Annotated in this window: 54 protein-coding genes (2 of these 54 cut by a window edge); 24 read left to right on the top strand and 30 right to left on the bottom strand. The window is 67.3% G+C overall.

All coding sequences use genetic code 11. The features are described 5' to 3' along the window. A protein-coding gene (leuA, locus tag N4R40_RS02460) for a 2-isopropylmalate synthase (protein ID WP_261605781.1) crosses the window boundary here: on the bottom strand, nucleotides 1-1,270 show its 5' portion. The gene continues 488 nt to the left of window position 1, outside the view; only the first 1,270 of its 1,758 coding nucleotides appear in the window; it begins with the start codon at nucleotides 1,268-1,270; the stop codon falls past the left edge of the window. A gap of 198 nt (nucleotides 1,271-1,468) precedes the next feature. Between leuA and N4R40_RS02455 the strand changes: the two genes are divergently transcribed. After that, nucleotides 1,469-2,098: a hypothetical protein gene (locus tag N4R40_RS02455; RefSeq protein ID WP_261605780.1), complete on the top strand. Its 630-nt coding sequence runs from the start codon at nucleotides 1,469-1,471 to the stop codon at nucleotides 2,096-2,098. A gap of 29 nt (nucleotides 2,099-2,127) precedes the next feature. Here the strand turns inward: N4R40_RS02455 and N4R40_RS02450 are convergent, their stop codons facing one another. Continuing rightward, on the bottom strand, nucleotides 2,128-2,508 hold the full coding sequence (locus N4R40_RS02450; protein WP_261605779.1) for an MmcQ/YjbR family DNA-binding protein: 381 nt from the start codon (nucleotides 2,506-2,508) through the stop codon (nucleotides 2,128-2,130). 70 nt (nucleotides 2,509-2,578) lie between these two features. Further along, nucleotides 2,579-5,950 carry a DEAD/DEAH box helicase family protein gene (locus tag N4R40_RS02445; protein ID WP_261605778.1) on the bottom strand — a complete coding sequence of 1,124 codons (3,372 nt, stop codon included), beginning with the start codon at nucleotides 5,948-5,950 and terminating at the stop codon, nucleotides 2,579-2,581. Between the two features lie 216 nt (nucleotides 5,951-6,166). Here N4R40_RS02445 and N4R40_RS02440 point away from each other — a divergent pair, with 216 nt between their 5' ends. The 4 genes from N4R40_RS02440 (at nucleotide 6,167) to N4R40_RS02425 (ending at nucleotide 9,652) form a co-directional block, all read left to right on the top strand. Next, nucleotides 6,167-7,618 carry an HNH endonuclease signature motif containing protein gene (locus tag N4R40_RS02440; protein WP_261605777.1) on the top strand — a complete coding sequence of 484 codons (1,452 nt, stop codon included), beginning with the start codon at nucleotides 6,167-6,169 and terminating at the stop codon, nucleotides 7,616-7,618. A gap of 101 nt (nucleotides 7,619-7,719) precedes the next feature. Continuing rightward, entirely contained in the window at nucleotides 7,720-8,634 is a 915-nt protein-coding gene (locus tag N4R40_RS02435; RefSeq protein ID WP_261605776.1) for an Ltp family lipoprotein, read from the top strand. 110 nt (nucleotides 8,635-8,744) lie between these two features. Then, entirely contained in the window at nucleotides 8,745-8,942 is a 198-nt protein-coding gene (locus N4R40_RS02430) for a hypothetical protein (protein ID WP_261605775.1), read from the top strand. 209 nt (nucleotides 8,943-9,151) lie between these two features. Continuing rightward, nucleotides 9,152-9,652, top strand: coding sequence for a hypothetical protein (locus N4R40_RS02425; RefSeq protein ID WP_261605774.1), 501 nt, complete (start codon nucleotides 9,152-9,154; stop codon nucleotides 9,650-9,652). Here N4R40_RS02425 and N4R40_RS02420 read toward each other — a convergent pair. From N4R40_RS02420 to lepA, 14 genes are all read right to left on the bottom strand, one after another. After that, nucleotides 9,649-10,542 (bottom strand): GIY-YIG nuclease family protein, encoded by an 894-nt coding sequence (locus tag N4R40_RS02420; protein WP_261605773.1) that lies wholly within the window; start codon nucleotides 10,540-10,542, stop codon nucleotides 9,649-9,651. The genes N4R40_RS02425 and N4R40_RS02420 overlap by 4 nt on opposite strands. Beyond that, nucleotides 10,539-11,645, bottom strand: coding sequence for a restriction endonuclease subunit S (locus N4R40_RS02415; protein ID WP_261605772.1), 1,107 nt, complete (start codon nucleotides 11,643-11,645; stop codon nucleotides 10,539-10,541). Before N4R40_RS02415 ends, N4R40_RS02420 begins: the two co-directional genes overlap by 4 nt. Next, nucleotides 11,642-13,228: a type I restriction-modification system subunit M gene (locus N4R40_RS02410; protein WP_261605771.1), complete on the bottom strand. Its 1,587-nt coding sequence runs from the start codon at nucleotides 13,226-13,228 to the stop codon at nucleotides 11,642-11,644. Before N4R40_RS02410 ends, N4R40_RS02415 begins: the two co-directional genes overlap by 4 nt. Before the next feature lie 27 nt (nucleotides 13,229-13,255). Continuing rightward, nucleotides 13,256-14,149 (bottom strand): GTPase Era, encoded by an 894-nt coding sequence (gene era / locus N4R40_RS02405; protein WP_261605770.1) that lies wholly within the window; start codon nucleotides 14,147-14,149, stop codon nucleotides 13,256-13,258. Further along, nucleotides 14,146-15,510, bottom strand: a complete 1,365-nt coding sequence (locus N4R40_RS02400; protein WP_261605769.1) for a hemolysin family protein — start codon at nucleotides 15,508-15,510, stop codon at nucleotides 14,146-14,148. The genes era and N4R40_RS02400 overlap by 4 nt, the downstream gene beginning before the upstream one ends. Then, nucleotides 15,507-15,974, bottom strand: coding sequence for an rRNA maturation RNase YbeY (gene ybeY / locus N4R40_RS02395; protein ID WP_261605768.1), 468 nt, complete (start codon nucleotides 15,972-15,974; stop codon nucleotides 15,507-15,509). Before ybeY ends, N4R40_RS02400 begins: the two co-directional genes overlap by 4 nt. Continuing rightward, nucleotides 15,971-16,999, bottom strand: a complete 1,029-nt coding sequence (locus N4R40_RS02390) for a PhoH family protein (protein ID WP_261605834.1) — start codon at nucleotides 16,997-16,999, stop codon at nucleotides 15,971-15,973. The genes ybeY and N4R40_RS02390 overlap by 4 nt, the downstream gene beginning before the upstream one ends. Before the next feature lie 46 nt (nucleotides 17,000-17,045). Continuing rightward, a complete protein-coding gene (locus tag N4R40_RS02385) occupies nucleotides 17,046-17,393 on the bottom strand; it encodes an HIT domain-containing protein (RefSeq protein WP_261605767.1) in 348 nt (115 codons plus the stop codon). 23 nt (nucleotides 17,394-17,416) lie between these two features. After that, a complete protein-coding gene (locus N4R40_RS02380; RefSeq protein WP_261605766.1) occupies nucleotides 17,417-18,139 on the bottom strand; it encodes a 16S rRNA (uracil(1498)-N(3))-methyltransferase in 723 nt (240 codons plus the stop codon). A gap of 1 nt (nucleotide 18,140) precedes the next feature. After that, complete coding sequence (gene dnaJ / locus N4R40_RS02375; protein ID WP_261605765.1) at nucleotides 18,141-19,247, bottom strand: molecular chaperone DnaJ; 1,107 nt, start codon at nucleotides 19,245-19,247, stop codon at nucleotides 18,141-18,143. 49 nt (nucleotides 19,248-19,296) lie between these two features. Beyond that, complete coding sequence (hrcA, locus tag N4R40_RS02370) at nucleotides 19,297-20,337, bottom strand: heat-inducible transcriptional repressor HrcA (RefSeq protein ID WP_261605764.1); 1,041 nt, start codon at nucleotides 20,335-20,337, stop codon at nucleotides 19,297-19,299. Between the two features lie 98 nt (nucleotides 20,338-20,435). Beyond that, on the bottom strand, nucleotides 20,436-21,653 hold the full coding sequence (gene hemW / locus N4R40_RS02365) for a radical SAM family heme chaperone HemW (protein WP_261605763.1): 1,218 nt from the start codon (nucleotides 21,651-21,653) through the stop codon (nucleotides 20,436-20,438). Then, nucleotides 21,653-22,303: a DUF1990 family protein gene (locus N4R40_RS02360; protein WP_261605762.1), complete on the bottom strand. Its 651-nt coding sequence runs from the start codon at nucleotides 22,301-22,303 to the stop codon at nucleotides 21,653-21,655. The genes hemW and N4R40_RS02360 overlap by 1 nt, the downstream gene beginning before the upstream one ends. Nucleotides 22,304-22,327: 24 nt before the next feature. Continuing rightward, complete coding sequence (gene lepA, locus N4R40_RS02355) at nucleotides 22,328-24,178, bottom strand: translation elongation factor 4 (protein ID WP_261605761.1); 1,851 nt, start codon at nucleotides 24,176-24,178, stop codon at nucleotides 22,328-22,330. 294 nt (nucleotides 24,179-24,472) lie between these two features. On the opposite strand from lepA, the gene N4R40_RS02350 reads away from it, so the two are divergent. Further along, the gene (locus N4R40_RS02350; RefSeq protein WP_261605833.1) at nucleotides 24,473-29,149 is read left to right on the top strand and encodes an ExeM/NucH family extracellular endonuclease; all 4,677 of its coding nucleotides are present in this window, start codon (nucleotides 24,473-24,475) and stop codon (nucleotides 29,147-29,149) included. 68 nt (nucleotides 29,150-29,217) lie between these two features. Beyond that, nucleotides 29,218-29,961 carry an alpha/beta fold hydrolase gene (locus N4R40_RS02345; RefSeq protein ID WP_261605760.1) on the top strand — a complete coding sequence of 248 codons (744 nt, stop codon included), beginning with the start codon at nucleotides 29,218-29,220 and terminating at the stop codon, nucleotides 29,959-29,961. Here N4R40_RS02345 and N4R40_RS02340 read toward each other — a convergent pair. After that, nucleotides 29,948-31,195, bottom strand: a complete 1,248-nt coding sequence (locus N4R40_RS02340) for an MFS transporter (RefSeq protein WP_261605759.1) — start codon at nucleotides 31,193-31,195, stop codon at nucleotides 29,948-29,950. The two genes, N4R40_RS02345 and N4R40_RS02340, sit on opposite strands and share 14 nt — an antisense overlap. Nucleotides 31,196-31,452: 257 nt before the next feature. On the opposite strand from N4R40_RS02340, the gene rpsT reads away from it, so the two are divergent. Next, entirely contained in the window at nucleotides 31,453-31,713 is a 261-nt protein-coding gene (gene rpsT / locus N4R40_RS02335; protein WP_261605758.1) for a 30S ribosomal protein S20, read from the top strand. A 204-nt stretch (nucleotides 31,714-31,917) separates the two neighbouring features. Here the strand turns inward: rpsT and N4R40_RS02330 are convergent, their stop codons facing one another. The 3 genes from N4R40_RS02330 to glgA all read right to left on the bottom strand — a co-directional run bounded on the left by N4R40_RS02330 (nucleotide 31,918) and on the right by glgA (nucleotide 34,305). Continuing rightward, nucleotides 31,918-32,175, bottom strand: coding sequence for a type B 50S ribosomal protein L31 (locus N4R40_RS02330; protein ID WP_261605757.1), 258 nt, complete (start codon nucleotides 32,173-32,175; stop codon nucleotides 31,918-31,920). Nucleotides 32,176-32,300: 125 nt separating this feature from the next. Continuing rightward, on the bottom strand, nucleotides 32,301-33,092 hold the full coding sequence (locus N4R40_RS02325) for an ABC transporter ATP-binding protein (RefSeq protein WP_261605756.1): 792 nt from the start codon (nucleotides 33,090-33,092) through the stop codon (nucleotides 32,301-32,303). 25 nt (nucleotides 33,093-33,117) lie between these two features. Continuing rightward, nucleotides 33,118-34,305, bottom strand: a complete 1,188-nt coding sequence (gene glgA / locus N4R40_RS02320) for a glycogen synthase (RefSeq protein ID WP_261605755.1) — start codon at nucleotides 34,303-34,305, stop codon at nucleotides 33,118-33,120. A 47-nt stretch (nucleotides 34,306-34,352) separates the two neighbouring features. Here glgA and N4R40_RS02315 point away from each other — a divergent pair, with 47 nt between their 5' ends. Genes N4R40_RS02315 through N4R40_RS02305 form a run of 3 tightly spaced genes read left to right on the top strand, consistent with a single transcriptional unit; the run spans nucleotide 34,353 to nucleotide 36,988 of the window. Beyond that, nucleotides 34,353-35,597, top strand: a complete 1,245-nt coding sequence (locus N4R40_RS02315; protein WP_261605754.1) for a glucose-1-phosphate adenylyltransferase — start codon at nucleotides 34,353-34,355, stop codon at nucleotides 35,595-35,597. 24 nt (nucleotides 35,598-35,621) lie between these two features. Then, nucleotides 35,622-36,257 (top strand): phosphoserine phosphatase SerB, encoded by a 636-nt coding sequence (serB, locus tag N4R40_RS02310; RefSeq protein ID WP_261605753.1) that lies wholly within the window; start codon nucleotides 35,622-35,624, stop codon nucleotides 36,255-36,257. A 32-nt stretch (nucleotides 36,258-36,289) separates the two neighbouring features. Then, nucleotides 36,290-36,988, top strand: a complete 699-nt coding sequence (locus N4R40_RS02305) for an alpha/beta fold hydrolase (protein ID WP_261605752.1) — start codon at nucleotides 36,290-36,292, stop codon at nucleotides 36,986-36,988. A gap of 1 nt (nucleotide 36,989) precedes the next feature. On the opposite strand, the gene fabG is transcribed toward N4R40_RS02305, so the two are convergent. Beyond that, nucleotides 36,990-37,700, bottom strand: a complete 711-nt coding sequence (gene fabG, locus N4R40_RS02300) for a 3-oxoacyl-ACP reductase FabG (protein ID WP_261605751.1) — start codon at nucleotides 37,698-37,700, stop codon at nucleotides 36,990-36,992. 100 nt (nucleotides 37,701-37,800) lie between these two features. Here fabG and N4R40_RS02295 point away from each other — a divergent pair, with 100 nt between their 5' ends. The 4 genes from N4R40_RS02295 to N4R40_RS02280 are packed head-to-tail and all read left to right on the top strand — an operon-like array spanning nucleotide 37,801 to nucleotide 39,760. Further along, nucleotides 37,801-38,274, top strand: a complete 474-nt coding sequence (locus N4R40_RS02295; RefSeq protein ID WP_261605750.1) for a DUF4190 domain-containing protein — start codon at nucleotides 37,801-37,803, stop codon at nucleotides 38,272-38,274. Between the two features lie 54 nt (nucleotides 38,275-38,328). Next, nucleotides 38,329-38,709, top strand: coding sequence for a DUF3099 domain-containing protein (locus N4R40_RS02290; RefSeq protein WP_261605749.1), 381 nt, complete (start codon nucleotides 38,329-38,331; stop codon nucleotides 38,707-38,709). Continuing rightward, entirely contained in the window at nucleotides 38,706-38,909 is a 204-nt protein-coding gene (locus N4R40_RS02285; RefSeq protein WP_261605748.1) for a hypothetical protein, read from the top strand. Before N4R40_RS02290 ends, N4R40_RS02285 begins: the two co-directional genes overlap by 4 nt. After that, nucleotides 38,906-39,760 carry an SURF1 family cytochrome oxidase biogenesis protein gene (locus N4R40_RS02280; protein ID WP_261605747.1) on the top strand — a complete coding sequence of 285 codons (855 nt, stop codon included), beginning with the start codon at nucleotides 38,906-38,908 and terminating at the stop codon, nucleotides 39,758-39,760. Before N4R40_RS02285 ends, N4R40_RS02280 begins: the two co-directional genes overlap by 4 nt. Nucleotides 39,761-39,775: 15 nt before the next feature. On the opposite strand, the gene N4R40_RS02275 is transcribed toward N4R40_RS02280, so the two are convergent. Beyond that, complete coding sequence (locus N4R40_RS02275; protein WP_261605832.1) at nucleotides 39,776-41,374, bottom strand: ABC-F family ATP-binding cassette domain-containing protein; 1,599 nt, start codon at nucleotides 41,372-41,374, stop codon at nucleotides 39,776-39,778. A gap of 224 nt (nucleotides 41,375-41,598) precedes the next feature. On the opposite strand from N4R40_RS02275, the gene N4R40_RS02270 reads away from it, so the two are divergent. The 6 genes from N4R40_RS02270 to N4R40_RS02245 all read left to right on the top strand — a co-directional run bounded on the left by N4R40_RS02270 (nucleotide 41,599) and on the right by N4R40_RS02245 (nucleotide 47,296). Then, nucleotides 41,599-42,231 carry a biotin transporter BioY gene (locus N4R40_RS02270; RefSeq protein ID WP_261605746.1) on the top strand — a complete coding sequence of 211 codons (633 nt, stop codon included), beginning with the start codon at nucleotides 41,599-41,601 and terminating at the stop codon, nucleotides 42,229-42,231. A gap of 171 nt (nucleotides 42,232-42,402) precedes the next feature. Further along, nucleotides 42,403-43,431, top strand: coding sequence for an iron-siderophore ABC transporter substrate-binding protein (locus tag N4R40_RS02265; protein ID WP_261605745.1), 1,029 nt, complete (start codon nucleotides 42,403-42,405; stop codon nucleotides 43,429-43,431). Further along, entirely contained in the window at nucleotides 43,428-44,483 is a 1,056-nt protein-coding gene (locus N4R40_RS02260) for a FecCD family ABC transporter permease (protein WP_261605744.1), read from the top strand. Before N4R40_RS02265 ends, N4R40_RS02260 begins: the two co-directional genes overlap by 4 nt. A gap of 107 nt (nucleotides 44,484-44,590) precedes the next feature. Next, nucleotides 44,591-45,547, top strand: coding sequence for a FecCD family ABC transporter permease (locus tag N4R40_RS02255; RefSeq protein WP_261605831.1), 957 nt, complete (start codon nucleotides 44,591-44,593; stop codon nucleotides 45,545-45,547). Continuing rightward, nucleotides 45,544-46,398, top strand: coding sequence for an ABC transporter ATP-binding protein (locus tag N4R40_RS02250; protein WP_261605743.1), 855 nt, complete (start codon nucleotides 45,544-45,546; stop codon nucleotides 46,396-46,398). Before N4R40_RS02255 ends, N4R40_RS02250 begins: the two co-directional genes overlap by 4 nt. Continuing rightward, nucleotides 46,388-47,296 carry a siderophore-interacting protein gene (locus tag N4R40_RS02245; protein ID WP_261605742.1) on the top strand — a complete coding sequence of 303 codons (909 nt, stop codon included), beginning with the start codon at nucleotides 46,388-46,390 and terminating at the stop codon, nucleotides 47,294-47,296. The genes N4R40_RS02250 and N4R40_RS02245 overlap by 11 nt, the downstream gene beginning before the upstream one ends. 7 nt (nucleotides 47,297-47,303) lie before the next feature. On the opposite strand, the gene N4R40_RS02240 is transcribed toward N4R40_RS02245, so the two are convergent. The 6 genes from N4R40_RS02240 to sufB all read right to left on the bottom strand — a co-directional run bounded on the left by N4R40_RS02240 (nucleotide 47,304) and on the right by sufB (nucleotide 52,585). Beyond that, nucleotides 47,304-48,464 carry a MalY/PatB family protein gene (locus tag N4R40_RS02240; protein WP_261605741.1) on the bottom strand — a complete coding sequence of 387 codons (1,161 nt, stop codon included), beginning with the start codon at nucleotides 48,462-48,464 and terminating at the stop codon, nucleotides 47,304-47,306. Nucleotides 48,465-48,537: 73 nt separating this feature from the next. Next, nucleotides 48,538-48,867, bottom strand: a complete 330-nt coding sequence (locus N4R40_RS02235) for a metal-sulfur cluster assembly factor (protein WP_261605740.1) — start codon at nucleotides 48,865-48,867, stop codon at nucleotides 48,538-48,540. Nucleotides 48,868-48,877: 10 nt separating this feature from the next. Further along, a complete protein-coding gene (gene sufC / locus N4R40_RS02230) occupies nucleotides 48,878-49,648 on the bottom strand; it encodes a Fe-S cluster assembly ATPase SufC (RefSeq protein ID WP_261605739.1) in 771 nt (256 codons plus the stop codon). An 11-nt stretch (nucleotides 49,649-49,659) separates the two neighbouring features. Further along, nucleotides 49,660-49,989 (bottom strand): non-heme iron oxygenase ferredoxin subunit, encoded by a 330-nt coding sequence (locus N4R40_RS02225; RefSeq protein ID WP_261605738.1) that lies wholly within the window; start codon nucleotides 49,987-49,989, stop codon nucleotides 49,660-49,662. Then, entirely contained in the window at nucleotides 49,986-51,167 is a 1,182-nt protein-coding gene (gene sufD, locus N4R40_RS02220) for a Fe-S cluster assembly protein SufD (RefSeq protein ID WP_261605737.1), read from the bottom strand. Before sufD ends, N4R40_RS02225 begins: the two co-directional genes overlap by 4 nt. Continuing rightward, nucleotides 51,167-52,585: a Fe-S cluster assembly protein SufB gene (gene sufB, locus N4R40_RS02215; RefSeq protein WP_261605736.1), complete on the bottom strand. Its 1,419-nt coding sequence runs from the start codon at nucleotides 52,583-52,585 to the stop codon at nucleotides 51,167-51,169. Before sufB ends, sufD begins: the two co-directional genes overlap by 1 nt. Nucleotides 52,586-52,836: 251 nt before the next feature. Between sufB and N4R40_RS02210 the strand changes: the two genes are divergently transcribed. Both N4R40_RS02210 and N4R40_RS02205 read left to right on the top strand, forming a co-directional pair. Then, nucleotides 52,837-53,823, top strand: coding sequence for a COX15/CtaA family protein (locus tag N4R40_RS02210; RefSeq protein ID WP_261605735.1), 987 nt, complete (start codon nucleotides 52,837-52,839; stop codon nucleotides 53,821-53,823). 85 nt (nucleotides 53,824-53,908) lie between these two features. After that, entirely contained in the window at nucleotides 53,909-54,307 is a 399-nt protein-coding gene (locus N4R40_RS02205; protein ID WP_261605734.1) for a dinucleotide-utilizing enzyme, read from the top strand. Nucleotides 54,308-54,500: 193 nt separating this feature from the next. Here N4R40_RS02205 and N4R40_RS02200 read toward each other — a convergent pair whose 3' ends face one another. Beyond that, nucleotides 54,501-55,427 (bottom strand): heme o synthase, encoded by a 927-nt coding sequence (locus N4R40_RS02200; protein WP_407665816.1) that lies wholly within the window; start codon nucleotides 55,425-55,427, stop codon nucleotides 54,501-54,503. A 295-nt stretch (nucleotides 55,428-55,722) separates the two neighbouring features. Between N4R40_RS02200 and tkt the strand changes: the two genes are divergently transcribed. Beyond that, nucleotides 55,723-56,758: the 5' end (the start) of a transketolase gene (gene tkt, locus N4R40_RS02195; RefSeq protein WP_261605732.1), read on the top strand. 1,040 nt of this gene lie beyond the right edge of the window; 1,036 of the gene's 2,076 nt are visible here — the first part of the coding sequence; the start codon lies at nucleotides 55,723-55,725; its stop codon lies off the right edge, out of view.

Here is a 56,758-nt window from a genome sequence, read left to right as displayed (position 1 = left end):
CGATCTGGAGCCTGCGCGGCAGATCCAGCGCGTGGTCGCTCTTGAGCAGATAGGCGACGCCGCCCTTGCCCGACTGGGAGTTGACGCGGATGACCGCTTCGTACGACCGGCCCAGGTCCTTCGGGTCGATCGGCAGGTACGGAACCGCCCAGTGGATCTCGTCGACGGTGACGCCGCGCTCGTCGGCGGTGGCGGCCATCGCTTCGAAGCCCTTCTTGATCGCGTCCTGGTGCGAGCCGCTGAACGCGGTGAAGACCAGGTCGCCCGCCCACGGGCTGCGCTCATGCACCGGCAGCTGGTTGCAGTACTCTGCGGTGCGCTTGACGTGATCGACGTCGCCGAAGTCGATCTGCGGGTCGATGCCCTGCGTCAGCAGGTTGATGCCCAGCGCGACGATGTCGACGTTTCCGGTGCGTTCCCCGTTGCCGAACAGGCATCCCTCGATGCGGTCGGCGCCGGCCAGGTATCCGAGCTCCGCCGCAGCGATCGCCGTGCCACGGTCGTTGTGCGGGTGCAGCGACAGGATGACGTTCTCGCGGTGCGCGAGGCGACGGCTCATCCACTCGATCGAGTCGGCGTAGACGTTCGGCGTGGCCATTTCGACCGTCGCGGGCAGGTTGATGATCACCTTGCGCTCGGGCGTCGGCTCGAACACCTCGATCACCTGGTTGCAGACGTCGAGCGCGAACTCGAGCTCGGTGCCGGTATAGGACTCGGGCGAGTACTCGTAGAAGACCTTCGTCTCGGGGATGCGCTTCTCGAACTCGCGGCAGAGGCGCGCTCCCTCGAGCGCGATGTCGATGATGCCCTGGCGGTCGGTGCGGAAGACGACCTCACGCTGCAGCACGCTCGTCGAGTTGTAGAGGTGCACGATCGCCTGCTTCGCCCCGGTGATCGACTCGTATGTCCGCTCGATCAGGTGCTCGCGCGCCTGCGTCAGCACCTGGATCGTCACGTCGTCGGGGATCGCGCCGTCTTCGATCAGGTGGCGGACGAAATCGAAGTCGGTCTGGCTCGCGCTCGGGAACCCGACCTCGATCTCCTTGTAGCCCATACCCACGAGCAGGTCGAACATGATGCGCTTGCGTTCGGGGCTCATCGGGTCGATGAGTGCCTGGTTTCCGTCGCGCAGGTCGACGGCGCACCAGCGGGGTGCCTGCGTGATGCGCTTGTCCGGCCAGGTGCGATCCGGCAGATCAACCGTGATCTGCTCGTGGAACGGACGGTACTTGTGGATCGGCATGGCCGACGGCTTCTGGTGATTGTCCATGATGTGTCGCTTCTATCTTTCGTCTGGTCGTAGGGGCCAACGACGAAGCTCCGCGACGAGGGAGGCCCTAAACCGAGGTCTCGTCGCGGCGGCTAAGAAGGAGGGTGCCGCTGAAGCGCATGAAAAAAGCGTACACCCGGTGGGCGTCCTCCCGCGCGCCGGGCGAGACGATACCTGCAGTGCCGACACTGTGGAGGTATGACCCTTCCTCGTCTCGCTTCCCTCGTCGTGATCGTGGTTGCCGGCGCGGTCCTGTCCGCGTGCGCGACGGTGGCGGATGCCGGATCTCCCGGCTCGGATCGCACCGCGGCACTGGGAGCTCTCGCCCCCGCTCTCCCGGAGGGCGAGGTGATCGGGCAGGGAACCGTGATGGATCGAGCCGGCAGTGCGGAGCTGTGTCTCGGCGGTGTCGCCGAGTCGTATCCCCCGCAGTGCAGCGGAGTTCCGCTCGAAAACTGGAGCTGGGACGCGGTCGACGGAGAGGAGAACTCGGGCGACGTCACCTGGGGCGCCTACGCCGTGCAGGGCACGTACGACGGGTCGGCGATCACCGTGACCCAGCCGCCCGTTCTGCTCGCGCTGTACGACCCGATGCAGAGCGAAGACCCGACGGGAGGTCGCCCCGGCCGCGGCAGCGAGGCCGACCTCGTCGCGATTCAAGATACGCTCCCGGATCGACTCGGTGCGGACTACCTCGTATCGGGTCCCCGCGACGGTCGGCTCTGGATCTCGGTCGTCTGGGACGACGGCACGTGGCAGGATGCCGCGGACGCCGAATTCGGCGAGGACGTCGTCGTCGTCACGTCGGCGCTCCGACCGATCGGGTGATCCCCGCAGGCCCGGGTGCACAGCTGGACTCACCACCGACCGAAGGTCGCCGGATCGACGGGGCGCTTGGCCCTCGGCAGGTTCTCCACGACGAGCCGGTACGACTCGGTCACCAGCTCGTCGACGAGAGACTGTGACAGATTTCCGCCCGGGTGCAGCGTGATCCAGTGCTGTTTGTTCATGTGATAACCCGGCGTGATGTCATCATGCTCTTCACGGAGCGCCTTACCGTCCTCCAGTGCCGTCTTGAGGATCACGATCGGTTCCCCCGTGACCTCGGTCAACAGCATGAAAACTTTGCCGCGAACCTTGAAGACGTCCCACTCCGGGCCGAAGGGGCGCTCGAGTGCTGCACCCGGGAGTTCCTGCACTCTTTTCCTCGCATACGTCTGCGGAGGTTTCTCGTTCATAGATTCTCCAACGTCAAGATCACAAGCGAGGCAGCAGAGCCGCGGATGCGCCCCGATCGTTTGGCGAGTGTCACGCCGTCGCGGGAACGGGATCGGCGGAGCGGTCGAGCAGCTGAATCCGCTCGATCAGATCGGTGATCTGCGCCTCGGTGAAGATCGTTTCCGGCCCCTGCGGTGCCACACCACTGAACGGGTCCTCGTAGAGGCGCTTCGTGTCCAGGTGCCCCTCGACGGTGAGCTCGCTCACGACGAGATCGACGAACGCCTGCTGACTGCGCGTGAAGCCGGGGCCTGCGATGAAGTCGCCGACGAGCGCTTCGACGGCGGAGCGTTCGAGCCCGACGATCGACCGGATGAACCGTCCGAGGCCCTGGGCTTCGTGTGCGCTCGCGGTGAGCGTCGCGGCATCCACTCCGCCGGTCTCCACCAGAATGCGGTGGAGTTCGGCGAGGTCGGACTCGGTCAGCGCGCGGCCCGTGCGGAGTTTGTGCAGCGCGACGACCTGGTCGTGTTCGCGCAGGAACGCGAGCAGCTGCGCGCGGATCGCACGCCGGTCGAGCCCGACCGACACGCGGGCGAAGTCGAGCTCGCGCTGTTCCCCGAGGGTGTCTTCGAAATCGGTGTACACCGGCGCTTGGTGACGGATATCGATGAGGACGAGAAGTCCGCGCAAGCGCACCCGCACGTCTTCGAGCTGAGCGACGGATGCCGCTGTCCACCACTCCGGGTCGGCGAGAGCGTCGAGCAACCACCGCTGCGTCTCGACAACGGGCACGCCGCGCTGCTCTCCGATGAGGCCGGCAAGTTGACGTAGCCGCGAGACGAGCGCGGGTGGCACGCTCTCACCCGCGGCGCGCGATTGCTGCGCCGCGATGATGAGCAGGTCGAACCGCTTGGCGGCTTCATCGGTGTCGGTGTCTGCTGCCGACGGCAGAGCCGAAAGCTCATCGACGGCCGCATCATCGTCAGGGGTGAACGGTCGCCGCCACGCTTCCGCATCGGCGAACCGATCAACGGCGCGCAGATGACGACGCACGAGGAAGTTGTCGCGGTTCATCCCCGCAACGCGTGCACTCAGCCAGGTGATGAGCGACTCGCGCAGATCCGCGTCGGGCTCGCCGAGGCGGCCCAGGAGTGCGAACCGTTCCGACACCAGTCGTTCGCTCACGCCGCGCGGACGGGTCGTGGATGCCTCGGGCAACTCTTGGTTGAAGTACTCGATGTTGCCGCAGACATCGAAGACGATGAACTCGGACTTGTCACGCCCGGGACCGAGCAGGTCGGGGCGCAGACGCGTGCCACGGCCGATCATCTGCCAGTACTTGGTCTGCGAGTGGACGGGCTTGAAGAAGACGAGGTTGACGACGTCGGGCACGTCGATGCCGGTGTCGAGCATGTCGACCGAGATCGCGAGGTGCGGGGCCTTGTCGGGGGTCGAGAACTCGCCGATCAGGTGATGTGCGTAGGGACCCGAGTGATGGGTGATGATCCTCGCGAAGTGCCCGCGAAGGTGCGGGTAGTTGTCGTTGAACCGATCCTCGATGAACACGGCGTGGGCTTGGCTCTTCGCGAACAGGATCGTCTTGCCGAGGCGGTCGCCTCCGGCGACGCGGATGCCGTGCTCCATCAGCACCTCGAGCACCTTGTCGACGGTGTCGGCGTTGAAGAGCCAGCGGTTCATGGCCGCGGCATCCACTTCGTCGGGGATCTCGCCACCCTCCCATTCGAGGGCATCCCATTCTTCTTGCTCGGCGGGACTGAGTTGGTCGTAGCGGATGCCGCGACGGATGAATCCGAGGTCGATCGGCCGCGCGACCGGCGGAACGAGGTACCCGCCCGCGATCGCGTCATCGAGCTCGAACGCCTCGGTGGGGACGCCGTCCTCCAGCTCGAAGAGGCGATACGTGTTGTGGTCCACCTCGGCTCGCGGTGTCGCGGTGAGACCGACGAGATGCGCGTCGAAGTAGTCGAAGATCTCGCCGTAGCGGTGATAGATCGACCGGTGCGCTTCATCGACGATGATGAGGTCGAAATAGCCGGGCCCGAACCGGCGGAGGTCGTCTTCCCCCGCATCGATGACGCCCATGATCGTTTGGTAGGTCGAGACGTACACGCGACCGTCCGTGGTCTTGTCCTCGACGAGGTTCACCGGGGCGCTGTCCGGCAAGTGCGTCTTGAACGCGCCGACGGCCTGCGTGACCAGTGCCGTGCGGTCGGCGAGGAACAGGACGCGTTTGACCCAGTTCGCCCGCTGCAGCACGTCGACGAGCGAGATGACCGTGCGGGTCTTGCCGGTGCCGGTGGCCATGACGAGCAGTGCGCGACGGCGTCCGTCGGTGAAGGCATCGGTCACGGCGCGGATCGCCGCGAGTTGGTAGGGGCGCGCGGCGATGTCGCGGTCGATCTGCACCGCAGAGAACGGCTTCACCGAGGTGCGGCGCTGAATGGCGAGGACGAGCTGGTCCTTCGTCAAGAACCCCGAGATGCGGCGCGGTGCGGAGCGCCGGTCATCCCAGATCCAGTGCTCGTAGCCGTTGGTGTAGAAGATGATCGGTCGCTGCCCGGTGTCGGCCTCGAGCGCATCGGCGTAGAGGCTCGCCTGGGTGCGACCTTCCTTCGCGCTCGCGCGGGTGCGTTTGGCTTCGACGACGGCGAGCGCCTTGCCGTCATCGCCCCACAGGACGTAATCGATACGTCCCGAGCCGGACGCACTGGGGATGCCGGAGACCGGCCACTCCCGGTCGCGCGCCTCGGTGAGCGGCCAGCCCGCCTCAGCGAGCAAGATGTCGATCAACTCCGCGCGGGTCTCGGCTTCGGTCGCGGTCGCCGGGTCGATCGTGCCCGCGTGGGTGATCGTGTTCGCCGCCTTGTTCGCGGCAAGCTCGGCGCGCAGAGCCTCGAGCTCGGCGCGGAGCACGGCATCCCGCTCGCGCGCCTCGATGAGCTCGGCATCGCGCTGTTCGAGTTGGTCCTGGGCCTTGGCCAGTTGCTCCCGGGTGCGGGTGATGACCAGTGCGGGGGCGGGAGGGACGGCGTTCCAGTCGAACGCCGACGGCTCGGCCGCCTCCGGGTCTCCGTAGGTGAAGTCCATCCAGAGGAAGACAACGTGCAGACCCTCGAGCGCAGTGCGTGCAGTCGCGTGCGGGACGTCCTCATCGCGGTGGACCGCGCGGTTGCCGATGCGGCGGATGACCTCGAGCCTGGCACTGAGCGCCTTGCTCACGACCTCGATGAAGTCGTGGTCCTCGATCAGTCGGGCGAAGTTCGCGTCGTAGGGACGGGTCAACCTCTCCACGTCGTAGATGTACTGGGTGAAGAGCTCTGCCGCGCGACGTGTCTGCGCGGCCGCCGTTCGCGGATCGGCCTTGATGTATTCCTCGGCGCGACGTGCCGCATCCCACAGCTGCGGCCACCGCTCCTTCGCGAAGTCGAAGTTCCCCACGCCTGACGCCGTCTTTCCACCCATCGGCAAGGCCGGCCCCTGCCCGTTGTCCCGATGCTAGCGAACCCTGCCGACGGTGCCGGACGCGGGGTGCAAGCGGCTGATTTCGCGGCGGATGCGGCACGAACTGGCCCTTCTCGCAGTTTCACCGTTTTCCGGGTCTTATCTGGGGATAACTCCGTCACAATGTCGGAGGCCTCTCGTAAAATCGAACGTATGAACGAACTAGCTGCGACACTCGCGAAGCTCGATGAGCTCGCCGGTTCCGTCGCGGCTGCCGTGGTTTCCAACCATGCTTTGCGGCTGGCCGATGAAGACGAACTGGTCGCGGTGCTCTCCGCCGCCAGCCGGGTGCAACGCCTCATCGACGCCGTGACCGTCGAGGCCATCGGTGAGATCGTCGAGCGCAACGAGACACCCATGGGCGAGGTGCGGATGACGTACCGGCTCGGGTGCCACAGCATGTCCGAACTCGTCCAACGCGCCACTCTCCTCTCGCCGGTCACCGCCGGCCGCTACCTCAAGGCGGCGAAGGCCGTGCACCAGGACACATCGCTGGTTTCCGGTGAGCTGCTCGAGCCGACGCTGCCGGCACTGCGCGCTGCCCTGGGTGACGGGGTCGTGGGTCTCGACGGTGCGCTCGCGGTCGCCGCGCCCCTGATCACCCTGGGGTCCCGCGTCTCGCGTGACGCTCTCCTCGTCGCCGACGCCGTGCTCGCTGCCGAGGCGCGTGGCGAGGGGCCGGATGCTGCGCCTCCTGCCTGCGCCGACCTGCTGCGCGTGCAAGCGCAGGTATGGGCCGTCGCACTCGACCCCGACGGCAGCGAGCCGCGTGAGTCGACATCGATGCGCAAGCGCGGCCTCACGTTCGGTGTCGCCACCGATGTCGGCGTCCCGGTGCGCGGCATGCTCATGCCCGAGGTTGCCGCACAGTTCCGGCGCATCGCCGATGCGACCCTGCATCCGCGCGTCGATCCGGCCGGGCTCCCCGGCGGTGTGCGGTTCGTCGAGGAGGCGCCTACTCCCTCCTCCGGCACCGACAACGGCGATCTCGAGTCGTTGACCGTCGTCGACACCCGCACCCGTGCGCAGAAGATGCACGATGTGCTGGCGATGGTGCTCGGTGTGGCGGCGGCATCCGAGTCGTTGCCGACGATCGGCGGCGCGGCTCCCACGCTCGTCGTCACCGCGCGCGAAGAAGATCTGCTCGCCGGCCGCGGGAGCGCCTATCTCGACGGCATGGACTACCCGGTCTCGCTCACCGCCGCGAGCCACGCCGGGTGCGCGGGGGTCATCCAACGGGTGGTGCTGAGCGAGACCGGCCGCATCCAGTCGATCAGCACCGAGGACCGCGTGTTCAACCGGCACCAGCGGCGGGCGATCGCGGCTCGCGACGGCGGCTGCCTCATCCCCGGATGCGGAGTACCGCCGGCATGGTGCGAAATCCACCACGTGACCGAATATTCCGAAGGCGGGCCGACCGATACCGACAACGGCGGACTCTTGTGTTGGCCTCATCATCGGTTCTTCGATCATTGCGGTTGGCGCATCCGAATGAACCGCGGTGTCCCCGAACTTCTCGCACCCGCGTGGATCGATCCGCTCCAACGATGGCGGCCTGCGACCACGTCCCCCACCCGCCTCCTGAACGCCGTGCTGCAGACCTGACGGGGCGCAATGTCGGAGGTCTCCTGTGTACTGCTCTACTGGCCAACGGCCGGTGGCGCGATCCCTGGGGGATGCGCCTCGCACGAACAGAAGGCTCTGTCATGTCTGACAACGTCACCCCGTCCTCGTCCCTGCCGCCCGCCGGCTGGTACCCCGACCCGCAGAACTCGTCCGCGCAGCGCTATTGGGACGGCGCCCGCTGGACGGAGCAGGTAACCGCAGCTTCCGGTAGCCCCGCACCGACGGCACCGCACGGGTCCGCCCGCCCCTCGCAGCGCACGAGCACCACCATGATGCCGACCGGCGCTGTGCTCGCAACCGCGAAGCCCGGCCTGCGCGCCCTGAGATGGTGGCAGTGGGCGCTGATCGCTCTCGGCGTGCTGCTGCTGGTCGCCGCGATCGGTGGGGCGATCAGCAGTGGGAGCGACGCCGACGACCTCGCGGGCGCGGATGCACCCGTCGCCGCCGTGTCGACGCCGACGGCCGAGCCCGTTGAGGAAGAACCCGACACGACCGTCGCGGTGCCGGAGGTCGGTGGCAAGACGATCGGTGAAGCACGAGCGCTCATCGAAGGCGCCGGCTTCACTCTGACCGCCGATGCCGGCGTGGGTGAGGACTGGATCATCACGTCGCAGGGTCCGACGGGCGGGCTGAAGGCTGAGCTCGGAACGGCGGTGTCGGTCACTGCCGAAGCGCCGAAGCCGGTGTACTCGCTGGAACAGCAGAACGCTCTGAGCCAGGCGCAGTCATATCTCGACCTCACCGGCTTCTCGCGCCAGGGCCTCATCGATCAGATGTCGAGCGAGTACGGGTCCGGCTACCCCGTGGATGTGGCGACCTGGGCCGCCGACACCGTCGGCGCCGATTGGAACGCCGAAGCGGTCGAATCGGCGCAGTCGTACCTCAATCTCACGTCGTTCTCGCGGCAGGGGCTGTTCGATCAGCTCACCAGTGCCTACGGCGGCCAGTTCACTGCCGACGAAGCGAACCACGCCCTCGCGGCCGTCGGGTACTGACCGGATGCGGTGGGGCGGTCGTCGCGTGCAGCAGCGGCCGCCCTCAGCGCGAGCCTCGGCCGTGTCGGTGCCAGGTGGAATAGTGTGACAGACAAGTGGAAGGAACGGCCATGGCACCTGTGATCGAGTTGACGACCGAGCAGTTGGTTACGCGCAGAGACGAACTTCTCCAGAGCATTGCCTTGGTGACGTACGGCGACTTCCGCAGTCGCGCCCAAGGCGGCGTTCTCACGGATCGCGAGTGGGGTCTTCGGAACGAACTCGACTCCCTCGCCTATCTCCTCGGCGAAGACGACCTCACCGACTGACCTTCGTGCTTGGCCAAGCGAGCGAGTTTGCCGCCCGCATCGAAGAGACGATCCGGCGGTCACTCCCCGGTCCGGTTGTCGTGCGCGCGCTTCGGCACCCCGCGAACGGGAGAATCCGGATCTCACCAATCGACCCGGACGACCCATTGAGAGAGGTCACCCTCCCGTTGACCGGGCATGGCGTACAACTCGCTAGGTGGTCCTTCGTCATGTTCGCGGAGTCATCGCAAGACGGGTTCCTGAAGGTCGACCAACTCCGCATGTGGATGACTCCGGTTTTCGAAGAAGTCCCCGTCGTGCGGCTCGAGTTCGAGAACCGCTCGACGAAGCCTCCCGTGTCGCACTGGCAATTCCATGCAGAGCGGGGTGCCTTGTCGTTCATGCTGGCGCGGACCCGTTCAGACGGGCGCTATGAGAGTTCGCCGATGTCGCTCTCGGCCTTGCATTTCCCGACCGGTGGACGGCGGTTCCGGCCGGGAATCGAGGATTTCGTGCAGTTCCTCGTCCAAGAATGCGGATTCGACGCAGAGAAGGGCTGGCGCCACTCTCTGGAGGACGGTCGAGAACTTGGTCGCCGGTTCCAGGTTCGAACGATCGCGCGTGACTACCCCGCGGAGGTCGCCGAGGTGCTCAGACAGAACGGGTGGGTCGTCACGCCGCCGTCTGGCTTCGATGACTGGGAGGCGACGGCAGCGCTTCGCGAGTTCTAGGGCGCGAGCCCGCGCGATTCCCACGCGCCGAAGGTCCCCTCGCTCGACACCCATTCGACGCGCCCGTTGCACGACCGTCCGAGCGACACCGCCCCCGCCGTCGACGGCGACGAGAACACGATGTCGCGCGTAGTCACGCCGACACCGTCGGTCACGCTGACCGCGCCGTCGGCGACGAGCTTCTGATGCTGCGCGCGGTACGAGGCGTAGGCCTTCATCGTCGTCGCCGCGGTACCGGTCGCCGACCACTCCGCCACGATGCGTGAGCCGGCCAGCACCGTGAACTCACCATCAATCTGTTGGGCGGATGCGTCGACGCGCGAACGCGCATTCATCAGCCGGAAGATCGGCGAGTCCGTCGCGGCGATCTGTTCGAGAGACGTGGCACGCGAGCGGAACGCGTTGATCCCGAGCACCGGCAGCACGATGTGCAGCTGATCGAGGAAGTAGTCCATGTCGGAGGCGTCTGCCTCGGGGAGCGGTGGTGCCCCTGGAGCCGTTCCGTTCTCGACCGAAGAGCGCGCGGCCTGGGTTGCGAGCGCGATCAGACGAGACTCCAGGTAGCGCCCGTGCGACTTCGTGAGGTTCGTGTCCTTCGACGTGATGACGACGACGCGTTCCCAGAAATCCTTCTCGCGGTGGTGCTGACGCAACCGATCCCCCACCGCGTCGGCTTCACCGATGTAGCAGCGCACGTCACCGATCGCCGACTCGTCGTCGCCGAGGAGGAGGTACACGCCGGTGCGGGCGGCTTCGGGCCGTCGGAGCAACTCCGCGAGCTGAGACCGCGGAGCCGTCAGCACATGGCCGGTCCAGTTCGTGATCTCCGCGGTCGAGAGACCTCCCGGAGTCCCATCGACGAGGAAGAGCTTGATCTGCTTGCCGCTCACAGTTCTCCTCGGAAGGCGCGGTGCTGGAGGGAAGCGAAGAGAGTGTCGACGTCGCGTGACTTCGCGGTGTCTGCGAGAGTGCTCACCTCGGTGATCTGGCTGACGTAGTGATGTTGCGCTTCGATCGAGGGGAGGACGATGGGCATCTGCTTGATGATCCCCATATTGAGGCCGTCCATGACGGCTCCCTTGGCCGTCTTGCGAAGGTACTCGCGTGCTGTCGGGTGGTAGAGAAAATAGTCGTGCAGGTAGTCCGGCAGGCATCGCGACTGGTCAAGCGTGATGCAGCAAAGATGCTTGGTATTGATTGCCTGATCGATATCGTCCGGCACGACCCCACATCGGCCAACCGTCCCCATGATCGTGATGAGCACGTCACCGCCACGGACTGTGTAGCGCTTGAGTGACTCGTACTTCTCCTGCGTAATGAACCGCGGCTTAGCCCAGACAAACTCGTTGCTGACGACGTTGTCGATTCCCAGCACGGGAACACCGTCATCGACGAACTCGCTGTGAAGAAGATCGCTGCCGAAAGGGCCCGTGCGGAGTGCATTAGGTACCTCTGCAACTACGTCGGCGATCACGGTCGGCGCGAAACGTGCATTCGCGAAGCTTGTCTCGAAGTGCGCGACCCGCAGCCGCTCCAGGTTTTCGAGCGAACCGCGATGAAGGGTGCGAAGTGCGTCGGCCTCGTCGAGGATCGCGGCGATGCGGCGTTGCTCGGTGAGGGGTGGGAGGGGGATGCGCGCTCGATAGACATCGTTGCGATTGAGTCCAGGGACGGCTGCCGACCGATTCATGCTCTCGAGGCCCAGCGATTGCATTGTCCAGTACAACCAGCGAAGGTCCACCTCCGTCCGCAAGATGATGAAATATGCGGTGTCAATGGGCCAGCAACCATCTGCCGCGTACGTCAACGACCCGATCGACCCCTTGCGTCCGATGACAATTGTGGGTTCGTGAACCGATGCGTCGGCGTGACTCCCAACAACGCCACCGGAGCCAATCACGGGGTAGGAAGTCCCCTCACGATCCTCCGCCTTGAGCGCCTTTCCGTAGCGGAGCTCGACGAGTTCACCGAGGGGGACGGTCTCCCAGGTCACGCGAGCATCTCCCGCAAGCGCGCGAGGCCGGCCTGGATCTCGACCTCCAACGCGTCGAGTTCATTCAGAATTTCGGTCGGTGAGCGGTGCTCGACCTCTTCGATCTCGAGTTCCTTGTAGCGGTTGAGCGAGAGGTCGTACGCGTTGTCGACGATCTCTTGTTTCGGAACGAGGAATGACTGGGCCGTGCGCGGGCGGGTGTGCTCGGGGGATCTCGGTACGCCGCCGTCGGCGGCTACTCGATCAGCGAAGGGGTGCGCGTCGGCGGCTCCCCCACCAGCGAGGGTGTGAGCGTCGGCAGATCCGCCGGCGGTGACGGAGCGCCAGCGGGCGACGATGTCGGGGTAGTCCGTCGCGTCGATCGGGGTGCGCTTGTCGTCGAGCGTGAAGCCGTCAGCGCGCACGTCGTAGAACCACACCTTGTCGGTGCCGCCCGACGACGTCTTCGTGAACAGCAGAATCGCGGTCGACACCCCGGTGTAGGGCTTGAAAGTCCCCGACGGCAGCTTGATGACGGCATCCAGCTTCTGATCTTCAACGAGCATCTTCCGCACCGCCTTGTGCGCGTTCGACGATCCGAACAGCACGCCCTCCGGCACGATCACGGCTGCGCGGCCACCGTTCTTCAACAGCTTGATCATCAGCACGAGGAAGAGCAGCTCGGTCTTGCGCGTCTTGACGGCCTTCTGCAGATCCTTCGCGACCGTCTCGTCGTCGAGCGACCCGGCGAACGGCGGGTTCGCGAGCACGAGCGAGTACACCCCCTCGGACGGATGCCCCTCCGACAGGGAATCGGCGCGCTCGATCGTCGGGTTCTCGACGCCGTGCAGCAGCATGTTCATACTGGCGATGCGGGCCATCGCGGCATCGGAGTCGTAACCCGTGAACATCTCGTTGTTGAAGTGCGCGCGGAAGGTGGCATCCGTCCACGCGTCTTCGTGATGATCGCGCAGGTACTCTTCGGCCGCAACGAGGAAGCCGGCCGTGCCGACCGCCGGGTCGATGATCCGGTCGTCGATGCGCGGCTCGGTGAGATCGACCATCAGCTGGATGACGTGCCGCGCCGTGCGGAACTGCCCGTTCGTGCCACTCGTCGCGAGCTTCTTCAGCATGTACTCGTAGATGTCGCCCTTGGTGTCGCGATCATCCATCGGGATGTCGGCGAGCAGGTCGACGACCTTCGTCAGCAGCGCCGGCGTCGGGATCGTGAACCGGGCATCCTTCATATTGCGCGCGTAGCTCGACCCTTCCGCGCCCAGGCGGCGCAGGAACGGGAAGACGTACTCGGCGACGACATCGAACATCTCGCTCGGCGAGTAGTTCGTGAACACGCTCCAGCGCAGATCGTTGTACGGTCGCGGCGTCCGCGCCGTGTCGTCGAGCCCCTCCGGGAACACCGGATTCTCGATCGGCTGTCCGGTGCGCGCCGCCTTCTTCTCGGCGAGCGTGTGCAACTCGTCGAGCCGCCGAATGAACAGCAGATACGTGATCTGCTCGATCACCTCAACGGGATTCGCGATACCGCCCGACCAGAACGCATCCCAGACCTTGTCGACCTGAGGGCGCAGTTCACCTGTGACCAACGGGATACTCCTTTGTTGCGAAACGCGTCAGAAGCCGAGGCGGCCGAGCTGCTTGGGGTCGCGTTGCCATTCCTTCGCGACCCGCACGTGGAGCTTGAGGAACACCTTCGTCTCCACGAGCGGCTCGATCTGGGCGCGCGCCCGCGATCCGACATCCGCCAGCCGCGAACCGCGATGGCCGATGATGATCGCCTTCTGACTGTCACGCTCGACGACGATGTTCGCGAAGATGTCGGTCATCGAGCCGGTCTCGCGGCGCGACATGTCCTCGATCGTCACGGCGATCGAGTGCGGGAGCTCGTCGCGCACACCCTCGAGCGCGGCTTCACGGATGATCTCCGCGATGCGGTCTTCGATCGATTCGTCGGTGACGACACCCTCTTCATAGAGGCGCGGGCCGAACGGCATGAGCGCGAGCAGTTCGTCGGTGAGCACCTCGAGCTGTTCGCCGGCCAGCGCCGACAGCGGAATGACCGACACCCAATCCTCGCGGAGACTGTCGACCTCCATCAGCCGCTCGGTGATCTGGTCGCGCGAGGCGATGTCGGTCTTGGTCACGAGCGCGATCTTCTTGGCACGCGGGTAGCCGTCGAGCGACTCGGCGATGCGGCGGTCACCCGGGCCGACCTTCTCGGTCGCGGGCACCAGGAAGCAGATCACGTCGACATCTCCCAGCACCTGGTCGACGAGATGGTTGAGCCGCTCGCCGAGGAGGGTCCGCGGCTTGTGGATGCCGGGGGTGTCGACGATGATCAGCTGCCCGGCGGGCCGGTTCACCATGCCGCGGATCGCGCGTCTGGTCGTTTGCGGCTTGTCGCTCGTGATGGCGACCTTCTCCCCCACGAGAGCGTTGGTCAGCGTGGACTTGCCGACGTTGGGGCGGCCGACGAACGTCACGAACCCCGATCGAGTTTCGGTCATCGGTGGGTGTTCCTTTGGGTCTTGACTTCCCCCGTGGAGGTATCCACGATCGGGTTCTCTCCCGTGCGAGACGCACGGCCGCCGAACGCGGCGTCTGCGGCGGCCAGATGGGGCCCGCGTTCCACGAAAACGGTGGCAAGGCCCCGGCCGCGCCCCCGCGACGTTCCGCCGGTGATGATGAGCCCACCGTACTCGGCCGTCGCGCCGGGCAGCGGCACGCGCCCCAGCAGCTTGCCCAAGAGCCCGCCGATCGAGTCGACGTCCTCGTCCTCGAGTTCGATGCCGAACAGCTCACCGACTTCGTCGAGACCGAGGCGCGCGCTGACGCGGTAGCGGCCGACTTCCAGTGCGACGACCTCGGTCGAACGCGGGTCGTACTCGTCGGCGATCTCGCCGACCAGCTCCTCGATGAGGTCCTCGAGGGTCACGAGGCCCGCGACTCCGCCGTACTCGTCGACCACGAGACAGACGTGGACGGCATCCTTCTTCATCTGCTGCAGCAGGGTCTCCGCCTTCATCGACTCCGGAACGAAGACGGCGGGGCGGGCGATCGAGCTCACCGGCGCGTCGCGCCAGGCACTCTCATCCCGGTACGCGAACTGCACGAGGTCCTTCAGGTACACGACGCCGGTGATGTCGTCGGCGGCGTCATCGGCGATCGGGATGCGGGAGACACCCTTGTCGAGGAACAGCTGCATCGCCTGCTGCGTCGTGTCGGAGGCATCCATCGTCACCATGTCGGTGCGCGGCACCATGACGGCGCGCACGAACGTGTCGGTGAAATCGAAGACGGAGTGGATGAGCTCGCGGTCGTCTTCCTCGATGAGGTCCTGCGACGCGGCCTCGTCGACCATGCTCAGCAGCTGCTCCTCCGAGGCGAACGACGTGCCGCGCTGGACGCCCGGAGTGAAGCGATTGCCGACGAGGACGAGGAGATGCGCGACCGGACCGAGCACGACACGCGCACCACGGATGAGGGGCGCGCACGCGCGCAACAGGCCCTTCGCGTGCTGCCGTCCGACGGCGCGCGGGCTCGCGCCCACGAGCACGAACGACACGATCGTCATGAGGATCGCCGCCGCCAGGACCGCCCACCAGATGCTGTCGAAGAGCACGGAGAAGGCCGCGGTGACGAGCACGGCGGCGGTCGTCTCAGCCAGGATCCTGATGAAGACGACCGCGTTGGCGTGCGGTTCGGGATCGGCAGCAATCCGCGCGAGCGCGGCTTCGTTGCGTCCGGTCACCGAGAGTTCGGCGATGTCGGCTCGCGACGTGACGCTGAGTGCGGCATCGATCGCGGCCATCAGGCCGCCGAGGGCCACCAGGAGGACGGCGGCGATCAGCAAGAGAGTTTCGGTCATGCGCGTCGTCGACGCTCCGATGCCTGGAACGTCGTGATCAGCTCGCGCTGCAGACCGAACATCTCTCGCTCTTCCTCCGGCTCGGCGTGGTCGAAACCGAGGAGGTGGAGGAGCCCGTGCGTCGTGAGCAGGATGAGCTCGTCGAGCGTCGAGTGTCCCGCGGTCTGGGCCTGGCCCTCCGCGACCTGCGGGCAGAGCACGATGTCGCCGAGAAGCCCGGGCGGCGTCGGCTGCTCTTCCGTTCCCGGTCGCAGCTCGTCCATCGGGAAGCTCAGCACATCGGTCGGTCCGGGCTCGTCCATCCACTGCACGTGCAGGGCTTCCATCGCGCCCTCATCGACCAGGAGGATCGCGACGTCGGCGTCGGGTGAGACGTGCAGCTCGCTGAAGTTGTGCTCCATCAGGCGCAGCAGAACGGTCTCGTCGGTCGTGATGCCGGACTCGTTGGTGATCTCGATGGTCATGATCGTCCTCGCTGGGGAAGGTGGTCACGGGGTCCGCTGGGCCGGGCAGGTCCGCGCCGCTCGGCGCGGTTCGCGAATTCGGATGCCTCGTCGCGCTCGCGCCGTGACGCCAGGCGCTGCTCGTCGTAGACGGTGTAGGCGTCGACGATCCGGCCGACGAGGTTGTGCCGCACGACATCGTCGCTCGTCAGCATGGCGAAGTGGATGTCGTCGATGTCTTTCAGCACCCGGGTCACGAGGCGCAGGCCCGAGGCGCCCTGCGGCAGATCAACCTGGGTGATGTCGCCGGTGACGACCATCCGCGTGCCGAAACCGAGACGCGTCAGGAACATCTTCATCTGCTCGGGCGTCGTGTTCTGGGCCTCATCGAGGACGACGAACGAGTTGTTGAGCGTACGGCCACGCATGTACGCCAGGGGCGCGACCTCGATCGTGCCGGACGCCATGAGCTTGGGCACCAACTCGGGATCCATCATTTCGTTGAGCGCGTCGTACAGGGGCCGCAGGTACGGATCGATCTTGTCCGTCAGCGTCCCGGGCAGGAAGCCGAGCCGCTCGCCGGCTTCGACCGCGGGCCGCGTCAAGATGATGCGGTCGACCTCTTTGCGCTGCAGCGCCTGGACCGCCTTCGCCATCGCGAGATAGGTCTTTCCGGTACCGGCCGGACCGATGCCGAACACGATCGTGTGGTCTTCGATCGCGTCGACATAGTTCTTCTGTCCGACCGTCTTCGGGCGGATGGTGCGGCCGCGCGAGGTGAGGATCACTTCGCCGAGCACCTCGGACGGGCGTGGTCCGGCATCGTCGCGAAGGATTTTGCTCGATGTCCGGACGTCCGCCGGTTCCAGGCCCGCGCCGGAACGGGTCATCGCGATGAGCTCGTCCACCAGCACGCGCGCCGAGGCCACGGCATCCGCGTCGCCGGTGAGGGTGACCTCGTTGCCCCGGACGTGCACGGCAACGGCCGGGTGCTCTTTCTCGACGACCCGGAGCAGGCGATCCTGCGGGCCCAGCAACTGCACCATCGCGATGCCGTCGACGAGGATGCGGTCGACGGTCGGTTCGTCGGCGTCAGCCACCGAGGCTCCCTTCGGCAAGTCCCCCGGCGAGGACGTGCGCGTGAACGTGGAATACGGTCTGCCCGGCGCCGGCGCCAGTGTTGAAGATCAGGCGGAAGTCGCCGTCCGCGTGCTCGGCCGCGAGCGCGTTCGCCAGGCCCACCATCTCGGTGAGCAGCGCCGGGTCGCCAGCGGCGAGCTCGACCACGTTGCGGTAGTCGGCCGTCTTCGGGATCACGAGCAGATGCAACGGCGCCTGCGGCGCGATGTCGCGGATGGCGAAGACGTTCTCCGTCTCGGCGACGATCTCGGACGGGATCTCGCCCGCTAGGATGCGTGTGAAGATCGACGGCTCGCTCATGTCCCCAGTCTATCCGGGGGCGCTCACCAGCGGCCGAGGTGCGCGCTCACGAGCGCGAGTGCGGCGGGACCGGCCGTCGAGGTGCGCAAGACGGTGTCGCCGAGGCGGACGAGCGTGGCACCGGCGGACGCGAGGCTTGCGAGTTCTTCCGGTGCGATGCCGCCTTCGGGTCCCACGATCAGCACGATGTCCGACTCGGCCGGCAGTTCGATCTGCGAGAGACGGACGGATGCCGTCGGCTCCAGCACGAGCAGGGTGCCCGCCCGCGCAGCGAGTTGCGCCGTCGAGACAGGTGCCACCACTTCGGGCACCCACGCCCGATGGGCTTGCTTCGCGGCTTCCCGCACGATGCTCTGCCAGCGCGCGACGCCCTTCGCTGCCTTCTCCGCGTTCCAGCGCGAGACGCTCCGCGTCGCTTGCCACGGGACGATCTCGTCGACTCCGAGTTCGGTCGCCGCCTGCACGGCAAGCTCATCGCGGTCACCCTTGGCGAGTGCCTGCACCAGCACGAGGCGCGGCGCGGGAGCCGGCCGGACCGCGGCATCCGTCACCCGGACCACGACCTCTTTCGGCGCCACCGCCGTCACCGTACCGCTGAGCCAGGCGCCCGCGCCGTCGCCGACCGTCACGTCCTCGCCTTCCCGGAGCCGGCGGACGACGGCGGCGTGATGGGCTTCGGGCCCGCGCAAGACGACGTCCTCGCCGACCGCCGCCGTGATCTCGTCGACCAGGAAGTGCAGTGCCATCTCAGCCCCGGAAGCGGTCGCGGAGCTTCGCGAACATTCCCTGGTGGAACTGCGACAGTTGCGGGCCGGGCGCCTTGGTCTTCTTCGCGAAGTCCTCGATCAGGGCGCGTTCCTTGGCATCGAGGCGCGTGGGAGTGACGACCTGCACGGCCACGCGGAGATCGCCGCGCGTGCCGCCGCGCAGCGGAGTGATGCCGCGACCCTTGATCGTCAGGACGTCGCCGGACTGGATGCCGGGCCGCACCTCCAGGTCGACGTCACCGTCGAGAGAGGTGATGGTCGTTGCGGTGCCGAGGATCGCATCCGGCATCGAGACCTCGAGCGTCGCCAGGAGGTCATCGGCATCACGGCTGAAGACGTCGTCGGGGGTGACGGTGATCTCCAGGTACAGATCGCCATTGGGGCCACCGGCCGGTCCGACTTCACCGGATCCCGGCAGCTGCAGGCGAAGCCCCGTCTCGACACCGGCGGGGATGTCGAGCGAGACGGTGCGGCGTGCACGCACGCGCCCCTGGCCCTGGCATGTGGCGCACGGATACGGGATCGTCGTGCCGTAGCCCTGGCAGGCGTTGCACGGCTGCGACGTGACGACATTGCCGAGGAGACTGCGGACAGTGCGCTGAATCTGGCCGGACCCGTGGCAGATGTCGCACGTCGCCTCACGCGTGCCGGGCTGGCAGCACGAGCCCTCGCACGTCTCGCACAGCACCGCGGTGTCGACCTCGATGTCTCGGTGGATGCCGAAGACGACGTCCTTGAGGTCGAGGGTGACCCGCACGAGCGCATCCTGGCCGCGTTCGCGCCGCGAGCGGGGCCGGCCCGCGCGCTGACCGCCTCCTCCGCCGAAGAAGGTCTCGAAGATGTCGCCGAATCCGCCGAAGCCCGCTCCGCCGAAGCCTCCGCCGTCGCCGCCGAGGTCGTAGCGCTGGCGCTGTTCAGGGTCGCTGAGCACGTCATACGCATGGGTCACGAGTTTGAACCGCTCGGAAGCGTCCTCCCCCGGATTCACATCGGGGTGAAGCTCCCGCGCGAGTCGGCGGTACGCCTTCTTGATCTCATCCGGGGTCGCCTCGCGCGAAACACCGAGTACTTCGTAGTGGTCTGCCACAATCGCCTTCCTGCCCCGTTGCGGGGGTGTGGGTTTGCGAACCGTGCGCTCAGTGGGACGTATCGTCCTCGTCGAGCAGCCGGCTCAGATAGTGTGCGACGGCACGAACCGTCGCGAGGTTGGTGGGGTAATCCATGCGGGTGGGGCCGAGCAGACCCACGCGGGCCCGAGATCCGGTCGCGTCGTAGTCGCTCGTGAGGACGGATGCCTCACCCAACCCGAACGGGTCGTTCTCACGGCCGATACTGGCGGCCAGTCCGTGCTCATCGGCGACCATCTCGCCCATGAGGCGCAACAGCGTCACCTGTTCTTCGATCGCTTCCAGGAGCGGGTAGATGCTGCCCCGGAAGTCGCCTTCGCGTCGCGCGAGTGTCGCACTCCCCGCCATGACGAGTCGGTCTTGACGGAACTCATCGAGCTCTTCCGCGACGATCCGGGCGACCGTGCGCACGGCCTCGTCGACTCTCGACGGCGGACGCGTCTCGTCCGCGAGAAGATCGGCGATCGCCTGCGCGGCGTCGCGCACGGATGAGCCGGTGACGAGGCGGGCCATCGCCGCTTTGATCTGATCGATATCGCCGTCGAGGACGTCATCGCGAAGGAAAGTGACACGCTGCGAGACCCGACCGGTGTCGGTCACGACGATGATCACGACCCGTGTGCCGCCGAGGTGCACGACCTCGACGTGCGACACGCTCGCGCGGGCGAAAGACGGATACTGGACGATCGCGACCTGACCGGTCAGCTGCGTGAGCGCGCGGACGGTGCGCACCAGCAGATCGTCGAGGTCCACCGGGTCATTCAAGAACGATGAGATCGCCGAGCGCTGGGCAGTCGTCAGCGGGCGGAGGTCCGCAAGGTGATCGACGAAGACGCGATATCCCTTGTCGGTCGGGACGCGGCCCGAAGAGGTGTGCGGTGCGGCGATCAGCTCTTCGTCTTCCAGCAGCGCCATGTCGTTGCGGATCGTGGCCGCCGACACGCCGAACTGGTGACGCTCGACGATCGCCTTGCTGCCGACCGGTTCGTGCGTGTCGACATAGTCCTGCACGATCGCGCGAAGGACCTGCAGTCCGCGTTCCGAGACCATGATCCTCCTCGCCATCCCGCCGGGTTCTGGCACTCCCGATCCTCGAGTGCCAATCCTATCCCGCCACTCTGGGAGGCGCGGCAAAACCCACGCGGGTCTCAGACGGTCAGCGCACGCACGACCGCATCGGCCAGCAGGCGTCCCCGACGGGTGAGGATGATCCGGCCGCGGAGGGCTTCAGCCCCCTCGATCAGCCCGTCGGCGATGAGCCCGGCGACGGCGCGCCGACCCTCCCCCGTCACCTCCGATACCGGAAGTCCCTCGACGATCCGCGACCGGAGCAACACACTCTCCAGCCGCCGCGCGGCGTCATCCGGTCGTTCGCGTCCGGCTCCGGGCGATTCGCCGGCTGCGAGACGCTGGGCGTACGCAGCAGGATGCCGAACGTTCCACCAGCGCAGGCCACCGACGTGGCTATGGGCTCCGGGACCGTACCCCCACCAGTCCTCGCCCTGCCAGTAAGCGAGATTGTGCCGCGATCGTTGGGCCGGACTGGTCGCCCAATTGGAGATCTCGTACCACTGGAAGCCCGCCGTCGCCAGCAGCTCGTCGGCCAGTTCGTACATATCGGCCTGGAGATCATCCGACGGTGCGGCCACCTCGCCGCGGCGGATCTGCCGTTCGAGCTTCGTGCCCTCCTCGATGATGAGCGCGTAAGCCGATATGTGGTCGGGGCGCAGTCTGATCGCCGTCTCCAGCGACGCACGCCAGTCGGCCAGCGTCTCCCCCGGGGCGCCGTAGATGAGATCGAGGCTCACCGCGAGCCCGGCCGCACGCGCCGCGGCGACAGCCGTCGTCACACGCTCGGGGTCGTGGGTCCGGTCGAGCGCGGCCAGCACGTGCGGCACAGCCGATTGCATCCCGATCGAGAGCCTCGTGACGCCGGCAGCGGCGAGCTCGTGCGCGACCGCATCCGTCACCGTGTCGGGATTGGCTTCGACCGTGACTTCCGCTCCGGGCTCGAGTGCGAACGTCTCACGGACGCCCGCGAGCATGCGCGCGAGGTCACCCGGCGGCAGGAGCGTCGGGGTCCCGCCCCCGAAGAAGACCGTCCGCGCGGGACGGAGCGCGCCCGCGTCGGAGAGGACCCGTCGTGACAGCGCGATCTCGCGCAGCACCTCATCGGCATAGGTGTCCTGACGGGCTCCGCGCAACTCGGTTGCGGTGTAGGTGTTGAAGTCGCAGTACCCGCACCGCACCCGGCAGAAGGGGACGTGCAGGTAGACGCCGAATGCGCGGTCGGGATCGGCCGTGATGTCGTCCGGGAGTGCGCCGTCCCGAGGAACCGGGTCGCCGAGGGGAGCCGCGGCGCCCATCAGGCGGGTGTCGTGTACAGCGGTGAAATCGCGCGGAGGTACCCCTGGAAGAGTTCGCGGCGGCGACGCTTCAGTAACGGCGGGACCAGACGGTAGAGCGCCGAGACGGGGCGATCGAACGCGCGCACCGTGAACCAGACCTCGTCGTTGTCGTACCACTCGACGACGAAGGACTCTTCACCGCTCACGGCTGAATCGCCCACCGTCCCGAGCGCGAATCCGATCCGTCGCGGTTCTTCCGTGACGAAGATCACGCGAAGCTCGGCATCGGCGCTGAGTCCCCCGACCCGTCCGTGGACGCGGATCGTGGTGCCCGCACTCACGTAGGGGGTTCCGTCCGCGTCGAAGCGCTGATCGGCTTCGAGTCGGCTCGGGACGACAGGGGCGCCGTCCGCGTCGAAGCTCACGCCCGAGTACATCGGCCCGGCAGCGGGGCGGACATCGCTGACCGCGAGCCCCGCGCCCCGCAGAGCGGTCCACGACAGGAGCGCCTCGCCGGACGTCGTGAAGCGCTCTTCGCCACTGCCGATCCGCCACGACGCTTCCGCCGGCACACTGTGCTCGGGCGGGTAGCCCATCAGGTCGTGCGCCTGCGTCGCCCCGACCGCGGCGTAGTCGACCGTGCCGTCCTGGAAGTTTCCACGACGCATCCGCTCCACCCTTCGCCGTTCTTGTTACTTCTTGTCTTTGCCGTCCACGTCACCGGACAACGCCGCGATGAACGCTTCCTGCGGCACCTCGACGCGTCCGACCATCTTCATGCGCTTCTTGCCCTCTTTTTGCTTCTCGAGAAGCTTGCGCTTGCGGCTGATGTCACCGCCGTAGCACTTGGCGAGGACGTCCTTGCGGATGGCACTGATGTTCTCGCGGGCGATGATACGCGCCCCGATCGCTGCCTGGATGGGCACCTCGAACTGCTGGCGCGGAATGAGTTTGCGCAGGCGCTCGGTCATCATCGTTCCGTACGCGTACGCCTTCTCGCGGTGCACGATCGAACTGAACGCGTCGACCTTTTCGCCCTGCAACAGGATGTCGACCTTCACGAGGTCCGCGATCTGCGTGCCGGCCGGTTCGTAGTCGAGGCTCGCGTAGCCCTGGGTCTTGGACTTCAAATGGTCGAAGAAGTCGAAGACGATCTCGCCCAGCGGCATGTTGTAGCGCAACTCGACGCGGTCCTCGCTGAGATACTCCATGCCGAGGAGCGTCCCGCGACGGAACTGGCAGAGCTCCATGACCGTGCCGACATAGTCCTTCGGCAACAGGATGCCGACCTTCACGACGGGCTCTGCGACCTCGGCGACACGCCCATCGGGGTATTCGCTGGGGTTCGTCACCGTGACGAGATCGCCGGTATCGGTGGTGACCTCGTAGGTGACCGAGGGCGCCGTCGTGATGAGGTCGAGACCGAACTCTCGCGACAGCCGCTCGGTGATGATCTCGAGATGCAGGAGCCCGAGGAATCCGCACCGGAACCCGAAGCCGAGCGCGACGGATGTCTCGGGTTCGTACTGGAGGGACGCGTCGGACAGCTTGAGCTTGTCGAGCGCCTCGCGCAGGTCACCGTAGTCGCTCCCGTCGATGGGATAGATCCCCGAGAACACCATGGGCTTCGGGTCGGTGTATCCGGGGAGCGCCTCGGTCGCGGGCTTGCGATGGTGGGTGATCGTGTCGCCGACCTTGGACTGGCGCACATCCTTCACGCCGGTGATCAGGTAGCCCACCTCGCCCACACCGAGACCCTGGGTGGGCACGGGCTCCGGGCTCGATACCCCGATCTCCAAAAGCTCGTGCGTGGCCCGCGTCGACATCATCTGGATGCGCTCGCGAGGCTCGAGCTTCCCGTCGATCATTCGGACATAGGTCACGACGCCGCGGTACGAGTCGTAGACGGAGTCGAAGATCATCGCGCGTGCCGGCGCGTCGGCATCGCCCCGCGGTGCGGGAATCTGCTCGACGATGCGGTCGAGCAGCTCTTCGACGCCCTGACCCGTCTTCCCACTGACGCGCAGCACGTCCTCGGGCTTGCCGCCGATGAGGTTGGCGAGTTCGGCCGCGAACTTCTCCGGGTCAGCCGCGGGAAGATCGATCTTGTTCAGGACCGGGATGATGTGGAGATCGTTCTCCAGAGCGAGGTACAGGTTCGCGAGGGTCTGCGCCTCGATCCCCTGCGCCGCATCGACGAGCAGCACGGCACCTTCGCACGCGGCGAGAGAACGCGACACCTCGTACGTGAAGTCCACGTGGCCGGGCGTGTCGATCATGTTCAGCGCGTACGCGTTGTCGGAGAGTGCCCACGGCATCCGCACCGCCTGCGACTTGATCGTGATGCCACGCTCGCGCTCGATGTCCATCCGGTCGAGGTACTGCGCCCGCATATCGCGGTCGGAGACGACGCCGGTCATCTGCAGCATCCGATCGGCCAGAGTCGACTTGCCATGGTCGATGTGGGCGATGATGCAGAAGTTGCGGATGAGCTCGGGCGGGGTGGCGGCAGGCTCGAGGGGCTTCAGGGCGCGCGGGGACATGTTCCGGCAAGTCTACCGGGAGCGTGTGCCGTGCTCCGGGCACTCTCCACCCTGGGTGGGCCGCACACTAGCCGACATCGGGAGAGACACGCCAGCGAACCGGTTGATGAGAAAGAGTTAACGGTTTTGCCCCTTGTCATGGTCGACGGATGCCAAGAATGCTCAAGGCAGTGGCCGGAAGCTGCGCGAAACCCCCTGTCGCGCCCGGACCCCTCGGAGACACACGTGACGCACAACGCCCTGTCCCATCCGCACAACTCCCGCCGGTTGGCCGCGACCCTGACCGCGACCGCGATGGTCGCGGGAGGTCTCGTGCTGGCGCCGCTCCCCGCGGCAGCCGTCGTCACCCCGACGGCGGCTCTCGTCATTTCGGAGGTGTACGGCGGCGGCGGCAACAACGGCGCGGCGTTCAACCGTGATTTCATCGAGCTCGCGAACGTGAGTGGCGACGCCGTAGACCTCAGCGGATACAGCGTCCAGTACGCCTCGGCAACGGGAGCCAACTGGCAGGTGACAGCGCTCAGCGGGTCGCTCCCCGCGGGGGCCCAGCTGCTGATCGGTGAGGCCCCTGGTGCGAATGCGGCCCTCCCGGCCTTCACCGCGGACATCGACGGCTCGATCGCCCTCAGCGGGTCACAGGGCAAGGTCGCGCTCGTCGCGAGCGCGACGGCTCTCACCGGCGCCACGGGGCTCACGTCCCTCCCCGAGGTCGTCGACTTCGTCGGTTGGGGCGCTGCGGGTGACTTCGCCGGCAGCGCGCCGGCACCGGCCACCACGAACGCCACGAGCGTCTCGCGGTCGGCGACGTTCGCGAACACGGCCGACAACGCTGCGGACTTCACGGCGGGCGCGCCCACTCCGGTGGGTCTCGGCACGGGCGTCGACCCCACCCCGACCCCCACACCCACTCCCACTCCCACCGAAACCGCGCCGGCGGAACCGACGTCGGCGACGATCGCCGAAATCCAGGGCACCGGTGATGCCTCGCCACTGGCCGGGTCCACCGTCACCACGACCGGCGTCGTGACCGCTCACTACCCCACCGGCGGTTTCGCCGGCTACGTCATCCAGACGCCCGGCTCCGGCGGGGACCTCGACCTCGCGACGCACACGGCATCCGACGCGATCTTCGTGTACTCCCCCGCCGCTACCGGCGAGGTCGCGCTCGGCGACACCGTTCGGGTGACCGGCGCGGTCTCCGAGTTCAACGGACTGACCCAAATCACGGTGGCGGCAGGCGGCGCCGTGAAGATCGATGCGGCCACCCCGCCTGTACCCGCGGCGCTTCCCTGGCCCACCGCTCCCGCACAACGCGAAGCGCTGGAGTCGATGCTGATCGCTCCGCAGGGCGATTTCACGGTCACGAACACGTACTCGACGAACCAATACGGCGAAGTGGGGCTCGCCACGGGCACGACGCCCCTTCGCCAGCCGACGGATGTCGCCCGTCCGGGTACTCCGGAAGCGGCGGCGGTCTCGGCCGACAATGCGGCCCGCGCCGTCACGCTCGACGACGGCACCAGCACGAACTATCTGTCACCGGCGAATGCCGCGCTGACCCCGGCCTATGTCTCGCTCGCGGAGCCGATCGTCGTGGGCGGTGGCGTGAGCTTCACCGAGCCGCTGATCGTCGACTATCGCAACAACGCGTGGAAGCTGAACCCGCCGCAGCCGCTCGCCGGCGACGGCTCCGGCGTCGACGGTGTGGCCTTCACGAATCCCCGGACCGCTGCCCCCGAGTCCGTCGGTGGCGATGTGCGCGTGGCATCGTTCAACGTCCTGAACTACTTCACGACTCTCGGGACCGACAACCCTGGGTGCACGGCGTACACCGACCGCTTCGGCGACGGTGTCACCGTCCGCGACGGATGCGACCAGCGTGGTGCGTGGGATGCCGCCGATCTCGAGCGCCAGCAGGACAAGCTCGTCGCGGCGATCACGACGCTGGACGCGGACGTCGTCGGCCTCATGGAGATCGAGAACTCTGCCGCGCTCGGTGAGCAGGCAGATGAGGCGACGGCGACGCTCGTGGACGCGCTCAACGCCGCGGACGGCGCAGAGACCTGGGCCTTCGTGCCCTCCTCGAGTGACCTCCCGCCCGTCACGGAACAGGACGTCATCACGAACGCGATCATCTATCGCACGGCATCCGTCGACACCGTCGGTGCGGCGCGGGCCCTCGGCGACCAGAGCGCGGACGGGGAAGCCTTCGGGAACGCCCGCGAGCCGATCGGTCAGGTCTTCACGCCGGATGCCGGCGGTGCGCCGTTCCTGTTCGTCGTGAACCACTTCAAGTCGAAGGGCTCGGCGGGTCCGTGGCCGGGCGATGCCGACACCGGCGATGGTCAGGGATCGTCGACCGAATCGCGCGTTCGTCAGTCCACCGCCCTGCGCGACTGGGTCACGACGATCCAGGGGGATGTCACGGCCGTCGCCCTCGTCGGTGACTTCAACTCGTACGGGCAGGAAGACCCGCTGCAGGTGCTGTACGAGGCGGGCTACACCAACGCCGAGGAGGCTCTCGAGGTCGACTCGTCGTCGTACAGCTTCTCGGGACTGTCCGGCTCGCTCGACCACGTGCTGCTCAACGACGCAGCGCTCGGCCGCGCCACCGGCGCCGACATCTGGAACATCAACTCGGGCGAGTCGGTGGCGCTGGAGTACAGCCGATTCCGTTCGCACGGCACCGAGTTCTACCAGAGCGACGCCTACCGTTCGAGCGATCACGATCCGGTGATCGTCGGGCTCGACGCCGACGCCGCGCCGATCGAACTGACGCTCCTCGACATCAACGACTTCCACGGTCGCATCGACTCGAACACCGTGGCCTTCGCGGGCACGGTCGAGGAATTGCGCGCCGCGGCCGACGGTCCCACCCTGTTCCTGTCCGCGGGAGACAACATCGGCGCGTCGCTGTTCCCCTCGTCGGTCGCGAAAGACCAGCCGACGATCGATGTGCTCAACGTCCTCGGGCTCCAGGCATCCGCCGTCGGAAACCACGAGTTCGACCGCGGCTTCGCCGATCTCGCGGGTCGCGTGAGCGAGGCCGCGGACTTCCCGCAGCTCGGTGCGAACGTCTACCTGGCGGGGACCGAGACGCCGGCACTCGACGAATACGCACTGCTGGATGCCGGTGGCCTGACGGTCGGCGTGATCGGCGCCGTGACGGAGGAGACTCCGTCGCTCGTGTCACCCGCGGGAATCGTGGACCTCGCCTTCGGCGATCCGGTCGCAGCGGTCAACCGCGTCGCCGCAGAGCTCAGCGACGGCGACCCTGCCAACGGTGAGGCGGATGTGCTCGTCGCGCTGTACCACGAGGGCGCCGGAGCGGGCACGCCGGATGGCGCGACCCTCGAGGAGGAACTCGCCGCCGGCGGCGCCTTCGCGGCGCTCGTGAACGACACCTCGAGCACGGTCGACGCGATCTTCACCGGCCACACGCACAAGGAGTACGCCTGGTCGGCTCCGATCCCCGGCACCGACCGGACCCGCCCGGTCGTGCAGACCGGTTCGTACGGCGCCAACGTCGGCAAGATCACGCTCACGATCGACCCGGCCACCGGCGACGTGTCGGCGCACACCGAGACGAACGTCGCGCGGACGACGACCCCCGCCGCGGATCTCGTGGCGACCTACCCCCGGGTCGCGGCGGTGAAGTCGATCGTCGATGCTGCCCTGGCGGCCGCCGCGGAGATCGGCAACACCGCGGTCGGCGAGGTCTCGGGTGACATCACGACGGCCTACGCCGGCGGCTCGTTCCAAAACGGCGTGTGGTCGGGCGGAACCCGCGATGACCGGGCGAGCGAATCGACGCTCGGAAACGCCGTGGCGAACATGCTGCGCGACTCGCTCAGCGCCCTGCCGAGCGGAGCCGACATCGGCGTGACCAATCCGGGCGGCCTGCGGGCCGACCTCTGGGACACCCAGGCCGAGTTCGGGTCGACCGCGATCCCGGGACTTGCCGACGGGACGGTCTCGTTCTCGCAGGCGAACGCCGTGCTGCCGTTCAACAACACCCTGGCTCTGGTGACTCTCACAGGCACTCAGTTCACGACCACGCTGGAGCAGCAATGGCAGCGCAACGCCGATGGCACGGTGCCCTCGCGGCCCTACCTGCAGCTGGGTGTCTCGGACAACGTGACCTACACGTACGACGCCACGCGCCCCGAGGGATCGCGGATCACCTCGGTGAGGATCGACGGCACGCCGCTCGACCCTGACGGCACGTATCGCATCGGCACGTTCTCGTTCCTGGCGACGGGTGGCGACAACTTCCGCGCCTTCACGCAAGGCACGGACTACGTCGACACCGGACTCCTCGACTACGAAGCGTGGGTCGACTACATCGCCGACGGATCGCCGCTGGCGCCGGACTACGCGAAGCACGCCGTCCAGGTCTCCGGCGTCCCCGAGACTGTCGCGGCCGGCACGGCTTTCACCTTCTCGGTCGCGGGGCTCAACCTCACGAGCCGCGGGGCACCGGAGAACACGACGCTGCAGGTCTCCCTCGGCGAGACGGCGCTCGGCGACGTCGCTGTGGCGGCAGGAGCGGCCACCGTCACCGTGACGCTTCCCGCCGGCACTCCGGCCGGGGCTGCCGAGCTCACTCTCACCGCGCCGGCATCGGGGACCGTCGTCCAGGTGCCGGTGACGGTGGAGGCGGCCGCCGAGCCGGCGGCGAAAACGTCCACTCGTCTGATCGCCGTCTTGCCCGTGCACATCAACCGGATCGCGCCGTCGACGCTCATCGCATATGTGCAGCAGGACGGCGGCCGAGCGGAAGGCACGGTGGAGTTCCGCGAGGGCGACACCATCGTCGCGACGGTGCCGGTGAGGCGCGGGCTCGCGACACACACTCTCGGACGCCTGAGCCGCGGCACGCATACCTACACAGCGGTGTTCGTGCCGACTGATCAGGACGTCGCCACCGGGTCGACGAGTAATGCGGCGAAGGTGCGGGTGCTGTTCTGACGCAGGGCGAGGTCCGCGAGGGAGTGCCGATGGCGCCCTCGCGGACCTCGCCTGTTTAGGCTGAAGTCATGTCTGTCCACGTCGTGATGGTCCACGGCATCCGCACCTCTGCCACGATGTGGCGCGCGCAGGTCGATCATCTGCGGGCACGCGGGATCCCCTCGACCGCCGTCGACCTCCCCGGGCACGGGGCGCGCATGGACGAGGAGTTCACCCTCGACGGCGCATTCGCCACGATCGACCGTGCGGTGCGGACGGCAGCGGAATCCTCGGACGTCCTCTTGGTCGGCCACTCGATGGGCGGACTGCTGTGCATCGAGTACGCCGGCGCCGAGAGCCCGCCGCCGATCGCGGGCTTCATCGCTGCATCGTGCACCGCGATCCCCCGCGGCGTCGCGCTACGGACCTATCGCACGCTGGCGCGTGGGGTCGACCGCTTGCCACGGCGCGGCGCGTGGCTCTCCGAGCAGATGCTCGATCGCACGCTCCCGCCCGAGACCCGCCGCGACTTCGGCGCCGGCGGCTACGCGTACGACGCGCAAGATGTAGCGCTGCGGAGCCTGTCGGTACTCGATCTCCTGGCGGCGCTCCGCCGCATCGACATCCCCCTCTGGTTCGTCAACGGACAGTACGACCAGCTGCGGGTCAACGAGCGCCTCTTCACCCGCATCGCTCCGGATGCGGAGCTCATCGTCGTCCCGAGGACCACCCACCTCGTCACGGCGATGCGCCCCCAGGTGTTCAACGCGGTCCTCGACCTCGCGATCGCGACGCTCGAGGCACTCCCGGCGGGCCGCGTCAGCCGAGCGTGACCGTCGCAGTGCGCCGACGGATCGCGAGGGTCATCAGACCGCCGACGATCGACAGCACACCGCCCACCGCGAACATGAGCGAAAAGCCGCCGACGAGGGCCACGAGCCCCGCCCCGATGAGCGGTCCGAGCAGCTGGCCAAGGCTGGCCGACACGTTGACGAAGCCGAGGTCACGCGCATGGTCGGCGGCGTACGGCAGGAGATCGGTGCCGAGCGCGAGCCCGACCGCCATGTACGCGCCGTACCCGGTACCGAGCAGCGCGGCGCCGACCATCGTGATCTCGAACGACGGGATCACCGCGATCAACAGCGCCGCGACGCCCTGGACGATCGCCGACACCACGACGATCCCCACGCGGTGTCCCGTCCGGTCGCTGACGGCGCCCGCGATGATCGACGAGCCGACGACGAACACCGTGTAGACGAGGATCAGCAGCAACAGGTCGTCTTCGGCTCCCGCCGCGTCGCGATCGAGCCCGTACATGAGGAAGAAGAGCAGCAGGCCGGTCCCGAGCGCGTTGCCGATGTTGACGACGAGTCGTCCGGCGAGCAGCCAGGCGAAGTCCCGATCGCGCAGCGCCGCGAGCCGCTCGCCGAGGCGTCGAGGCGTGCGGGCTCCCGCCGATTGCACCGGTGCGGGCGGGTCCGGAAGCAGGAGCGCGGCGGTCACGCCGACCACGGCGAGGAACCCCGCAAGCACGAGATACCCGGCCACCGTGCCGAGTTCGAGCAGCACGATGACGCCGACGCCGACGATGATGCCGAGTGCTTGCGACGACGAGACAGCGGCCGAGGCTGTGCCGCGCTGCGTCGTGAGCTGGTCGGCGATGAGCGCCGTGAACGCCGCCGAGGCGACCGCCGTGCCGACCGACACGCCCACCCACGCGAGCCCGACGCCCCACGGCCCCTCGGCGAACGAAATGGCGACGAGGGATGCCGTGGCCGCCGCGACGCCGGTGAGCGCCCAGGGCCGCCGACGACCGAACGCGCCCCGCGTGCGGTCCGACAGGCCACCCGCGAGCGGACCCGCGATCACCCCGGCGATACCGCCGACGGCGAGAACGAGCCCCGATGAGACGACGCCGGTGATCCATCCGTCGGCGTCGTCGGGGGTGTTCAGCTGCAACGGGATCAACAGCTGCAGTGGAGTGAGCTGAACGGTCCACAGCGCGAGCCAGGCCAGAGTGAACAGCCCGAACCATCTCGCGCCGACGCGACCCGTGTCGCGGATCATGCGCGAGCCTCGCGAAACGGTGGACGCAGGTGAGTGAGGTCTACGGGGAGAATAGCTGGCACGTCAGCCCTTCGTCGAGCGTGATCGCCGGTCGGGAGCCGGTGAGGATGATCATGCCGCATGGCAGCGGCCGCTGACCTGATAGACTCGGTGATTGGCTTGCGTGGGAGTCCCACACCTCACACGACAGTCGCGAGGCGCCCCTCTACCGTCTTGCGACACTCTTCCAACCGTAACTCCGAACGAAAGACGTCGACGTGGCGAATATCAAGTCGCAGATCAAGCGCAACAAGACCAACGAGAAGGCGCGCGAGCGCAACAAGTCCGTGAAGAGCGAACTGCGCACCGAGGTGCGTCGCACGCGCGAGGCCATCGCCGGTGGCGACAAGGCCGCTGCCGAGAAGGCACTGGCGCGCGCGACCAAGAAGCTCGACAAGGCCGTGAGCAAGGGTGTCATTCACGAGAACCAGGCCGCGAACCGCAAGTCTTCCATCGCGAAGCAGGTTGCCGCGCTCTGAGCGTAGCTTTTCTGGCAAGGCCCGTCCCGTTGGGGCGGGCCTTCGTCGTTGGCGCGGCTCCCATCGCGGCTCCCCCACAGGTTGCGGGGTCGGTTGGTGCCGCATCCGCCGCTGGATGCGGCACCAACCGACCCGTGAACGCAGGCGTCGCGCCCAGGAACAACGAAAGCCCCGCCGAAGCGGGGCTTTCGCGTGGAGGCGAGCTCAGTTGCTCGAACCACCGAAGTTCTTGAAGCGCTGGTTGAACTTCTCGACGCGACCGGCCGAGTCCATGATGCGCTGCTTGCCTGTGTAGAACGGGTGCGATGCCGAGGAGATCTCGACGTCGATGACGGGGTACGTGACACCGTCGAGCTCGATCGTCTTGTCGCTGGACACCGTCGAACGGGTCAGGAAGGTCTCGCCCGAACCCAGGTCGCGGAACACGACAGCGTTGTAGGTGGGGTGGATGTCAGTCTTCATTGGGTTCCTCACGAAGTGCCCTGGATTTTGCCAGCGGCGGTGGAAGTCTGCGGTGCGCATGCGGACGCGCGCACACCAAGGAACGATTCTATCAGCCCGCAGACCCGATCAGGAACGGGCCTGGATCACGAACCTGCCTGTGCGCGCGCGGCGTACCGGCCGGCATCCTCGTTCAGGACGATGTCCGTGCCGAACGTCGCCGACAGATTCTCCGCCGTCAGCGCGTCGGCCAGCGGGCCTTGGGCGACGATCTCACCGTCGCGCAGGAGCAACACGTGCGTAAAGCCGACCGGGATCTCTTCGACGTGATGGGTGACCATGATCATGGCCGGCGTCGTGGGCTCCTGTGCGTAGCCGCCGAGCAGGCCCAGCAGCTCTTCGCGGGCGCCGAGGTCGAGGCTCGCCGTGGGCTCGTCGAGCAGCAGCATCTCGGGGTCGGTCATGACGGCCCGAGCGATCTGCACACGCTTCTTCTCGCCGTCCGACAGCGTGCCGAACGTCCGCTCGGCGAGGTGTTCGAGCTTCCACTCGGCCAGAACGCGGCGGGCGCGCTTCTCGTCGATGCCCTCGTACTCTTCATTCCATCGACCGAGAACCGAGAACGCGGCGGTGAGCACGACGTCCAACACCGTCTCGTCAGCGGGTATGCGGCGTGCCATCGCCGAAGAGGCGAAACCGATGCGCGGACGAAGCTCGAAGACGTCGGTGCGGCCCAGCGTCTCGTCCAGGATCGTCACCGAACCTGCGGTGGGATGCAGGAGCGTTGCAGCGAGCTGCAGAATCGTCGTCTTCCCCGCACCGTTCGGGCCGAGGATCACCCACCGCTGATCGTCGGTGACAGTCCAGTCCACATGATCGACGATGTTGCGGGAGTTGCGGCGGACGACGACATCGGCGAATTCGAGGACCTGCGGCATGCGACCAGCCTAACGGGCGCCCGCTTCAGTTCCCGGTCACCTCGCGGTAAAGCGCCTCGGTGGCGTCGGCGATCGCCTGCCAGCTGAACTCTTCGGCCGCACGGACGCGTCCGGCCTCGCCATACGCGCGTGCACGCTCGGGATCGGACACGACCTCGGTGAGGACGGCCGCGAGATCCGCGACGAACTTTTCCGGATCGAGGGGCGTGCCGGTGCCGTCCTGCGCCTGTTCGATCGGGACGAGTCGACCGGTGACGCCGTCGACGACGACTTCGGGAATGCCACCCGTGGCGGTGCCGACGACCGCAGCGCCGCATGCCATCGCCTCGAGGTTCACGATGCCGAGTGGTTCGTACACCGAAGGACAGACGAATGTCGTGGCGGTGGTCAGAAGCGCACACAACTGATCGCGCTGGAGGAATTCGTCGATCCAGACGACGCCGTCGCGGCGCGTCTGGAGCTCGCGCACGAGGTCTTCGACATCCGCCATGATCTGCGGAGTGTCCGGCGCTCCGGCGCAGAGCACGACCTGCACCTCGGGCGGCAGCAGGGCGGCAGCCCGCAAGAAATAGGGCAAGCCCTTCTGTCGCGTGATGCGCCCGACGAAGACGACCGAGGGCCTCGTCGGGTCGATCCCGTAGCGCTCGAGCAGCGCGGCATCCTCCTGCGGACGCCACGACTCGACATCGATGCCGTTGTAGATCACCCGCACCTTGTCGGGATCCAGAGCCGGGTAGCTGCGGAGGATGTCCCGCCGCATCCCCTCGCTCACGGCAACGACCGCGGCCGCACTCTCGTAGGCGGTCTTCTCGATGTAGCTCGAGACGGCATAGCCACCGCCGAGCTGTTCGGCCTTCCACGGGCGCAACGGCTCGAGCGAATGCGCCGTGACGATGTGCGGGATGCCATGCAGCAGCGACGCGAGGTGACCTGCGAAGTTGGCGTACCAGGTGTGCGAGTGCACGACGTCGGCGCCCGCGACGTCGCCCACGATCTCGAGGTCGACGCCGAGAGTCTGGACCGCGCCGTTGGCGGTAGCCAGCTCCGCGGGCACCTCGTACGAGGTCGTGTCGACCGCGTCGCGCTCCGCTCCGAACGCCCGCACCTGCACCTCGATGCTCCGCCGGAGGGCGGTGACCAACTCGGTGACGTGTACTCCCGCACCGCCGTAGATCTCCGGCGGATATTCCTTCGTGACGATGTCAACGCGCATGTCGTGAACGCTAGTACAGACGCCGATCTCGGGCATAGTGTGGAGCCATGCCAGCAGCGCCGAAGGTATTCGGAATCATCCTCGCCGGCGGCGAGGGTAAACGACTCATGCCCCTCACCGTCGATCGGGCCAAACCAGCGGTTCCGTTCGCCGGTCAATACCGGCTGATCGATTTCGCGATCTCGAACCTCATCAATTCGGGTCTTCGCCAGATCGTGGTCTTGACGCAGTACAAGTCGCACAGCCTCGACCGCCACGTCTCGCAGACCTGGCGGATGTCAGCTCTGCTGAACTCCTACGTCACCTCGGTCCCGGCCCAGCAGCGTCTCGGCAAACGATGGTTCTCGGGTTCGGCCGACGCGATCCTGCAGTCGCTCAACCTGATCCACGATGAGAAGCCGGACATCGTCATGGTGATCGGCGCCGATCACGTCTACCGCATGGACTTCGAGCAGATGCTGGAGGCCCACATCGCCTCGGGCGCGAAGGCGACGGTTGCCGGCATCCGTCAGCCGATCGAACTGGCGAACCAGTTCGGCGTGATCGACCTCGACCCCGCCGACAACGTCACGATCCGCGACTTCCTCGAGAAGCCGCAGAACCCGACGGGTCTCTCCGATGCTCCGCATGAGGTGCTCGCGTCGATGGGGAACTACATTTTCGACACCGACGCCCTGATCGCCGCCGTCGAGGCGGACGGAGAACTCCCCGGCTCCGACCACGACATGGGCGGCGACATCATCCCGTACTTCGTCTCACGGGGGGAAGCGGCCGTCTACGACTTCAAGCGCAACGATGTGCCGGGATCCACGGGTCGCGACAGGGACTACTGGCGGGACGTGGGGACGCTCGATTCGTTCTTCGACGCCCACATGGATCTGATTTCGACGTTGCCGGTCTTCAACCTGTACAACATGGACTGGCCGATCCATTCGCAAGCGGTGAACTCGCCGCCGGCGAAGTTCGTCCGCGACGGCGTGGGCCGCATGGGCAATGCGATCGATTCGATCGTCTCGCTCGGGTCGGTGCTGTCCGGTACCCATCTGGAACGCAGCGTCGTCGGCCCGTGGACTCTGGCCGGCGGTGGATCGACGATCACCGACTCCGTCCTCTTCGATCACGTGAGCGTCGGGCCGGGCGCCCGTGTGCACCGGGCGATCCTCGACAAGAACGTCGTGCTCGATCCGGGAGCGACGGTCGGCGTCGATCGCGAACGCGACCTCGCGCGTGGCTTCACCGTGACCGATTCGGGAATCACGGTCGTCGGCAAGAACGTCCACGTCACGGGCTGATCCACCGGCCGGTACGGTGGACGGGTGCCTGATGCCCGGTTCCTTGTCGTATTCGACGCCGACTCCACCCTCATCCGCAACGAGGTCATCGAGCTGATCGCCGATGAAGCAGGTCGCGGCGCAGAAGTGGCAGCGGCCACCGAGGCGGCGATGCGCGGCGACGTGGACTTCGCGACGAGTCTGCGCTCGCGTGTCGAGGCACTGCGCGGCGTGCCGGTGTCGGCGTTCGCTCGTGTGCTCTCGCGCATCGAGCCGACCCCCGGAGTGCGCGAACTGATCGCCGAGATCCACCGTCGAGGCGGGATCGCGGGCGTGGTCTCGGGCGGTTTCCACGAGATCCTCGACAGGGTGGCTCCGGATCTCGGTGTCGACGTCTGGCGGGCCAACCGTCTCACCGTCGCTGGCGATGCCCTCGCCGGCACGGTCGACGGTGACATCGTGGATGCTGCGGCGAAAGCGGCTGCGCTGCGGGAATGGGCCGCATCCCACGGCGTGCCCCTCGCCCACACGATCGCGATCGGCGACGGAGCGAATGATCTCGCGATGATGGATGCCGCCGGTCTCGGCCTCGCGTTCAACGCGAAGCCCGCCGTGCGCGCTCGGGCCGACCTCGTCATCGGTCCGGTCGACTTGCGCGACGTCATCCCGCTCCTCCCCTGACGGCGCGGGACGGCGGCGCGTAGTCTCGCCGCATGGACGTCATCCTGATCCCCGGTCTCTGGCTCGATGCCGCTTCGTGGGGAGAGGTGATGCCCGCGCTTCGGGACGTGGGGCTGAACCCGCGACCGCTGACCATGCCCGGTCTCGGTACGCCCGCCTCGGAGAGCTCCGGCATCGGCATCGCCGACTGGGTGACCGCTGCCGTGACCGCGATCGACACGGCCGAAGGGCCCGTCGTGGTCGTGGGGCACAGCGGCGGCGGGAATGTCGCGTGGGGTGCGGCCGATGCGCGCCCCGATCGCGTCGCGCGCGTCATCCTGGTCGATACCGCGGTCCCCGCCGACGGCGGAATCATCTCCGAGTTCGAGAAGGTCGACGGCGTGATCCCCTTCCCGGGGTGGGACTTCTTCGACGACGAGGAGGTCGCCGATCTCGATGCGGCGACCCGAGCGGCGACCGCCCCGCGCACTCGGAGTGTGCCGGCGCGAGTGCCGACCGACCCCATCGCGCTACGCGATGAGCGACGCTACCGGGTCCCGGTCACGGTTCTCTCGGGACAGCTCGAGGACGACGCCTTTCGCGGCTCCCTCGCGCAATGGGAACGCTCCGCGACCGAGTTCACCGCGATCGAGAGCACCGAGATCGTGAAGCTCGACTCCGGACACTGGCCGCAGTTCTCGCAACCCGCGCGCCTGGCCGCCGCGATCGTGGCGGCCATCCGACGTCCCTGAATCAGTGCCCCATCCCGAGCCCACCGTCGACCGGGATGACGGCTCCCGAAATGTAGGCGGCATCATCGGATGCCAGCCATGTCACGACTCCGGCGACTTCGTCGGCGGTCGCGAATCGTCCGGCCGGAATGTTGCGCTTGTACTCCGCCTGGGTGTCTTCCGGAAGCTCTGCGGTCATGTCGGTTTCGATGAAGCCGGGCGCCACGACGTTGGCGGTGATGTTGCGCCCACCGAGCTCGCGCGTCAGGGAGCGTGCGAAGCCGACGAGGGCGGACTTCGACGCCGAGTAGTTGATCTGCCCCGCCGAGCCGTAGAGGCCCACGACGCTCGAGATCAAAATGACGCGCCCCCATTTGGCTCGCAGCATCCCTTTCGACGCCCGCTTGACCACGCGGAATGTGCCGCCGAGGTTCGTCGCGACGACCGAATCGAAGTCGTCCTCGGTCATGCGCAGTAGCAGGGTGTCCTTCGTGATCCCCGCGTTCGCGACGACGATCTCCACCGGTCCGAGAGTCTTCTCCACCTCGGTGAAGGCCGCATCCAGTGAGGCTGCGTCGGTCACATCGGCACGCACCGTCAGGGTGCCTTCCGGGCCCTCTCCGGAGCGCGCGGTGACGGCGGTGCGATAGCCGGCGGCGACGAAGCGCTCGGCGATTGCGCGGCCGATGCCGCGGTTTCCGCCGGTGACGAGGACGACTCGATCGGTGGACATGATGCTCCCGGGTAGGCGTGAGTGGATCCGCACCAGCCTAGTCCGCAGGCGTGTTGGACACCCGGATAGGCTGGGGACGCCCCTCGAGAAGGAGAATCCCGTGAGCGATCCCACGCCCCCGCAGCCGCCCATCGCCGGACCGCCGACTCCGCCCGTCGCCCCTCCCTACGCGACCGCACCCACATACCAGCCGCCGGCCTACCCCGTGCAGCCTCCCGCCTTCCCAGGCCAGCAGCCCGTCCAGCAGTACCCAGGGGCGGCGCCGACGTACGGAGCCGCACCGTACGGCTACGGCGGCTACGCTCCCGCGCAGAAGACCAACGTGCTTTCGATCATCTCGATGATCGCGTCGATTCTCGGCTTCATCTGGGTGCTCCCCTTCATCGGGTCACTCGCCGGGGCGATCATGGGTCACATCTCGCTGAATCAGCTGAAGACCTCCGGCGAGAAGGGCCGCGGCATGGCCCTGGCCGGTGTCATCGTCGGCTGGATCGGGTTCGGGATCATCGTGCTCATCGCGGTTTTCTTCTTCCTCGTGATCGGCCTCGGCGCCTCCAGCGGGAGCTACGCCTGATCGCACAGTCAGGACGATCCGCGTGCCCCGGGGCAGGCGTACCCTGGGAAGACCGTGAAGACTCCCGTGACCCCGCAATCGGCGACCTCGCTCCCGCGCGCACCGCGCGACGAAGCGCAGACGCGCATGCGGAAGTACTTCATCATGATGAGCATCCGCGTCATCTGCTTCGTGCTGATGGTCGTCATCACGCCGTACGGCTGGTACACCTGGGTCCTCGCCGTAGGCGCGATCTTCCTGCCGTACTTCGCTGTCGTGATCGCCAACGTCGCCGCGTCGAGTACCGACAGTCGTGCTGTCGCCCCCGAACGCGCCCTTCCGGTGACGCCGACCGATTTGCTCTCTCCCGCCGACTCCACGGGCGTCATCCGGCTGCAGGAGACGAAGGCCGTTGCTCCCGAGCACCCGGCCGAGTCACCCGAGGAGACGTCGTGAGCGATCGGGTCTGCTCGCGGGCCGGGTGTCGCGCGGGAGCCGAGTGGCAGGTGGTGTGGCGCAACCCCCGCATCCATGCCGCCGACCGGAGAAAGATCTGGGCCGCGTGCGCGGAGCACGTCGACTATCTGCGGGACTACCTCGCCGCGCGCGACTTCCCCGTCGAGGTCCTCGCCTTCGACGTCGAGGCTCCCGCGTGAACGGCCGCACAGCGCTGCGGTGGAGCGGCTATGTGGGCTTCGCGATCGCTTTCGCGGTCGCCTGCGCGTTCTTGTCCAACTGGCAATTCGACCGAAACGCGTGGCGAGATGCCCAGCTCGACCTGATCGCGGCCAACTACGACGCCGAACCGGTCCCGCTCGCGGACGTGGTGCCGATCGGCGGGACCTTCGATGCCGGCGACGAGTGGCATCCGATCATCCTCGAGGGTGAGTATCTCGCCGAGCAGACGCTCCTGGTGCGCAACCGCGCCCACGGCGGGACGAGTGCCTTCGAAGTGCTGGTGCCGTTCCAGACGGACGACGGCCGCGTGATGATCGTCGACCGGGGATGGTTGCCGCCCGCGGAAGACTCCCCCGACCCCGCCGCGGTACCCGCTCCCCCGAGCGGCAAGACCACCGTCATCGTGCGCCTGCGCCCAGGAGAACAACTCCCCTCGTCCGGCCGATCGGCGCCGGAGGGCCAGGTCCCCACGATCCATCTGCCGCTGATCGGCGAGACGATCGGCGCCGAGGAGTTCATCGACGAGGCCTACGGGCTCATGGTGAGCGAAGACCCCGCTGTCACCCCGGTTCCGCAGGCGCTTTCGTCCCCCTCGGAAGACCCTGGTCCGTACCTGTCCTACGCGATCCAGTGGATCCTGTTCGCCGTCATGGGCTTCGCATTCATCTGGTACATGATCCGCACCGAGATCCGTTATCGCCGAGAGGATGCCGAAGAAGCAGCCGGCGGCGAATCTGCGGCATCCGCACGGCGCCGACGTGCCGACGCTCGGCGCGACCGCGACATGCAAGACGAGGATGCCCTCGTCGACGAACTCACGCCGGGCTGATCGGGCTCACACGCATCATGCCAGGGTGATGAGGTCCGCGTAATCGCGACCCCAGATGTCCTCGACGCCGTCCGGGAGGATGAGAACCCGCTCGGGGTTGAGCGCCTCGACGGCTCCCTCATCGTGCGAGACGAGGACAACGGCACCCTCGTAGTGGGCCAGTGCTCCGAGAATCTCCTCGCGGCTGGCCGGGTCCAGGTTGTTGGTGGGCTCATCGAGCAGCAGCATGTTCGCCGACGAGACGACGAGCGTCGCGAGCGACAATCGGGTCTTCTCACCGCCGGACAGGACGCCCGCAGGCTTCAGCACATCGTCACCCGTGAACAGGAACGAACCGAGCACCTTGCGGGCCTCGGTTGCGGTGATATCCGGTGCCGCCGACATCATGTTCTCGAGCACCGAGCGGTTCACATCGAGGTTTTCGTGCTCTTGGGCGTAATAGCCGATCTTCAGGCCATGACCCGGTTGGAGTTCGCCGGTATCGGGCTGATCGACGCCCGCGAGGATTCGCAACAGAGTGGTCTTTCCCGCTCCGTTGAAACCGAGGATGACGACTTTCGAGCCGCGGTCGATCGCGAGATCGACGTCGGTGAAGATCTCGAGCGACCCGTAGGACTTCGACAGCCCGGTCGCCATGAGCGGCGTCTTGCCGCAGGGAGCCGGCTTCGGGAAGCGCAGCTTCGCGACGCGCTCCTCCTGACGGACCTCGTCGAGGCCGGAGAGCATTTTCTCCGCCCGAGCCACCATCTGGTGCGCCGCGGCGGCCTTGGATGCCTTCGCACCGAAGCGAGCTGCCTGCATCTGCAGCTGGGTCGCCTTCTTCTCGACGCCCGCGCGTTCCTTCTTGCGGCGTTCTTCGTCGGCGACCCGCTGACGCAGGTAATTCTTCCAGTTCATGTTGTAGGTGTCGATGACCTGGCGATTCGCGTCGAGGTAGAACACGCGGTTGACCGTCTCACCGACGAGCTCGACGTCGTGGCTGATCACGATCAGCCCACCCTTGTAGTTCTTGAGGAACTCGCGCAACCACACGACACTGTCCGCGTCGAGGTGGTTGGTCGGCTCGTCGAGGATCATCGAGTCGGCGTCGGAGAACAGAATGCGGGCCAGCTCGATGCGACGTCGCTGACCACCGGACAGAGTCGACAGCGGCTGGTCGAGGAGGCGGTCGGGCAATGAAAGATTGTGCGAGATCGTCGCAGCCTCGGCCTCGGCAGTGTAGCCACCGAGGGATTCGAAACGCTCCGTGAGGTGCGCATAGCGCTTCATCGCCTTCGCGGCGACCTTCTCATCGTCGTCGCCCATCGCCATGGCGGCGTCGTTCATCTCGATCGCGAGGGTTCCGAGTCCGCGCGCATCGAGGATGCGGGTGCGCGCCAGCATGGCGGGATCACCCGAACGCGGGTCTTGCGGAAGATAGCCGAGCTCACCCGACCGTTCGACTTTGCCGTCCGCCGGCGGAAGATCTCCGGCGAGCACCTTCGTCAGGGTGGTCTTGCCGGCGCCGTTGCGCCCGACGAGGCCGATCTTGTCGCCCGCCGACACGCGGAACGACACGTCCGACATGAGGACGCGGGCGCCCACGCGGATCTCGAGGTCGTGTACGGCGAGCACGTCGGACGTCCATTCTGCTGTCGTGCGGGATGCGGCCGAATGGCCAGCCACCCAGTCTACCCGTCGGTTCGTGAAGACACGGCGTGCGGCGGCGTCCGGCATTGTCAGGCCGGCACAGCGCTGCCCGCGATCTTCGGTAGACGGCGTCCAACAACTCGCGACACCCAGCCCATAGGCTGATCCACGACGCCCCGGCCGACCGGCCGCCCTGCCCAAGGAGATGCATGTCCCTCTCTACCGCCGTCCGCCGCCCTGTCCTGGCAGACCTCATCGCCCGCCCGACCGATCGGGCCCGAGCCTTTGCCCTCGACGCCGCGCTCGTCGTGGCCGGCGCGATCTTCGTTGCCGCACTCGCCCAGGTCGAGGTGCCCCTGTGGCCCGTGCCCATCACCGGCCAGACCCTGGCGGTCGTCGTCGTCGGCGCCGCCCTCGGCGCGCGACGCGGAGCCACGGCGCTCATCACCTATCTCCTCGCGGGGCTTGCCGGCCTTCCGGTCTTCGCCGGGTTCACCGGCACGATCGCTGCCGTGGCGAAGCCGAGCTTCGGATTCATCGTCGGCTTCGTTTTCGCCGCCTTCGTCGCCGGGTGGTTCGCCGAGCGCGCCTGGGACCGCAAGCCGCTTCTGGCCTTCGTCGGCTTCGTCGCGGCCAGCGCGATCCCGTTCCTCTTCGGCATCCCCTACATGGCGTTCATCCTGAACGTCGTCGGCGGCGGCTCCTTCGGCATCGGGGAGATCCTCGCATTCGGCCTCTGGCCGTTCGTCGTCGGTGGCTTCGTCAAGGCGGCCATCGCCGCGGTGTTGATTCCGGCCGCCTGGGCCGGAGTGCGCGCCGTCGACCGCAGCAAAGACGCGTAGCCCGCGCAGCGAAAAGAGCCCTGCCCCTCGCAGACACGAGGGGCAGGGCTCTTTTTTCACGTCCGGCAACCTTCAGTCGCACTGCAGTGAATTGGCCTCCACGCTCGTCGGCGAACTAAAGTTAGCCTGGCCTTACTTCAGCATCCCCACCCCACTCCACGGAGGAACCTCGTGTCCCGAATTCGCACCGCCGCTGCGCTGGCCGCCGGCGCCGCGCTCCTGCTCTCCGGATGCGCCTCATCCGCCTCAACGGACGGATCGTCGACACCCGGCGCTGCGGGCGACGCCGCTTTCCCGCTCACGATCACTCACGCCCTCGGCGAGACCACGATCGACAGCAAGCCCGAACGCATCGCCACGATCGCGTGGGGCAACCAGGACGTGGCCCTCGCCCTCGGAGTCGTCCCGGTCGGCATCGACTCGCAGGTCTGGGCCTGGTCGGGTGCTGCGGATCAGGGTGTCTACGAGTGGACGAGCGCGAAGCTCGACGAGCTCGGCGCAGACGTGCCCGTGCTGTTCGATGTCACGGACGGCCTCGACTTCGAGGCCATCTCCGACACCACCCCCGATGTCATCCTCGCGGCACAGTCCGGACTCACGGCCGAAGACTACGCAACGCTGAGCGACATCGCTCCGGTCGTGGCCTACCCCGAGATCCCCTGGTTCACACCGTGGCGCGATCAGATCACGATCAACGCGCAGGCGCTCGGCCTGACCGAAGAAGGCGATGCGCTCGTTTCCGATCTCGAGACGCAGATCGCCGACGCCACGACGGATGCCGGCCTTGAGGGCAAGACCGCGGCGTTCTTCTACGCCAACCCCACCGACCTGTCGACCGTGTCGCTCTACACCGGCGGCGACTCGCGGACGGCGTTCCTGAAGGACCTCGGCTTCGACCTCCCGCAGGTCGCGATCGATGCCGCCGACGCGGGGTCGTTCTACCTCGACTTCAGCGCCGAGAACGCCGATCAGTTGGCCGACGTCGACGTCATCGTCACGTATGGCGACGACACGCTGCTCGCCGCGATGCAGGCCGACCCGCTCTGGAGCACGCTGCCCGCCGTCAAGAACGGCGCCGTCGTCGCCGTCGGCGAAGGCGACGCGTTCAGCGCAGCCGTGACGCCCACCGCTCTGTCGATCCCGTGGGTGCTCTCGGACTACGTCACCGTGCTCAAGGAAGCAGCAGCGAAGGTCCAGTGACTTCCGCTCTCGCCACGCGACGCCGTGCATCCGCCTCCCCGGCGGGTGCACGGCGTCACGGCGTGATTCTCGCGTTCGCGATCATCGGCGTCCTCGTTTCGGTCGTCATCTCGCTGTCGTTCGGATCGCGTCCGGTCAGTGGTGCGCAGGTCATCGAAGGCATCTCGTCCTGGCTGCGCGGCGAGACACCCACCGATATCGGCGCAATCGCCGTGCAGAGCCGCATCCCGCGGACGGCGCTGGCGCTCCTCGCCGGCGCCGCGCTCGCGCTGTCAGGCGCACTCATGCAAGCGATCACCCGCAATCCACTGGCCGATCCCGGCATCCTCGGGGTGAACACCGGGGCTGCGTTGGCCGTCGTCATCGGTATCGCCTTCCTCGGTGTCTCCAGCGCGCTCGGCTTCCTCGGGCTCGCGCTGATCGGTGCGTTCGTCACCGCGTTCTTCGTCTACTTCGTGGGCTCCGTGGGTCCCGGTGGCACCACGCCGATCAAACTCGCGCTCGCGGGGGCCGCCACGACCGCCGCGCTCGCCTCACTCGTGTCAGCGATCTTGATCCCCCGTCAAGCGGTGATGGATGAGTTCCGCTACTGGCAGGTGGGCAACGTCGCCCGCGCAGACTGGGAGACGATGGGCGTCATCGTCCCGGTGCTGATCGTCGGCATCCTCATCGCATTCCTGTCGGCCTCGTCGTTGAACGCTCTCGCGCTCGGTGACGACGTTGCAGTGGGACTCGGCGTCCACGTCGGACGCATGCGCATCATCGCCGCGATCGCCGGCGTCGCCCTCTGCGCCGCGGTCACCGCACTCGCCGGTCCGATCGGATTCGTGGGCCTCATGATCCCGCACGCCGTGCGTCTGGTCTCCGGGTCCGATCAACGCTGGCTCCTGCCGCTGTCCGCCCTCGGCGGTGCGATCCTGCTCACCCTCGCCGACACGCTCGGGCGCGTGATCGGCTCTCCGGGCGAGGTCGAAGCCGGCATCATCACGGCGTTCCTCGGCGCACCCGTGCTGATCATCATCGCCCGTCGCACCCGGATGAAGGCCCTGTGATGTCGGTGCTCACGGTGGCCACGGCTCCCCCACGCTCTGCCGAACTCGACCGCGTTCGGGCGGGGAGACGTCACCGGTCGCGTCGCCGGCGGATCGCACTCGTGGCGATGGGCGCGCTCGTCATCGTGTTGTTCTGCGCGATGCTGATGCTCGGCAACACGATCTATCCGGCCTCGGACGTCATCGCCGTCTTGCTCGGCCAGCAGGTTCCCGGTGCATCCTTCACGGTCGGGGCATTGAGGCTCCCCCGCGCGCTCACCGGCATCCTCGCCGGAATCGCCTTCGGCGTCGCCGGCACGACATTCCAGACGATGTTGCGGAATCCGCTCGCCAGCCCGGATGTCATCGGCATCACCTCGGGCGCGAGTGCGGCCGCGATCCTGTCCCTCGTCATCCTGCACTGGAGCAGTGGCGCCACGATGGCTCTGGCGCTGGCGGCGGGCATCGCGACCGCTCTCCTCATCTACGGCGCCGCGCGCGGTGGGGAATCCACCGGCGGTCGCCTCATCCTCATCGGCATCGGAGTGGGGGCGATGCTCGATGCGGTCGTCGCTTACCTGCTCGTCCGCGCCGCCGTCTGGGACCTGTCGGCCGCGGCACGGTGGATGACGGGAAGTCTCAACGGCGCACGGATGGATGAGCTCCTCCCCCTCGTGATCGCCGTGGTGGTCCTCGTTCCCCTCGTGCTGCTGCTCGGGCGGGATCTGGGCGCGTTGGAACTGGGCGACGCCTCGGCGACAGCGCTCGGGGTCTCGGTCGACCGCACGCGGGTCGTCCTGATCGTCTCCGCCGTCGCCCTGGCCTGCATCGCCACGGCGACGACCGGCCCGATCGCGTTCGTCGCTTTCCTCGCCGGACCGATCGCCGCGCGGATCGTCGGCCCCGGGTCCTCCACCGTGCTCCCCGCTGCGCTCACCGGCGCGTGCCTGGTGCTGGCCGCTGACCTGCTCGGTCAGTTCGCGTTCGACACCAAATTCCCGGTCGGCGTGATCACTGGCATCCTCGGCGCGCCGCACCTCCTCTACCTGCTCATCCGAACCAGCCGCCGCGGAGGATCGTCATGACCGCCCTGCATTCACTCCGCACAGAGAACCTCGTCTCGGGATACGGACGCACCACGATCGTCGATGGCATCGACCTGGACATCCCGTCCGGAAGCATCAGCGTCATCGTCGGAGCCAACGCGTGCGGCAAGTCGACGCTGTTGAAGACGATCGCTCGTCTCCTTCCCGCGCAGAGCGGTGCCGTTCTGATCGACGGGAAGGGCATCGGCCAGATCCCGACGAAGGAGCTTGCCCGCACTCTCGGCCTGCTCCCCCAACAGCCCGTCGCTCCGGAGGGCATCGTCGTCGCCGACCTCGTCGGCCGCGGCCGACACCCGCACCAGAAGCTGTTCCGCGCCTGGACGGCGGAAGACGACCGGGCCGTCACCGATGCTCTCAGCGTCACGGGTGTCCTCGACCTCGCCGACCGAGCGGTCGACGAACTCTCCGGCGGCCAACGTCAGCGGGTGTGGATCGCGATGGCACTCGCCCAGGAGACCGACATTCTGCTGCTCGACGAGCCGACGACGTTCCTCGACGTCTCCCATCAGATCGAGGTGCTGGATCTCCTCGCGGATCTCAATGCGTCGCGGGGAACCACGATCGTGATGGTGCTGCACGACATCAATCTCGCCGCACGCTACGCCGATCACCTGTTCGCGCTGAAGGGCGGACGGCTGGTGGCGAGTGGGCCCCCGGCAGACGTCGTCACGAGCGAGCTGGTCCGCCAGGTGTTCGACCTCGACTCCCTCGTCATCGCCGACCCGGTCTCGGGGACGCCCCTCGTGCTTCCTCGAGGTCGACACCGCGTCCTCCCGCCCGCGACCACCCCCGAGCCCCTCGAAAACACAGGAGAGCCCGATGAGCGATGAACGACCGACCAGTCGCTTCTTCCGCGCCCGCGTGAACGCGATCACCGACGTCACCCCGAGCTTCCGCCGTTTCACGTTCGGTGGCGCCGACCTCGCCGACTACGGTGACCCTGGTCTCGATCAGCGCATCAAGATCGTCTTCCCGACCTCCTCGACCTCGATCGACGACATGCCCACGGGTGAGGACTGGTGGACGCTCTGGCGGGAGATGGATGAGGACCGCCGCCCCCCGTTTCGCACCTACACGACCCGCTACGTTCGCGAGGATGCCGGCGAAGTCGACGTCGACATGGTCTCGCACGAGGTCGTGGGCCCCGCTTCCGCATGGATCGCCGACGCCCGGGTCGGCGACGAAGTGCTCATCTTCGCGCCCACGACGGCGCACTCGGGGGTGTCGTACGGCATCGACTTCGTACCGCCGGCCCAGGTCGATGACATCCTCCTCGCCGGGGACGAGACGGCGGCACCCGCGATCGCGGTCATCCTCGAGCAACTCCCCCGCGAAGCCCGCGGAGTCGTGGTTCTCGAAGTCCCCGAGCCCGCCGACGCCGACTACCTCCCCCGCCATCCCGGCTTCGAGTACCGGGTGTCGTCGCGGCACCCCTCGGCGCGCCACGCGCACCTCGTCCGCGCCGTCGAGGATGCCGCGGCGATCCTCGTTCCCGCCGGCCGAGGCGCGGACGTCGAGGAGATCGACATCGATCACGACATCCTTTGGGAGGTTCCCCGGACGGCCAAGGGCGGCGCCGCACTGAAGCGCGCCCCCCTCTACGCGTGGCTCGCGGGCGAAGCGGGCGCGATCAAGACCCTGCGTCGACATCTCGTGTCGTCGCTCGGTGTCGACCGGCGTGCGGTCGCATTCATGGGCTACTGGCGGTTGGGGAAGGCCGAGGTTTAGGCGCCGGTCACGCCCGGGCGAGGGCGCCGATCCGCGCCACGGCTTCGCGCAGGACATCGGGCGAGCAGCCGAAATTGAGCCGCGCGTAGCCGGCGCCGCCCGCCCCGAACTCGGGGCCGTGGTGGAGCGCGACACGGGCGCCGGTGAGGATCGCGCGGGCAGGATCATCGCCCCAGCCGTACGCGGACAGATCGATCCAGGCGAGGAAGCCGGCATCCGGGATCGCGAAACGCGCGAGCGGCAGGTGTTCGGCGACGAGGTCGGCCAGCAGCATCCGGTTCTCGTCGAGACGCGCCAGCAACGAATCCAGCCACGCATCGGATGCTTCGTCGAAGGCGGCGACCGCCGCGATCGCGCCGAACAGTCCCGTGCGCCATTCCACTTCACGCGGGAGCCCACGGACGACGGCGGTGGTCGCGTCGGCGCCGGTGACGATCAGCGCGCACTTCAGACCCGCAAGATTGAACGCCTTCGACGCGCTCGTCACCGCATAGCCGATCTCGGCGGCGGTCGCCGACGCCATGAGGAACGGCGTGAACCCACTGCCGGGCTGTGCCAGCGGCGCGTGGATCTCGTCGCTGATGACGACCGCGCCGTACCGGGCCGCGATTTCGGCGAGGGCAGCCAGGCTCTCCTTCGCGTGCGCGGTTCCCGTCGGGTTGTGCGGGTTGCACAACAACACGGCGCGCGCGCCATCCGCCAGCGCCGTCTCGATCCCCTCCAGGTCGAGCAACCAGCCGTCGTCCGAGGCGAGCAGTGGCACGTCCTGCGGCACGCCGCCGGCCTCTTCGATGCAGAAGAAGAACGGCGGATAGACGGGCGGAGTGATGACCACCCGGTCACCGCGCGTCACCGTGGCACGGAGGAGCTCGACGACGCCCATCATGACATCGCCGGTCCAACTCACGCGCTGCGGTTCGATCTCCCAGCCGAAACGACGGCGTGCGAATCCGACATACGCCGAGCGGACTCCCGGATCCGGCGGCGTGTAGCCGGTGTCGCCGATCTCGACCGCTTCGGCGAGGACCGCGCGGATCGGTTCAGCGAGCGGGAAATCGGTCTCCGCGACGAACAGCGGCAGAACGTCCTCCGGGAAGGTCCGCCACTTCGTGCTCGACCGACGTCGCAGGGTCTCCAATGGCAGGGCGTCCAGGGGGGCGATACTCACCCGTCGAGCCTATCGCCGAGGTTTCGATACGCGACGCTCCGCGCCGCTACTCAACCTGAGTCGCAGACGCATCTCAAATAGCGAAGCCGAGAGCGCGCATCATGTCGCGGCCGTCGTCGGTGATGCGCTCGGCACCCCACGGCGGCATCCACACCCAGTTGATGCGGAAACGGTCCACGACGTTGTCGAGGGCCTGCGCGGTCTGCTCTTCGAGAACGTCGGTCAGCGGGCACCCGGCCGACGTCAGCGTCATGTGGATGACGAGCGCGTCGTTCTCCTGATCCCAGCTGAGGTCGTAGATCAGGCCGAGATCGACGACATTGATGCCGAGCTCGGGGTCCATGACCTCTTTGAGCGCTTCGGTGACGTCGTCGTACTTCTCCGGGCTGAGCGTGTCCGTCATGACGTCGATCCTAGGCCTCGATCGGTGCAGCGGGGTCGAGGTAGCGGTCGTAGCCCTCGTTTTCCAGACGGTCGGCGAGCTCGGGCCCGCCTTCTTCGACGATCCGGCCGGCCACCATGACGTGGACGAACTGGGGAGTGATGTAGCGCAGGATCCGCGTGTAGTGCGTGATGAGGAGCACACCCAGATCGGTGGCGTCCTTCGCGCGGTTCACGCCCTCGGAGACGATCTTCAGGGCGTCGACATCGAGGCCGGAGTCGGTCTCGTCGAGGACGGCGATCGCGGGCTTGAGGAGCTCGAGCTGCAGGATCTCGTGCCGCTTCTTCTCGCCACCGGAGAAGCCCTCGTTGACGTTGCGCGCCGCGAACTTCGGGTCCATCCGGAGGTTCTTCATGGCCTGCTTGACGTCCTTCGTCCACGCGCGGATGGCCGGAGCCTCGCCCTCGACGGCGGTCTTGGCCGTGCGGAGGAAGTTCGTGACGGTGACGCCGGGGATCTCGACCGGGTACTGCATCGCGAGGAACAGGCCGGCGCGCGCGCGCTCGTCGACGGTCATCGCGAGGACGTCCTCGCCGTCGAACGTGATCGTGCCGCTGGTGACGGTGTACTTGGGGTGACCGGCGATCGTGTAGGCGAGGGTCGACTTCCCCGACCCGTTGGGCCCCATGATCGCGTGGGTCTCACCCGTGCGGACCGTCAGGGTCACGCCGTTGAGAATGGGGGTCTCACCGGCATCCGTCGTGACCGTCACATACAGGTCGCGGATCTCGAGAACAGCCATGGTTTTCCTTTTCAGTTCACTTCTTTGGTCACGTGCGGATCGATGAGGATGTCATCCCCGTCGATCGTGACGTTGTAGACAGGGACCGGCTCGTAGGCCGGGAGGTTCAGCGGGCGGCCGGTACGCAACGAGAACGCGGAGCCGTGCGCCCAGCACTCCAGGGTGTCGCCCTCGACGAAACCCTCGGCCAACGAGATGTCGCCGTGCGTGCAGGTGTCACCGATCGCGTGCACTTCGCCCTCGGCGTCGAGCACGACCGCCATGGGGATGCCGTCGATCACGACGCGCACCGCGGCATCCTGTTCCAGCTCGCTGAGCTTCAGCACCTTCTGCGCGCTCATGCGAGCTCTCCTGCGGCGAGCTCCGCCTCGACGGCAGCGGACAGCTCGGCCTGAAGATCGGGGAGATCGATCCGCTGGACGATTTCACTCAAGAATCCGAGCACCACCAGTCGCCGTGCCTCGTCTTCGGAGATCCCGCGGGCCTGCAGGTAGAACAACTGCTCGTCGTCGAAACGACCGGTCGCGCTCGCGTGGCCGGCGCCGATGATGTCGCCGGTTTCGATCTCGAGGTTCGGGATCGAGTCGGCGCGTGCACCGTCGGTCAGCACGAGGTTGCGGTTCGCCTCATACGAGTCTGTGCCCGCGGCGTCGCGACCGATCAGCACATCGCCGATCCAGACGCTCCGCGCACTCGCGCCCTGCAATGCGCCCTTGTAGAGCACGTCGCCGGTCGTGTGCGGACCCTTGTGGTGCAGGTAGACCTGGCTCTCCAGGTGCTGTCCGGCATCCGCGAACGACAGCCCGTACAGGTAGCCGCGTGAACCCGCGCCGGCGAGTTCGACCGAGGGATTCACCCGGACGAGCGCGCCGCCGAGGCTGACCACGAAGTGCGTCAGGGTGGCGTCGCGATCGACGCGCGCCTGATGTGCGGCGAGGTGCACGGCGTCGGCGTCCCAGCGCTGGACGGAGATCACGGTCAGGTTCGAGCCGTCGCGCGCGATGATCTCGACGTTCTGGGCGTGGCGGGCGTCACCGTCGTGTCGAAGGACGACCGTCGCACGCGAGTTCGCCTGCGCCTCGATCACGACGTGCGCGTGCGCCACGCCGCCGGTGCCGGTCAGGTGGACGATGACCGGTTCGGTCAGCTCCACGCCGGCCGGAATCCGGATGAGAGGAGCTTCCTCCTCCTGAGTCCACGCGATCGCGCTCGAGAGGTCTTCCGGGCGGAAGTGCTCGCCGCGCGGCGCTTCGCCGACCTTGAGCCGGAGCTGTTCCACCTCGGCCGGTGCGCTCACGTCGACGGCCATGACGCCGTGCGGCGCAGGCTCATCGACGAAGAGCTCTTGCACGAGGGGCAACGGCGTGTGCTTCCAGTTGACCTCACGGCCCGTCGGCACCCCGAAATCGGCCGGGTCGAAGGAGCGCGGACGCTCCGAGCGGGTCTGCACCGGCACGAATGCCGCGGCAGGGTCGATGTGGCCCTCCACGTGGGTGGGGGCCTCGGTTGTTGTCGTCATCAGCCGACGGATCCTTCCATGCCCATCTCGATGAGCTTGTTCAGCTCGAGGGCGTACTCCATAGGCAGTTCCCGAGCGATGGGTTCGATGAAGCCGCGGACGATCATGGCCATGGCCTCGTCTTCGGGCATCCCGCGGCTCATGAGGTAGAACAGCTGTTCTTCGCTGACTTTCGAGACCGTGGCCTCGTGGCCGAGCTGCACGTCATCGACACGGATATCGATCGCCGGGTACGTGTCCGAGCGCGACTTCGTGTCGACGAGCAGCGCATCGCATCGCACGGTGTTGGCCGAGTGGTGCGCATTGGCTTCCACGCGGACCTCGCCGCGATAACCGGCTCGCCCACCACCGCGGGCGATCGACTTCGACACGATCGAGGACTGCGTGTACGGCGCCATGTGGATCATCTTGGCGCCGGCGTCCTGGTGCTGACCGGGGCCGGCGAACGCGACCGAGAGAGTCTCACCCTTCGCGTGCTCGCCCACCAGGAAGATCGACGGGTACTTCATCGTGACCTTCGATCCGATGTTGCCGTCGATCCACTCCATCGTCGCGCCCTCATGGGCGACGGCGCGCTTGGTCACGAGGTTGTAGACGTTGTTCGACCAGTTCTGGATGGTCGTGTAGCGCACGCGTGCGTTCTTCTTCACGATGATCTCGACGACCGCCGAGTGCAACGAGTCGCTCTTGTAGATCGGCGCCGTGCAGCCTTCGATGTAGTGGACGTACGAGCCCTCGTCGGCGATGATCAGGGTCCGCTCGAACTGGCCCATGTTCTCCGTGTTGATACGGAAGTACGCCTGGAGGGGGATCTCGACGTGGACGCCCGGAGGGACGTAGACGAAGGACCCACCCGACCAGACAGCCGTGTTCAACGCCGCGAACTTGTTATCGCCGGCGGGAATCACGCTACCGAAGTACTCTTCGAAGAATTCCGGGTGCTCACGGAGCGCCGTGTCGGTGTCCATGAAGATGACACCCTGCGCCTCGAGTTCCTCGTTGATCTGGTGATAGACCACTTCGGACTCGTACTGCGCAGCAACACCCGACACCAGACGAGCGCGCTCTGCCTCGGGGATGCCGAGGCGTTCGTACGTCTCGCGGATCTCCTCGGGGAGGTCCTCCCACGTCTGCGCCTGCTTCTCGGTCGACCGCACGAAGTACTTGATGTTGTCGAAGTCGATTTCGCTGAGGTCCGCGCCCCACGTGGGCATGGGCTTGCGGCCGAAGAGCTGGTAGCCCTTCAGGCGCGTCTTCAGCATCCATTCGGGTTCGTCTTTCAGCGCGGAGATTCCGCGGACGACGTCCTCGTTGATCCCGCGTTGCGCGACGGCGCCCGCGGCATCCGCATCGTGCCACCCGAACTCGTACGTTCCGAGTCCTTCGAGCTCCGGCCGGTCGATCAGCACATCCGACATGGCTTGCCTCCTTCTAGACCCAACGGTGTCATCCGTTCCGACATTCCTTGCCTCTCGGGAGTGAGCGAGGGGTGGGATGCCGCTTTCAGGGCTGTCTGCGTCTTATCAGTGCACACGGGTCGCGCGCTTAGACTGTGAGTGGGCGCGACGCGTTGAGAGTCGCCGTGCCCACCCCTCAAGTCTACAGGCAACGCCCTCCCCCGGACGTGGCCGGCGCCCATTCACAGGCGCGCACCCAGGAGGCGACAGTCATGTCCCACGTCCCCACCGTTGAATCGCCACCGGCAGCCCGCGCGACCGTCATCGGCCGTCTGTACGAGCGACTCCCGCAGCGTATCGGCCGTGGCACCCGGGTCATCGCGTGGCTCGTCCTGATCAGCAACATCGTCATCGTGGGCACGGGCGGACTCGTGCGCTTGACCGGATCGGGCATGGGGTGTGAGACGTGGCCGTACTGCACGTCGGAGTCGCTCGTGCCGACCGCCGAGCTCGGCATCCACGGACTCATCGAGTTCGGCAACCGCACGCTCACCGGCGTCCTGGTGATCGTCGCGCTGCTCGCTTTCCTCTCGGTGCTGCGACTGCGCACGGAGCGTCCGGAGCTCATGAAGCTGACGCTGGCGATCGGCTTCGGCATCATCCTCCAGGCCATCATCGGCGGCATCACGGTCTGGCTGCATCTTCACCCGAGCATCGTCGGGTTCCACTACCTGGTCTCCGCGGTGCTCGTCGCCCTCGCGGCCGTCTACGTGTTCCGCGTGTACGCCGAACCCGGCCCCCGACGCGTCGCGGTCCCGCGTCGATACGCGCTCCTGGTCCATCTGACGAGTGCCGCCACCCTGGTGACGGTGCTCGTCGGCATCCTGCTGACCGGATCCGGTCCGCACGCGGGCGACGATCAGGCTGCCCGAAACGGTCTCGACCCGATCTTCTGGCAGCACGTGCACAGCTGGCCGGCCTACGTGCTCTTCGCCCTGACTCTGCTGCTGTTCGCCGGTTCCTTCCGGATGCCGGGGATCCTCCGACTCCCCCGATGGACAGGTCTCCTCCTCGCGGTCGAGGTCATCCAGATCGCCGTGGGTCTGTGGCAGGCGCGCACCGGTCTCCCGATCGCGCTCGTGAACATCCACATGGTGCTCGCTGTCGTCCTGGTCGCCGCCATGACCGCCGTCGTCCTGCACATCTCGGCGCCACGCGCCGTCATCGCGGTCGGTGAAACGTCCACAGCCATTTCATAGGGTTCGCTGGGCACCTACACGGAACCGTCCTCCAGGGTGGATGAGTCGTGCGCTCGCACGATGTGAACCCCGAGGAGTCTCCCCTATGACCATCACCCGCCCCCGCCTGACGCGTAGCGTCCCGTTCTGGATTCTTCTGGGCGGTTCCGTCGTGTCGATCGGCGCCGGCGCCTTTGTGCTCGTCGAGAAGCTGGGCACCATGGCGACAACCCTCGCCGACGGCACCGCGACGGGCGTCGAGGTCTACGCCGGACAGATCTGGGCCGTGCTGGGCGCGATCCTGGTCGGCGCCGGTCTGATCGGCCTGGCCCTTGCCGCCACGCTCGCCACACTGCGCTCCTTCGCGCCGGTCGCACCGGTCGAGGTCATCGACGCTCCCGCATGGGTGGAAGCCGACGAGTCGGTCGCCACGCGCACCGAGGACGTCACGCACACCGAGGACGTCACGCACACCGACGAGGCCGACGCCCCGATCGCACGCTGACCCTCGCGGGACCGAAGACCTGCACCCCGGACCAGTTCCGGGTGCAGGTCTTCTGCGTTGCGGGGACAGCATCCGCACCCGCGCGCGACACCGGAATCGGACGGATGCCGCAGATTCGGATACCCGCGGTGACATCACCCGAATCCGGTGACATCACCCGAATCCGGTGACTGCCGCGGAGCGCGGCCAGCGGTCAGAACGGCAGAAGCGGGTCGACGGCGATCGCGACGAACAGCAGCGTGAGGTACGTGATGGATGCGTGGAAGACACGCATCGGCTTGATCTGCTCGCCGCGCACCGCACGGTTGTAGAGCACGTGCGACTCGTAGAGGAACCAGCCGCCGAAGACGAGCGCCGAGACGGTGTAGACCACGCCCATGCCGGCCACCGGAATCAGCAAGAGCGAGCACGCAATCGTCGCCCATGCGTAGAGGATGACCTGCAGCCCCACCTGGATGCCGTCGCGCGTCGCGCCGAGCATCGGAACGTCGGCCTCGGCGTAGTCACCCTTGTACTTCATCGACAACGGCCAATAGTGCGGCGGGGTCCAGAGGAAAACGAGCACGAACAGGATCAACGAGGCCCAGGACAACGATCCGGTGACAGCCGACCATCCGATCACCACCGGGAAGCAGCCCGCGATTCCTCCCCAGACGATGTTCTGTTCGGTACGTCGCTTGAGGATGATCGAGTAGATGACGACGTAGAAGAAGATCGCCGCAACGCTGAGCGTCGCCGCCATCCAGTTCGTCGTCACCCACAGCCACACGGTGGAGACCACGGCCAGCGTCCAGGCGAACACCAGCGCACCCCGGGGCGAAACCTCGCCGGTGACCAGCGGGCGATTCTCGGTGCGTCGCATCTGCGCGTCGATGTCGCGATCGATGTACATGTTGAACGTCGCTGCCGAACCGGCGCTCATCGCACCGCCGATGACGGTGGCCAGGACCAGCCAGAGGTTCGGCATGCCGCCCTGGGCGAGGATCATGACCGGAACCGTCGTCACCAGCAGAAGCTCGAGAACGCGAGGCTTCGTCAGCGTCACATAGGCGCGGACCTTTCGGCCCACGGTGCGGGCCGAGGAGTCCTGGGGGACCTCGCGCGTCGTCGTCACGTTCATCGCCTCCGCCGCAGTCCTGTGATCTCCCCCAGTCTACGACATGTGCTTCTGCGGCCGGCCCCTCACATCGACACCCCGTCGTGCGTGAGGGAGCGGACCCACGCGCGACACAGTCCAGACACACCGCTCTGCGGCACGTGCGCAAGACTGCGTCACATCGAAGCGCGCATGACCTCTGGCGCACACCACTTCGCTAAGCTGAAACCACAGGCGTCCCCCAGCGCCGGATGCGCGTGATCGCTGCGCTCCGGAGTTGCGTGTCGGATGCACTCCCCCTCTTGTGAAAGGGCACCACGTGTCGGAACTGCGCTGGGATGACATCGATCGACGTGCGGTGGACACCGCCCGAGTACTCGCAGCGGATGCGGTGGAAAAGGTCGGGAACGGCCACCCCGGCACGGCGATGAGCCTGGCCCCCGCCGCCTATCTCCTGTACCAGCGGGTGCTGCGGCACGACCCGACCGACACCGATTGGCTCGGCCGCGATCGCTTCATCCTGTCGGTCGGCCACTCGTCGCTCACGCAGTACGTGCAGCTGTACCTGGGCGGGTTCGGACTCGAACTCGATGACCTCAAGGCGCTGCGCACGTGGGGATCGCTGACCCCCGGCCACCCCGAGTACGGCCACACGAAGGGCGTCGAGATCACGACCGGCCCGCTGGGCCAGGGTCTGGCTTCGGCCGTCGGTTTCGCCTACGCGGCACGCTATGAGCGTGGACTCTTCGATCCGGAGGCTGCGCCCGGTACGAGCCCGTTCGATCACTTCGTCTACGCGATCGCCGGCGATGGGGACCTGCAGGAGGGCGTGACGAGCGAAGCGTCGAGCCTGGCCGGACACCAGGAGCTCGGCAACCTCATCGCGATCTACGACTCCAACCAGATCTCCATCGAGGACGACACCAACGTCGCCTTCACCGAGAATGTCGCGCAGCGCTACGAGGCGTACGGCTGGCACGTGCAGACGGTCGACTGGAAGAAGACCGGTGAGTACGTCGAGGATGTCGCCGCGCTCTTCGCGGCGATCGAAGCGGCGAAGGGCGAGACGTCGAAGCCGTCGCTGATCATCCTGAAGACGATCATCGGCTGGCCGTCCCCCGGCAAGCAGAACACCGGAAAGATCCACGGCTCCGCCCTCGGTTCCGACGAACTGGCCGCGACCAAGAAGGTGCTCGGGTTCGACCCCGAGCAGTCTTTCGTCGTCGCCGACGACGTCATCGCACACACGCGCAGCCTCGCGGAACGCGCTGCCGAGACGCGTGCCGCGTGGCAGGCGGACTTCGATGCCTGGGCGGCCGCGAACCCCGAGCGCAAGGCTCTCCTGGATCGCCTCG

Source organism: Microbacterium memoriense (genome assembly GCF_025398275.1).
Lineage (GTDB): Bacteria > Actinomycetota > Actinomycetes > Actinomycetales > Microbacteriaceae > Microbacterium > Microbacterium memoriense.
The sequence above is the reverse complement of the archived record's forward strand: the minus strand, read 5'-3'. Positions and strand labels throughout refer to the sequence as shown.

Bases quoted from the DNA above. Each gene is read 5' to 3' on its own strand.
- N4R40_RS02455 (WP_261605780.1), top strand. From the start codon at position 1,469: ATGACCCTTCCTCGTCTCGCTTCCCTCGTCGTGATCGTGGTTGCCGGC.
- N4R40_RS02450 (WP_261605779.1), bottom strand. From the start codon at position 2,508: ATGAACGAGAAACCTCCGCAGACGTATGCGAGGAAAAGAGTGCAGGAA.
- N4R40_RS02440 (WP_261605777.1), top strand. From the start codon at position 6,167: ATGAACGAACTAGCTGCGACACTCGCGAAGCTCGATGAGCTCGCCGGT.
- N4R40_RS02435 (WP_261605776.1), top strand. From the start codon at position 7,720: ATGTCTGACAACGTCACCCCGTCCTCGTCCCTGCCGCCCGCCGGCTGG.
- N4R40_RS02430 (WP_261605775.1), top strand. From the start codon at position 8,745: ATGGCACCTGTGATCGAGTTGACGACCGAGCAGTTGGTTACGCGCAGA.
- N4R40_RS02425 (WP_261605774.1), top strand. From the start codon at position 9,152: ATGTTCGCGGAGTCATCGCAAGACGGGTTCCTGAAGGTCGACCAACTC.
- era (WP_261605770.1), bottom strand. From the start codon at position 14,149: ATGACCGAAACTCGATCGGGGTTCGTGACGTTCGTCGGCCGCCCCAAC.
- N4R40_RS02400 (WP_261605769.1), bottom strand. From the start codon at position 15,510: ATGACCGAAACTCTCTTGCTGATCGCCGCCGTCCTCCTGGTGGCCCTC.
- ybeY (WP_261605768.1), bottom strand. From the start codon at position 15,974: ATGACCATCGAGATCACCAACGAGTCCGGCATCACGACCGACGAGACC.
- N4R40_RS02390 (WP_261605834.1), bottom strand. From the start codon at position 16,999: ATGGTGCAGTTGCTGGGCCCGCAGGATCGCCTGCTCCGGGTCGTCGAG.
- N4R40_RS02385 (WP_261605767.1), bottom strand. From the start codon at position 17,393: ATGAGCGAGCCGTCGATCTTCACACGCATCCTAGCGGGCGAGATCCCG.
- N4R40_RS02380 (WP_261605766.1), bottom strand. From the start codon at position 18,139: ATGGCACTGCACTTCCTGGTCGACGAGATCACGGCGGCGGTCGGCGAG.
- hrcA (WP_261605764.1), bottom strand. From the start codon at position 20,337: ATGGTCTCGGAACGCGGACTGCAGGTCCTTCGCGCGATCGTGCAGGAC.
- hemW (WP_261605763.1), bottom strand. From the start codon at position 21,653: ATGGGCGCCGCGGCTCCCCTCGGCGACCCGGTTCCTCGGGACGGCGCA.
- N4R40_RS02360 (WP_261605762.1), bottom strand. From the start codon at position 22,303: ATGCGTCGTGGAAACTTCCAGGACGGCACGGTCGACTACGCCGCGGTC.
- lepA (WP_261605761.1), bottom strand. From the start codon at position 24,178: ATGTCCCCGCGCGCCCTGAAGCCCCTCGAGCCTGCCGCCACCCCGCCC.
- N4R40_RS02350 (WP_261605833.1), top strand. From the start codon at position 24,473: ATGGTCGCGGGAGGTCTCGTGCTGGCGCCGCTCCCCGCGGCAGCCGTC.
- N4R40_RS02345 (WP_261605760.1), top strand. From the start codon at position 29,218: ATGTCTGTCCACGTCGTGATGGTCCACGGCATCCGCACCTCTGCCACG.
- N4R40_RS02340 (WP_261605759.1), bottom strand. From the start codon at position 31,195: ATGATCCGCGACACGGGTCGCGTCGGCGCGAGATGGTTCGGGCTGTTC.
- N4R40_RS02330 (WP_261605757.1), bottom strand. From the start codon at position 32,175: ATGAAGACTGACATCCACCCCACCTACAACGCTGTCGTGTTCCGCGAC.
- N4R40_RS02325 (WP_261605756.1), bottom strand. From the start codon at position 33,092: ATGCCGCAGGTCCTCGAATTCGCCGATGTCGTCGTCCGCCGCAACTCC.
- glgA (WP_261605755.1), bottom strand. From the start codon at position 34,305: ATGCGCGTTGACATCGTCACGAAGGAATATCCGCCGGAGATCTACGGC.
- N4R40_RS02315 (WP_261605754.1), top strand. From the start codon at position 34,353: ATGCCAGCAGCGCCGAAGGTATTCGGAATCATCCTCGCCGGCGGCGAG.
- N4R40_RS02305 (WP_261605752.1), top strand. From the start codon at position 36,290: ATGGACGTCATCCTGATCCCCGGTCTCTGGCTCGATGCCGCTTCGTGG.
- fabG (WP_261605751.1), bottom strand. From the start codon at position 37,700: ATGTCCACCGATCGAGTCGTCCTCGTCACCGGCGGAAACCGCGGCATC.
- N4R40_RS02270 (WP_261605746.1), top strand. From the start codon at position 41,599: ATGTCCCTCTCTACCGCCGTCCGCCGCCCTGTCCTGGCAGACCTCATC.
- N4R40_RS02255 (WP_261605831.1), top strand. From the start codon at position 44,591: ATGGGCGCGCTCGTCATCGTGTTGTTCTGCGCGATGCTGATGCTCGGC.
- N4R40_RS02250 (WP_261605743.1), top strand. From the start codon at position 45,544: ATGACCGCCCTGCATTCACTCCGCACAGAGAACCTCGTCTCGGGATAC.
- N4R40_RS02245 (WP_261605742.1), top strand. From the start codon at position 46,388: ATGAGCGATGAACGACCGACCAGTCGCTTCTTCCGCGCCCGCGTGAAC.
- N4R40_RS02235 (WP_261605740.1), bottom strand. From the start codon at position 48,867: ATGACGGACACGCTCAGCCCGGAGAAGTACGACGACGTCACCGAAGCG.
- sufC (WP_261605739.1), bottom strand. From the start codon at position 49,648: ATGGCTGTTCTCGAGATCCGCGACCTGTATGTGACGGTCACGACGGAT.
- N4R40_RS02225 (WP_261605738.1), bottom strand. From the start codon at position 49,989: ATGAGCGCGCAGAAGGTGCTGAAGCTCAGCGAGCTGGAACAGGATGCC.
- sufD (WP_261605737.1), bottom strand. From the start codon at position 51,167: ATGACGACAACAACCGAGGCCCCCACCCACGTGGAGGGCCACATCGAC.
- sufB (WP_261605736.1), bottom strand. From the start codon at position 52,585: ATGTCGGATGTGCTGATCGACCGGCCGGAGCTCGAAGGACTCGGAACG.
- N4R40_RS02210 (WP_261605735.1), top strand. From the start codon at position 52,837: ATGTCCCACGTCCCCACCGTTGAATCGCCACCGGCAGCCCGCGCGACC.
- N4R40_RS02205 (WP_261605734.1), top strand. From the start codon at position 53,909: ATGACCATCACCCGCCCCCGCCTGACGCGTAGCGTCCCGTTCTGGATT.
- N4R40_RS02200 (WP_407665816.1), bottom strand. From the start codon at position 55,427: ATGAACGTGACGACGACGCGCGAGGTCCCCCAGGACTCCTCGGCCCGC.